Consider the following 57,671-nt stretch of genomic DNA (forward strand, 5'->3'; position numbering starts at 1 on the left):
TTAATAGTTAAGGTAAATAACCCTTTACTCTTTAATTTCAAAAGAAAAAGTATTAGAAATTACTTTATTTTTGGAGAACGAAATATTATGAGACGAAAACCGAGAAATAAGAGATTGTATAAAAAGGCTTTAGAAATATTTACGCTTTCGCGAAGTATTTCAAGCTATCTTGTTCATGACTTAGCTCACCTTCAAAGTAATGGAAGTGAAGATCCTCATATTTATTTTACAGGCGATATTATTCGACAATCGGATGCTTTGGCCCCTAAAATTATAACTGCAGAAAATCAAACCTTTCAGGATGATCGTATTCGTCATGCTAATTCTTTAATACACATTACTAATAGACTTTACAAAAATTGTGAACGCCTGGAGCAATCAGAAAGTAATGGTAAAGAATTTTTAGTTTTATTACGTAAGGAACTAAGAAAATTTAAACGTCTTCAACATCATTGGTTAATGACCTTATAGGTTTTAACTATTTTTTATAAAATTCCGGGTAAATCATCTTGCATATTCTATTGCAAAATTGTTTTTCCAATTCATTTGTTTTATTGATGCTTGGATCACTCTTCTCATAAGCTTGAGCAAAGATTTTATACCGCATTCGCATTCCCATTTTTTGGATTTCAGAATCTTTAGAATTTTCTAACTTTCTCAATTTACCAAGTTCTCTTTCCCACCATGAAAAATTAACCTTTTTGGGGGTTTTATAATCTTCAGAAAAGCGTAAGTTAAATTTATCGGTTTGTTTTATTTCTTCTTCTAATACTTTTGACAATGAATTTATGGTTTTGATATATAGTTTATCTTTTTTAAGGCTCTTGAGTTTAGTTTTTATACTATCCAAATCATAAAAAGATTGATATGTAGCCAGGATTCGTTCGTAATTCTCAATAGCTTGAAGTCGTCTTTCATGTTTTTCCGCTTCTAATGCAATTTTATAATTGTATTGATAGCTTTCATAAATCTGCTCCTCTGTTTTTACTTTTTTTCCTTTTTTATAAGCTTGTATTTCCAGCCAATCAAATGCTTTTAAAATTTCCTTTTCAGGAGGCCATCTATGATTTCCATTATACGTTATTAAAGTGTTTTTAAAATTAAGACGCTGTAAATACCTTTTTGTATTTATCAACTCCAAATAGTTCATATCTTCGTTTCCACAAATAGCAGCGTAGGAAAATTTTTGAGTAGAAGGAACATGACCTGGATTATTAGAAAAACCAGCTCCACAAGCTATCACTCCTTCTATTTTATTGGTTAATGTTGCAATAGCAGAAGCCAATCGAGAACCACCTGAAAACCCTGCTAAAAAAATTTGATTTTCTCGAATTTTAAAATTTGAAAACACAAAATCAAATAACCTATCAGTAATATCAAAGTTACGTTCATAAGATCCATTTCTGTTATTATTAGAACACACTAAAATATAATTGTACTTCTCAGATGCTTCGATAAAAGGTTTAATCCCAACCTTACCTCTAGCTGCAGGATCAAAAATATACACAATAGAGGATGATTGTGTATGATCGAAAGATAGAGGAAGATATAGAGCAAAGGTTTCTTTAGTACTTTCAGAAATCTTTACAGAGTCAATAATTTTACCAATCTCGAAGGCTTCCTGAGCATTTCCAAGAGCTATAAAACCTAATAAAAAAACAGATACTTTTAGTTTCATTTATACCGTTTCCCTTTTTTAATTATAATATCTACATCCTGTAATATATTAATATGACGAAGTACATCACCTTTTACAGCAATAATATCGGCATATTTTCCTTCGGTAACAGTTCCAACTTTATCAGCAACCCCCATCCATAATGACGGCCAATAGGTAGCTGCTCGTATTGCATACATTGGATCTATTCCGAATTCATTAACCCAAACATCTAATTCGTTCCAAGTTGATTGGCTATGAAATTTCATCGGAATACCACTATCTGTTCCTATCATCAACACTACTCCTGCATCCATCAATTGCTTAACTTTAGTTTCTAATGTTGGTTTACGAATTGGAGTGAGTTGAAAATATGGTAATCGATCTTTATGAGTAAAACTATTTTTTATGTCTGCAACAATCGTATCGTGTAATCCTCTATGCCAGGAATCATTATCTAAATGTTCTCCATTATCACGAACATATTCATAATTATATAATCCTTCTACAGTAGGGCACCAAAACATGGGTCCAAGATTCATTTGAGCGGTACGTTCTTTAATTGCTTCTATCACATCATCAGGGTATCTTGGAGCTGAAGATAGTCCCGTATGCTCAAAGCAATCTACACCAACCTTTAGTCCCATTCTTATTTCTTGTGGACGATGACCATGAGCTACTACCTTTAATTTATATTTATGTGCTGTATCCACCACAGCTTGTAGTTCTGCTGTAGTCATTTGATCCTGATCTATAAGCTTAATACAATCAACTCCTGCATCGGCTAATTTTTTTATTTTTTTTCTGGCATCCTCTACTCCATTTATTCCCCATCTAAAAGCTTCGGTCCCGGGATACGGTTTTTTTTGTATAAATGGTCCTGAAACATAAAGGGTGGCTCCCGGAATCTCTCCTTTATTAATTCGATCTCTTACAGCTATACTTTCTTTTAGTGGTGCGCCTAAATCCCTGGCGCTAGTTACTCCAGCCATTAGTAATTGCTCTGCAGAAGAAGGCATAATAACATTTTCTAACAGCGGCGGATACGTCTTATCCCAATATGCATAATCTGCATGACCATTAATCATTGTATGTACGTGCATATCCCAAAGTCCTGGCAGCACAGACATGCCTTCAGTAGAAATCACTTCTGCATTTTTTGGTATTTGTAATGTTTTTAAGGTACCTACGGCTTTAATTTTCTCGCCTTCAATAAGGATTACACTATTTTGTATTGGAGTAGACCCATATCCATCTATTAGAGTGCCCCCTACCAAAGCTTTTAATGGCTGTTGCTGCGCAAATGAAATCGTAGTTACGAAGACCGCTAAAAGTAATTTTTGCATGATGAGTTGTGTTTCTATAAAGATAAAGAAATTCAAAAAAAATACCACCATACTGAGTATGATCACTAACTCATCATCTTTTTGATATTTTTCTTATACCTTTTTAGTTCTTCTTTTACTTTATCACTCAACAAAAACAAACCTATCATATTAGGTACCATCATTGCAAAAACCATGGCATCACTAAAATCGGTCACTGCATTTAATGTTGCAGCAGCACCTATCACCGTAAAGCAACAAAATATAAACTTATAAAGATATTCTGTTCGTTTACCTCTTCCAAAAAGATAGCTCCAGGCCTGGTAACCATAATATGACCATGCAATCATAGAAGAGAAAGCAAAAAGTAATACCGCAATAGTAAGCAGATATGGAAACCATGAAACACCACTCTCTAGTGCAGAAGCAGTGAGAAGAACTCCTTGCTCATCGCTGATTTCGACACCTGTTTGAATTTGCCCTGTAATAATCAAAACCAATGCAGTCATAGTACACACTATCACAGTGTCGATAAAAGGCTCGAGTAATGCTACGAGCCCTTCACTCGCAGGAAAACGTGTTTTTACAGCACTATGCGCAATAGAAGCACTACCTACTCCTGCTTCATTACTAAAAGCTCCGCGTCTAAATCCCTGAATTAATACACCTACAAAACCTCCTAGCACTCCTTCTGGATGAAAAGCACCATCCCAGATCGCCCCAAAAGCAGCGGGAATAGCTGAGCTATATAGTACTAAAACGGTAAGTACTGCTCCAATGTAAATTAATACCATAAAAGGTACAATCTTATCGGTAACACTTGCTATTTTTTTAATTCCGCCAATAATAACAACTCCTACCAATATTGCCATAATAACTCCAAACACCCAACCCTGACCATGTAATATGGAATTATCTGAAATTACAACATGATTAAGCAATTTAAAAGCCTGATTTACCTGAAACATGTTTCCACCACCAAAAGATCCTCCAATACACATAACCGCAAATAGCACTGATAAGACCTTACCTAATTTTGCATATCCTTTTTCTTTAAGTCCTTTGGTAAGATAATACATTGGCCCTCCAAATACCTTTCCCTCATTATTGATCTCTCTATATTTGACCCCAAGAGTACATTCTACAAATTTTGAAGACATTCCTAATACCCCAACTACTACCATCCATAATGTCGCTCCGGCACCACCAATAGATAGTGCAATGGCAACACCTGCAATATTTCCAAGTCCTACAGTTGCAGAAACGGCAGTAGTTAATGCTTGAAAATGACTTACCTCTCCATTTGTATCTTTATTATCATTTTTTGCCTTAGTATCTTTTGATGATATATTAGGAGAAGGTGTATAAAACATTTCTTGTTCTGAGTTTTCTAAAGCATCATATTTACCTCTAACTACATTTATTGCAGTAAAAAAACTTCTGATATTAACGAACTTAAAATATATTGTAAAATAACTCGCCCCTAATATCAATACCACTAGAACCCAAGGAATTCCAATTGTTGATGTTATAGGTATTTCAGCTAAAATGGCATCTACAAACCAACTGGTAGCTTCTCCAAAGACATGATCAATATTTTTATCTAAATTTTGTTCTGAAATAATATAAGGAAATAACATATAATAATTTTCAGAGCAAATTGCCCTAAAAATAAACACCACAAAAGGTTAAGCACTATTCAAAATTCAACTCCTAAATGCTTAACCATGCGGTTACGTATTGTCTTTTAGTGAAGTATACTTAAGAAAACTATTTGCTTTTGCAAAGGCGATTAATTGCTCTTTACCTCCCGCCCCGCTTATATTAAGCATCTTTTTGATTTGATGAATATGAGTCTGTAACCCATCAGTACTAATATGCATTTCCTGGGCAATCTCGGTATATGACTTATGATTTCCAAAATGTGCAAGATATCCTAAAACCTCTTTTTGTCGTTCAGAAAGCTCTATCTTGGAGGTAGCTTTAATAGTTTTCAGGTCATTTTTTAATCGTTTAATGGTATCCAAATGACTTTCGTTTGCTAATTTCAATTGTTCATTATCTCTTACAAGTTTGGCTTTTTGAACCTCCAGATTTTGTGTTAAACTTTGCTGTTGTTCTTTTTCGGATAGAAATTTCCAACTGTACAGCAGTATTGAGAATAACAGAATAAAAAGAAATTTAAATGAAATCGCTGTAATACTACCAAGCGTTCTCCAAAACTCCTGATCTATAAATTGCAAAACTCTATCCTGCGGAATCATTCGATGTGAAACTGCTATCACAATAAGAACAAAGAGTGCAAATGTTGGCAAATACATAAACTTCATTTGCCTACCAACAAAAGCTTTATTGAGTTCATAAAGTAATGATATTGCGACTAATATAGAGATCGGAATATCGATTAACCAGATAAAATTATTGCTTATTTCAGGATTACCATAAGAAGCCGCTATAAAAACAAAAGTGATCATCCCTAAAACACCACAAAAGAGACTTACAAATTCTCGCGCGCTAAAACGTTCTACTAATCGAACAATAATTCCTGGCTTTTTGGGATGTTCTATAGAAGGGAGTGATAGCATAATACATAATGAATTCGCCAATGAAATTAGTACTCCAAAATAGATAAGAACCTTATTCGTAGGTGACCATTGCAAGGCTACCACCATAATCAGATTAACTAAAGCTCCTAAACCCCATACAAATATGGCTAAACCAAACCACATAATCCCTTGAATAGCTTTAACATCAGCTCCTCTAAGTTTTTCTTTGCTAAATATACGTTGAATTACAACTGCCGAAATAAGACAAACAATAGCCGTTACAGTATATTCTATTGTATTAAACACAGATTATCATTTACGTCTAAAGGTATTGAAATTTTGATCATTATCAATATCTATAAGGAAGTTGAGATCAGTATTGTAATTTATACAGATTATAATTGTGTTCAAAAGAAGTCTGGCAGTTTATAAAAATCAAAAAATCCTGATATAGCTCACCCCAGCAAGTATTTAACATCTCCCTACAGTAGTTTTTAAGCTTCCCGGCAATGTATTCATATTCCCCGGCACAGGTTTTAGGCTTCCCGGTAAGATTAGTATGCTCCCCTGCACAGGTTTTAGGTTTCCCGGCAAGGTTAGTATGTCTCCCTTCTGCCGGGAAATACAACATTGGTGCAAGGAGTCTATTCTTGTATGCAAGGAAATGTTATAAAGTTCCTGGCAGGCCTAAATCATGTATGGAAGAAAAAAACAAACTCTAAGAAAGTATGATCATTATTCGGGTAGTTTAAGACGATTCAAAATTCTTATAAATAAAAAGTCTCGTTTTTTGCAAAACGAGACTTTTTATTTAGGTTTATGTTTATCATTACATATTTCGTCGATACTGTCCGCCTACTTCGAATAGGGAAGCTGTAATTTGTCCTAACGAACATTTTTTACAAACTTCCATTAAAGCTTCAAAGATGTTTTGATTACTGATTGCTTTTTGTTGCAAATCTTTTAGCAATTCTGCTGTAACATCGGTATTTCCCTTCTGCAACTCGTTTAGCATTGTAATCTGATATTGTTTTTCTTCTTCAGTTGCACGAATTACTTCTCCTGGCGTTACTGTTGGAGATCCTTTAGAGCTTAAAAATGTATTTACTCCAATGATTGGAAACTCCCCATTGTGTTTCAATGTTTCATAATACAAACTTTCTTCTTGTATCTTACTACGCTGATACATGGTTTCCATAGCTCCTAATACTCCTCCTCGTTCTGTGATTCTATCAAACTCTGTTAGCACAGCTTCTTCTACTAAATCTGTCAGTTCTTCTATGATAAATGATCCTTGAATTGGGTTTTCGTTTTTAGCCAGCCCTAATTCTTTATTAATGATCAACTGTATTGCCATTGCTCTACGTACAGATTCTTCTGTTGGCGTGGTAATGGCCTCATCGTATGCATTTGTATGTAAAGAGTTACAATTATCATAAATTGCATACAATGCCTGAAGCGTAGTACGAATATCATTAAAATCAATCTCCTGAGCGTGTAATGAACGACCAGAAGTCTGAATATGATATTTTAGCATTTGTGCTCTAGAATTAGCTCCGTATTTATGTTTTAAGGCTTTTGCCCAAATTTTACGCGCTACTCTACCAATCACGGCATATTCTGGATCAATACCATTAGAGAAAAAGAACGATAAGTTAGGCCCAAATTTATTGATATCCATTCCGCGGCTTAGATAATACTCTACATATGTAAATCCGTTTGCCAATGTTAATGCTAATTGAGTAATAGGATTTGCTCCTGCCTCTGCAATATGATATCCGGATATAGATACCGAATAGAAATTACGTACTTGTTCTTCTATAAAATATTCTTGCACATCTCCCATTAATCTAAGCGCAAATTCTGTAGAGAAAATACATGTGTTTTGTGCTTGATCTTCTTTAAGAATATCTGCTTGCACAGTCCCTCTAACAGTATTTAAGGTGGTCGCTTTAATTTCGTTATACACCTCTGCTGGTAAAACCTGATCTCCTGTAACTCCAAGAAGCATTAATCCAAGCCCATCATTACCTTCTGGTAATTCACCTTGATATTTTGGGCGTTCTACTCCCTTTTCCTTATAAATTTTATTGATTTTTTCGGCTACTTCTGTCTCTAGGTCATTCTCTTTAATGTACTTCTCACAATTCTGATCAATTGCAGCATTCATAAAGAATCCTAACAACATAGGTGCTGGTCCATTGATCGTCATACTTACCGAAGTCATGGCATGAGTTAAATCGAAGCCAGAGTACAATTTCTTAGCATCATCAAGACAACAAATAGAAACTCCCGCATTACCAATCTTACCATATATATCAGGTCTGTGATCAGGGTCATTTCCATACAATGTTACCGAATCAAATGCAGTAGAAAGACGTTTGGCCGGCATTCCTAAACTTACATAATGGAAACGACGATTCGTTCGTTCTGGTCCTCCTTCACCAGCAAACATTCGAGTCGGATCTTCTCCTGTACGTTTAAAAGGATACAGCCCTGAAGCATACGGAAACTCACCAGGAACATTTTCTTGCAAACACCATTTTAAAACATCCCCCCAAGCTTCATATTTGGGTAATGCTACTTTAGGAATCTGACTATGTGATAACGATTCTGTATGTGTTTCAATTTTAATTTCCTTATCTCTTACTTTAAATGAGTAGATAGGATCTTTATATTTTTTGACTTTGGCTCCCCAACCTGTAATAATTTCCCAATTATAAGGGTCAAGGTTAAGTTTTACTCTATCAAATTCTGCTAAAAGTAATTTTAAGAATACTTTCTTATCATCATCTTTTATATCTCTTAACCCATCATCGTCTATACCATTTTTGGATAAACCAAGAAAATGAATATCTGCAACACTACAAATTGTTTTATAAATTCCATATAATTTTTGAGCGACCTCTACTTGAGTATTTGCTGTTTTATCATATGCTCTATTGTTTTCTGCAATTTCTGATAAGTATCGGGTTCTACTTGGAGGGATCACAAATATTTTTTCAGACATTTCTTTAGAAATATGAAAATCTGATTGAAGTGCTGCACCTGTCCTCTCTACGACTTTATCCATAATAGCCTTGTAGAGTGTATTCATTCCCGGATCATTAAACTGCGAAGCAATAGTTCCGTATACAGGTAACTCATCTTGTGGAATATCCCACAACTGATGATTACGCATATATTGTTTTTTTACATCCCGCAAAGCATCCAGAGAACCTCTTTTATCAAACTTATTGATAGCTACCAGATCAGCAAAATCTAACATATCTATCTTTTCTAATTGTGTTGCCGCCCCAAACTCGGGAGTCATTACATATAGAGAAGTATCACTATGTTCTAAGATTTCGGTATCTGATTGTCCTATTCCTGATGTTTCCAGAATGATGATATCAAATTCTGCAGCTTTTAATACCTCTATTGCTTCAGCCACATATTTTGATAATGCCAGATTAGATTGTCTGGTTGCCAGTGAACGCATATATACTCTCGGGGAGTTAATAGCATTCATTCGAATTCGATCTCCTAATAAAGCTCCTCCGGTTTTTCGCTTAGAAGGATCCACAGAAATCAATCCTATAGTTTTTGTCGGGAAATCAATTAAAAATCGACGAACCAATTCATCCACTAATGAGGATTTTCCTGCACCTCCTGTACCAGTAATTCCAAGTACTGGGGTTTTTGAGGTTTTATTTTTGATATGAATTTTATCTAAAGCACCTTTTGCTATTTCAGGAAAGTTTTCTGCAGCAGAAATAACTCGTGCAATTGCACCTATTTCTTTTTCTGCTAAATGATCTGCTTCTCCATTAAGGTTATCTCCTATAGGAAAATCAGAGCGTTGTACCAGATCATTAATCATTCCTTGTAACCCTAGCTCTCTTCCATCATCAGGAGAATATATACGTGTAATACCATAATCCATTAAGTCCTTAATCTCTTCTGGAAGTATTACTCCGCCACCTCCTCCAAATATTTTGATATGAGTTGCTCCTTTTTCTTTTAGCAAATCATACATATATTTAAAATACTCGTTATGACCTCCTTGATATGATGTCATCGCAATAGCATTTGCATCTTCTTGTATAGCGCAGTTTACTACTTCCTCCACACTACGATCATGACCAAGATGAATAACTTCGACTCCTGTAGATTGAATAATACGACGCATGATATTTATCGCTGCATCATGACCATCAAATAGTGAAGCTGCAGTTACTATTCTTACTTTATTCTTGGGTGTATACGGTGCTATTTGTTCCATTGACAATAAAAAGTGATTTTTACGCCGCTAATTTACGAAATATGCAGCGAAAAGGATTATTTTTTTAGAATTATATAATTTTTTTAACCTGTTTGGCATTTACATTATTCATAGTTCAAATTTAGCACTAATTATAGTTGTTTTTTTAAAAAATATGCACTGATAACAGCAATCTATTTCTAATTGATTAAAAACAAAGTAAAACCGTCAACCTTTGGATAAAATGTTTGTAGAAATAGCCTCAATAATAGTAAGTTTATCATCAGAAAAAAACCAAACTTCATGAAAGAAACCACTTTATTGATCAACTGCCCCGACAAAAAAGGAATTATCGCTACTGTAACCAATTTCATTCTGTCAAAAAAAGGGAACACGATATATATAGAGCAACATGTCGATCGTGAGTTAAAGGAGTTTTTTATGCGGCTAGAATGTGAGTTTGATCAAGATGAAGAAAAATTAGCTTTATTTAAAGAATTATTTAATACTCATGTCGCAAAAAACTATAATATGCATTGGGAAATGTATAATACAGAAAAAAAGCCTAAAATGGCTCTTTTTGTTTCTAAATACGATCATTGCCTTTATGATATTTTAGGAAGGCATGCTTCGGGTGAGTTAAAAGTAAAAATTCCCATTATTATAAGTAATCATAATGATCTTGCTCCTATAGCAAAAGCTTTTAATATTCCTTTTAAACATATTCCGGTTACTAAAGCTACCAAAGAAGAAGCAGAAGCACAACAGTTAGAAATTCTTAGAGAGCATAAAATTGACTTTATAGTTCTTGCCAGATATATGCAGATTCTCTCTGCGAATTTTGTGGATCAGTTTACTCATAAGATCATAAACATACATCATTCTTTCTTACCTGCATTCCCGGGGGCTAAACCTTATCATTCGGCTTATGAAAGAGGTGTAAAGATTATTGGTGCTACCAGTCACTATGTGACTTCAGATCTTGATGAAGGTCCAATTATCGAACAAGAGATCGTTCGTGTATCACATATTCATAACGTACAGGATTTTATTCTAAAAGGTCGCGATCTCGAAAAAATTGTATTGTCACGAGCGATTAAACATCATATTGAGAGAAAGGTTTTAGTTTATAATAACAAAACCGTTATTTTTTCATAGTTATTATTTAAATTAGTCCCATCTAGTACAACACTATGTTAACCCCATAACTCGATCATCTATGAAAAAGTCTATTGCTTTACTGTGTATCTTTATATTATCAAGCTGTGCAGAACTACAGCAAGTTGTAAATAGCCTTCCCCAAACCACTGGAGGTTTTGGAATAAGTAATATCGATATTGCCAATGGACTGAGAGAAGCTTTGGATAACGGAATCGACAAACAAGTTGCTAAACTTACATTAAAAGATGGTTTTTACAGAAATCAACTGGTAAAGATCTTACTTCCCCAAGAATTACGAAAGGTAGACAAAACATTAAGAGATGTTGGATTAAGTAAACTTGCTGATGAAGGGCTAAAAGTACTTAACCGGGCCGCAGAAGATGCTGTAAAAGAAGCTACACCTATATTTGTAAATGCAGTAAAACAAATTACATTTACAGATGCAAAACAAATTCTTCTTGGGAATGACAATGCTGCAACTTCATATCTAAAAAATAGAACTCGAAGTCAACTTTACCAAAAGTTCAACCCGGTAATTAACAAATCATTCTCTAAAGTAGGTGCTGATAAAATCTGGTCCAGTATTATCCAAAAATACAATGCGATACCATTAACAAATAATGTTAATCCTGATTTAACAGATTATGTTACAAACGAAGCTCTTAAAGGAGTGTATACTATGATTGCTGTCGAAGAAAAAGATATTAGAACCAAGCTTAGTTCCAGAACAACAGATTTATTGAAAAAAGTATTTGCTTTACAGGACTAATACCTGTCCCAAATTATAAATATTCATACATTAAACAAGAGTTAAAGTACACTTATCTAGATTTATCACAACTTTAGATAATGTTAACTCATAATTAAGAATGATGTTTTTTATTAACCGGTACTTTTGTAGCAAATATTAAGAGAACAAAAAATGTTTGCCTGGTTTAGAAATAAAAATGAATTACAAAAATTACAAAGTAATTATTGTAAACTAATGAAGAGTTCATATAAATTGGCACTCAAAGATAAATCCAAGAGTGATGAATTACATGAAAAAGCGGATAGAATTATGGCACAAATAAAACAAATTGAAGGGCAATAGCAGAGGTTGTTTAAAACTGACCAATAAACGCTATGGATTCTTTATTAAATACTTCTGGTTGTTCTACATTTACTACATGACCCGAATTTTTAATTACCAGTAATTCTGAAAATTTATGAACTGATACTACTTTTTTTATAGTAGGCAAGAAGAGATGATCTTCTTCTCCCATCATATAGAGTGTTCGAATATTAATGTCTTTGGCTCTAAAGAAGCGTAATAATGGATTAATCTCAGAAGTTAACCTAAACCAACGAATAAATTCTTTTTGATATAATTTTTTTGCTTCATTAGCAAACAATAACCTGGATTGTTTATGATTCTTTTTAGGCATGATGATAAAAGCAAATAACTTATATAACATCATGTATGGAACTACTGATTTGAATACAACTCCTAATCGCATCAAAACCTGAGACCTAAAATTTAATTTCATAATTGCTCCACCCATAATCATACTGGATACAAGATCAGGATATTTTTCTGCTAAATTTCTTATCAATATTGTTCCTAAGGAGATACCAACAAAATGGGATTTCTCAATTTTTTCTTTCTCAATAACCTCAACAATATCTTCTGTTATCGAATCAAAAGTATATTTAGAATTAAAAGCATCTTTAAGAACCGGTTTAGAATTACCATGTCCTCTAAGATCTAATAATAATATATTGAAATGTTTTCTAAATTCTCGTACTTGCTTAAACCAAATAGAAGAACTACCTCCTGCTCCATGAACAAAAGTTACCCATACCTTACTTTTAGGATGTTTGTATACTGAATAATTAAGCAATAAGTATATTTTTTAAAAGCATCAAAAGTATGAACTTATTTTATATAATAGGTGTACATATCCAAAATAAAGCATCAAATCTTACTTAATCTTAACAATCTATACAGAAATGTTCACCTCTTTGACTCTAATTTATCTAAAAAAACAGGTTAATGAAGCGTCTTGAAATATGAAAATGCATCTGCCAAACGAGAACCATACCATGAAAAATATTCTCCATCTACAAGAATAACTTTAGCATCAGGAGAAATGGCTTTTATCTCTTTTATATGTTTTTTTGAAAAAGGAAAAGGTTCTGATGATAATAAAATCATATCTAAATCTTTAATTTTGCTTAGCTTTTCTTCAGAAATTTCGGGATAACGATCTTCATCGCCAAAAACATTAATAAAACCATTAACACTAAGCATATAATCGACAAATGTAGTATTACCTACAGCCATCCAGGGTTTTCTCCATATAAAATACGCTACGCGTTTTTGGGGTTTATTTTTTATAAAATCGTCAAAAGATACTTTCTGGATATTTATACTAGAGGTAAGTTGATCAGCTTCTGTTTTTTTATCAAAAATCTCTCCATAGTGTCTAATCATTTCTAAAGCCTCTGACACAGAATAAATATCTGAAACATGAACAGGATATTCGTCTTGTAATGCCTCTACAATTTCTTTTGTATTTTCTTCTTTATTGCATAGGATAATATCTGGGTTCAATTTTTTAATTTTTTCAAAATTAACCTTTTTGGTACCTCCAACAATGGTCTTCTGATTTCTTATGAATACAGGGTGCACACAAAATTTTGTTACTCCGACAATATTATCTAATAATCCCAAAGAAACTAACAGTTCTGTTTGAGAAGGAACCAAAGAAATTATTCTCTTTGGAGTATCCAAAAGTTCTATTTTTCTCCCTAGTTGATCTATATAAATCATATCCAAATATTCTTAAACGTAATATAAACAAATCATAAAAAAAGATTAAATACTTAATTACTAGATAATTAAAATAGGTTTTTAGTTCCAAATTCCCTATCTTAGAGAAGATTAATAATTAAAATTTTGGGGCTATGAATTCAATATTACCAAACATTATCTTTTATGGTATAATGCCATTTTTCATTGTTTTTATTGCATATGGATTATTTGGATATGCCAAACAAGTGTTTAACGCAAATAGACGTTAGTTCTATACATTGAAAAAGGAACAAGAATTTTCATATTCATATCCATCTTGTTCCTTTTTTTATTTTGCGGTATTTAGAATTTCTTGCATCTGTTTTTGTAGTTCACTTGCTTTATTTGCTGCAGCTTTATCATAATCCATTCCATCTGAAGCATAAATAATTCCTCTAGATGAATTCACTAATAATCCTACCTGATTATTTAATCCATGTCTACAAACTTCTTGCAAATTTCCTCCTTGCGCTCCCACTCCTGGAACTAATAAAAAGCTTTCAGGAATAATTTTTCTTATGTCAGACAAATATTCTGCTTTGGTAGCACCTACTACATACATTAAATTTTCAGAATTCTCATAGGATTTAGAAACTTCCAGAACTTGTTTATACAGTTCTTTCCCCTCAACATCTTTTGTCTGAAAATCAAAAGCTCCCTGATTAGAGGTTAATGCCAAAAGTATCGTATGTTTATTCTCAAAAGCCAGAAACGGCTCCACAGAATCCTTACCCATATAAGGAGCAATAGTTATAGAATCAAACTCTAAGTCCTCAAAGAAAGCTTTAGCATACATCGTACTTGTGTTTCCAATATCGCCTCGTTTGGCATCTGCTATTGTAAAAACTTCTGGATAATTTTCATTTAGATAAGTAATGGTCTTTTCTAGAGATTTCCAACCCTTGATACCATAAGCTTCATAAAAAGCTATATTAGGTTTATAGGCCACGGCAAGGTGATGAGTAGCATCTATAATTGCTTTATTAAACTCAAAAATAGGGTCTTCTTTTTCTAATATATGCTTCGGAATTTTATTTAGATCCACGTCCAAACCAATACATAAAAACGATTTCTTCTTGTGTATTTGTGCTACAAGTTCCTGAGTTGTCATATCTCTGTATTAAATCAATTTATTTATTATTACTCTTTACCATCTACATAGTCCTGAAGATAACTATATCTTTTGGTCAATCTCCCTCCTTGAGTCATTCTTGCTCTTTCCAGAATCCCACCTTTATCTTCATTAAAAAATGCAGGAATTACCGAGGCCAAAAACATTTCCCCAAATCCTTCACTAGCATCCTTAGGCAATTCACAAGGTAAATTATCAACTGCCATTACCGTTATTGCTTTTGGATCTTTATAATCAATTTCTGTTTCTGTTTCTGGATCGTATCCATAAATAGGGTCTGCTATTGTAGAGGATCTAATTGTACTTGCTACGGGGCCATCTATATCACAGGATATATCTGCCACTAATTTGATATTAAAATCTCTGGATTTTGCATCATCTCTAGTAAAAATAAAAGGAGCCCCATCACCATAAAAATGACCTGCTATATACATATCACTTACTTTTGCAAATCGCATAAAATCTCCTTCATATTCTCCTGGGTTTTTATAAAAATCATTCTTATCCAGAATTTTTCCATCTTTTCGTTTACTATAATCTAAAACATCAATCTGTACATATACCGGTTCATCAAAGATTGTATCAAGGTATTCTTCTACTGTAACCTGTCTGATGTTCATTGCCTCCAAAATCTCTTTAGCTCCTCCTCCTACTTTACCGTTCCCTGTAAGTACTATTTTTATGTTTGGAAGCTTAATTTTGGATAATTCTAATTCTAATGCTTTTTGATCACTCAAGGTTTCTGCTTTAGGAAGAGTAAACGTATTATATTTAAGTCCCCAAGCTCTAAACCCATTATATGCACCAACAATTCCTGCATATTTCCCAAAACCGATCAATCTAAATCCATTTTGACCAACGATTACTTCATGATCATACAGTTCTATATTTTTTTTAAGAATAGCATTAAGAAGATCCCTATTATAAGGTTGTTTTTTGATCGTATGCGAAAAGAAAAAATACTTTTTATTAGGGATCAAGGCAGAAATTGGTACTTCTTTGACTCCTAGCAACACGTCACAATCAGAAAGATCTTCAGAAACCGTAAAACCAGCCTCTGTATATGCTTCATCTTTAAAAATTCTGACATCAGAATGTTCTACATTAAAAGAAGCATTCGGAAACTTACTTACTACAGATTTTAGGCCATTTGGAGAGAAAACTACACGACGATCTGGCGGATTTTTTCGTTCTTTGATAATACCGAACTTGGTCATATGTAATTGGTATGTTTTTTGTGATTTAAAATTGCGGCTAAAGATATGACAATTATACGTATCTTTGCCGACCTTTGATTTTTTAATCAAATTATAAACAGTAGACAGATATTGTTTATATATGATGATCAAATTAAAGCAAATGCTATTGGGGTCGACTGGTTTTGACAGCGAGACTAATAGGATAGTAAGCATGCCGAGCTATGAAGTTAATGCTCGTAAATATCTATTTCACTTTTTTAAACGGCGAGAATAACTACGCCCTAGCTGCATAATCTGAATTTTAGTAGGATAGTGCCTCGGTTCACAAGGTGAACAAGCAGGATACCTCTCAAGAGCCTTGGTTTACGGCGATTGATTATGGGGTATCGTAAAAGTAAACCTAGAAATTATAGGATCTTGATATAATTTCGAAATTTAATTGAGAATAAGCGATAAGTTGGCGGTTTTTGGTCTTTCCTATCGACGAAAATTAAACAAAAACTAAGCATGTAGAAAGCTGTTGTATTACTTGTTTGGACGAGGGTTCGAATCCCTCCGACTCCACTTTAATCCTGTCTTACGGCAGGATTTTCTGTATTCAGGAGACTCTGCCAATGCGTCAACTGGCTCTTTTGTTAAATTGATCCACTGGATCAATTCTTAGCAGTTCAACTCTCTTCAATTCCACCGAAATTTAACACAAAATAAAGGTAGTTTCTTTGTTTTTCGATTTGTAATCTTTTTCTATAATTTGACTATGATTTTTATATGCCTAAATTTTACAATTTCTTTTGTTACATACCAGATCTTTCTTTGGTATTAGAAATTTCTCAAATTCTTCCATAGAGATAAAATAATCTTTATTTATATCTATTCTGTAAAAGTGTTTATTAGTAGAACCTTTTACTTCTTTAATCGATAGTAGACCATCTCCGTCTTTATCAAATTTATTAAATAATTTTTCCCATTTGGGAAGTGTGCTGGTTTTCGATCTATTGCCTAAGTGTTGGCTTGCTGCCTCCCATGAGCTTAGTAGTGTAAACATAATCGATAGTGACATCAGTTTTATCATAACAGATTTCATTGTTTTTGTTTTTATGTTATTTCTTCTTAGACCAAAAATTTCAACAATAGTTGTTCTTGTTATGAGTATTTTAAATAAATCCTATACTCTTTTAAGCGAAATTTTTTTATCATTATTTAAATAAATTCTTCTCTAATCGATTAATTATTTGATAACAGGTTTTATTATTATTTTTAATCTCTTTGTATATGATCCCATTACATTCATAAAACCGGAACCCTTGATATTTAATAATTTCTCTGGTTCCTTTAGGAAGACTATAAATTTGATTATCAGAATTATACATTTTTAGTTATTTTTAAAATCCTTCTTCCTCTTCATTATTTTGCTTTTGACGTCCGTTTCTTTCCTTTTTTTGATTGATACGATAAATAAAAGATAGAGTGATTTGCCTTTCACGCCGCTGCAGTTCTCCTTCAGAGGTAAAGAAATCTGTTTCGGTTGACAATAACCGTTTTCTGGAGTTTAGTAAGTCTCTTACATTCAGGGTAACAGAAGCTTTTTCACTCAAAATATCTTTACTAAAGGCCAGATCTAAGAAAAAGATACCATCATACTTTGTTTGTGAATTCTTCCTGGGACCTCTGTAATTGGCATTGGTTTGCCATTGTATTTCTCCAGGAAGTCTAATATTTGAACTAAAACGAGAAAACCAACTTGTATTTTCAGTCCCATAGTCTACATCGTTAAAAATTCCATCTGAGACGAATTTAAAGAGGTTGAAGCTCCAATTGAATCGTATCTTTCTGGATGGGTTATATAGTATTCCTAATTCTGCTCCATAACGTTTGTTGGTAGATAAATTAACAGGTATGGAGCGAATAATAAATATACCATCAGCTGTAGTTTGTCCGGTTTCTTCCTGAATTACTTCAAAAGAATTCGTTTCCCGTTGATAGTATATTGATGATGTCAACGTTAGCTTTTCCCAACGTTTTAAATATCCTAAGTCAAAAGCATTAGCATAAGCAGGGTCAAGATCCGGATTTCCCTGAAATATATTGATAACACTAGATCTCGAAGGAAACGGATTAATAAAAAACCCTCTGGGTCTGTTAATCCTCCTGTTATAACCAAGAGAAATATTCTCATCCTCTGCTAATTCGTATATTAAGTTTACTGTTGGAAAAAGACCTAAATAATTCTTATCAAAATTTAGATCAACATCCTCTCCTAACAGTTCCTGTAATGCATCTGCATCGTACTCTGATATAACCTCACCTTTTAAACGAGTGTTTTCTAGGCGTAACCCAAACAAAAAAGATAATTTCCCAGTTTTATCACCATATTGAGAATACAATGCATTGATGTTCTCTGTATAGTTAAATTGATTGGTAAGATCTTGATTGATCTCAAATTCTCCTGTATTAAGATTAAGGGTATCCAATTGATACACTGTAACTTCTTTTTCAAAATCAACCCGATACCCTGCCTCAAATTGCTTATCCCCAATAGGCAATACATAATCCGTCTGTAACAGAAACTCATTCTGTGTTTCGGTCTCAAAAACTGCCTCTTCACTAAGCAACTGATTATCAGGAATAATAATATTCTCATCAATAGTAGTAATTACCTCCTCTTTATTATATCCATATTGAAAATCAGCAGTAAGTTGATGACCTTCGTCATTAAAATTATTGGTATAATTCAAAGAAGCTTGATAACTTTTATCATCTTCACTTTGATCTTCATTTCTTAATGTAATATCGTTAATATCATTCTGAGCAAATCGTTGACTATTGTTTTCTGTGGTTTCATGTTCATCAGAAAAGCGTGCAAAAATGCTTCCGGTAAGTGAAGATTTTTTGGTTAGATAATACTCCATACCCAAATTGACATTAAATCCCAAATTTTCACGAGATACGTCTCTTTCTTCAATAATCCTGGTATAAGTTCCATTGGTATATGAATTGTCAAAAAATGCACTTCCGGGCGGTTCGCGATAAAAATAACCAAGAGTATTAAAAATGTTGAATTTATCCGAACGTAAATTAAAGTTAGTAGTAATCTGACTTGCTGTGGGATACCCAATATTAGTATTGATAGATCCATTTAGACCAAGAGTCTTTTCTTTTCGAAGAATAATATTTAATATCCCTGCTGTTCCCTCTGCATCGTATCTTGCCGATGGACTTGTAATTACCTCTACCCGTTCTATGGCATCAGCTGGTAATTGCTGTAAAATATCACTAGATCCAAATCCCACTAAGGCAGATGGTTTACCATTGATCAGTATGCGAACATTTTCATTTCCTCTTAAACTTATCGTACCATCTACATCCACAGCTACCGAAGGAACATTGTTCAAGACATCACTTATATTGGCACCACCTACAGTAAGATCCTTACCTATGTTGTAGATTTTTTTATCCAACCTAAGTTCTACGGTAGTTTTTTCTCCAATTATTGTTACTTCATCTAATGCCTCTGTATCGATGGTAAGAGTAATAGCTCCCAAGTCAATTGAACTTTGTAAATTTTGTTTTTCAAGGACATAGGGCTTATAAGAAATATATTCTACGCGTATGGTATAGTTTCCGGGTGAGGTTTTTATATTAAACTTTCCACTTGCATCTGTAATCCCTCCATTAACCACACCCGGATTATCTAAATTTTGAAGCACTAAAGTTGCGTATTCCAGAGGTTCATCAGTTGCTTCGTCCAAAACAACCCCTTTTATATCTATAGTATTTCTTTGGGCAGAAGCCAGATAAAAGTTGAAAAACAATAATAACAGTATAAAGCCCTTGAAATTCATATTTTTTTAGCAGAATTGTATTAAATGGAATATTTATTGCTTAAACTTAAAGGAATATGATGTTAACAAAAGCTAATTTCAGCCAATAGACATAGCTTTTCATTAAACTCTAATTGCGGTTCAGTAAGTAATATTGTGAAAGATATTTTATTGAACAGTATAGCTAACAATCACTTCATTGTCCAAAATAACATTGGTAGACCATATGAATTCTGCATCATTTTCTGGATCGTCAAAAATATCAGTAAAGTTCGTATATGATGGTTTGTTATTCACGACAATAGTTTCATTGGTATAGGTTGTTGCATCAGGCCAATCAGAAGTATCAAAATTTTCATTCATCCAAGTACTAGGTAATTCCCAGTGTAAGGCATAAAATGAAGTCCCATCATTCTCACTAGCCGTATCGCAATTAAATGAACTTCTTGTCGTTCCGCTTTCAGTAGGACAGCTTAAATCTTTGATAGGAGACGTATAAAATGTTTGTGCCTTCCACTCACTTCCTGTAGTAGCTATTATGTTTTGTAAAACATCCTTAAAAACAGCCACCATACCACCATCACCAGTATAATAATCACTACCTTGATTGTTCTCTGAACCTAATCCCAAATTTTCTTCCCAATCCACCAATTTCATAGCAATTGTAAATGGTCGCGACACTCTAAACTTTACGATATGTGAGTTGAATTCAGTAAATGGTATGGCGTCTTTACCTACAAACTCTCCATTTATGTAAAGCTCGAAATAATTATCAGCAAAAATGTATCCGGTAATAACTTCTCCATCAGTATCAATTTCTATAATATCATTGTCATCAAATGCTGCTAAGGCCTCTGTTGCTGTAGAATATTGAATGCCATCAGGATTAAACAAATCAGGAGCAAATGGAAAAACACTATTATTATAGTTTACTTCTGCCGGTACAGTCCAAACCGAATTGTCTGCCGCGGTTATCGTTCCAACTCCGGCCACTCGTTGGCCTGGAAGATATAAGTTATCTATTGTTGTAGTTGCCAAACCCTGTGATACAGAAGCTGTACCTAAATATTCACCAGTAACCGGGTTATCATCATCTGAATCTGTATTATTATCATCAGAATTGTCGTTATCACAATTTAAACAAGATAAGGCCATAAGCCATAGAATCATCATATACATATATCTACTAGTTTTCATTTTTATTTATTTATGGATTAAAGAGTTAATTATCATTGCTGAGATTTCAGTACCTCCAATTTATTTTCAACAATCGAATCGTTATCTCTGATAAGTTTCAATCGTTACATTCTCCTCATTGTCAATGTATTCATAAGTGTATAAATTGTTTTCATCCCAGCTATAATTGATATAATATAAATCAGTTTCAATTTGATATTCTAGGGAGTATGCATTAGTACCTGTTGAAGTAAATCCAGTAATTACTGCACCTGGTAATGGTGTTAATGCAGGTCTGACCTCTTGGGTCATAGCTTGTGGCAAGATTTGATCTTCAGGAGCAGTCGTGTTTGGATCTAATGCTACTTCACCTCGCATCCCTGCTATAAAATATGGAAATGTATCCGTGGTATGATATTGGTATGAACCATCTTCATTAAACTTTCCTAGATATTCGTCCAATTCATCTGTCGTTTTTCCATAAACTGGAAAACCATCAAGTGCGTATGCTAAAGGTTGATCAGAGCCTATAATCGCTTCTAAATGTGTTGGAGGAATATGATAATGATAATCGTCTGCTCTTCCGCAATGTCCTCCCCAATTATCTAATTCACCAATAATCAATGCGTCTTCTCCACGGTTGTTTAGAGGATTAAAAATTGGGATTCCGTTAACTGCTACAGCAATAGCACCTCTCATAAAATGTTCTGAAGACAACAATGGGGTTTCTGCTAACACAGGTTGTAATGGGAAAGCCCAGCTATTTTCTCCTGTATAATTTTGATCTATTGGAACTTGTTGCTGCCAATTTGTAATACCAACCATCATGCTATGCTCAGGAATTCCTGCTGACGAAACATAAAAAAAGGTGTCATCTGAGTTTGTTGTGACATCAGAAAAATGTCCAAAATATGCTTCTAATGCTATAATATCGTTTGCTGGGACAGATATTGGTTCATTTGTAGAATCATCTGTAGAATTATCACAAGCAAGCAAGATCAAAACCAATATAGCAAATAATGTATTCACCATCAATTGCTTTCTCTTTTTAAAAAGAAAAAAGAGTACAACAGATAAAAAAAATAGTCCTGCTAGAACTTTCTTTTTTGTTGTTTCTATCGATAGCCAAGATTGATTTTTGTTACCACTTTGATCATAATGGCCAAGATGATTGATGGCATTGATAAATGCAACCCTTTTTTCAATACGCTTTTGATCATCATAAGAGAATGAACTTATATGATACGCTACAATTTTTCCTGATTTTGTCTCCAAAAACACGATACCTTCTTCTGATTTTAAAAAAGAGGCTTCAATAGTTTTGTTATCGATTGTCCATTTTGTACCATTTTTAGATCCATGTCCTTCTGAGTGAGCAAATATATTTATACTAAATATTAAAAAAACTGCTAAAAGTGAAAATGAGAATGGTTTCATAATAAAAGAATTTTGAGTTTATCTTTTGACAAGAACCAAGATCAAATCCTTCGCAGATTTTGAATTTTTTTTAAAGTTTTTTTATCTAAGTATGAATTTCACTGCTTTGTCTTTAAAATATTTATATTGAATCAGTTGTTCTTTTCTTAAAACGGATTTCATAGCTTCAAAATGCTCTTCTGTAATTTTTATTTTTTGAGCTTCAATATCTTTTATGCAATCTAAAAAAGAGTTTGACGGAGCCCGAAAATATTCTTGAATGCATTGCTTTTGTTTATTTCTTAATTCAGACATGGCTTTACCATGCCTTCTACTAATTTTTTTGAATTGTATGTCTTGAGCTTGATCCAAATGCAGAATTTCTATGGCATCAGGTTTGGAAGGTCTGTTAGATTTATCCAATGGTTTTTTTACCCATAAGGTATAACCAACCTGTATTATATTAAGCACTAATAAAATAATTACGACAGTTTTATACAGTAGTTCTTTTTTCATTCTTTATGTTTTTAAAAAGTATAATCTGATAGTAAATAGATTTCATTATTGCGGCTCTCTAATGCATTCTTTATATTATCATTTTGTAGTTTCAATGCATATACATTTACTATAACAATAATTATTGATGCAGCAGCTATCCATGTTAGATGAACCAATGGAATAATTTTACTTTCTTTATTATTCGGAATCTTAGCAATTATTTCATTAAATAAACCATCTTTAGGAATAGCACGTTTTGCATTATCAAAACTTCTTAAAACCTCATCTACCCATTGTTCTTTTTTACCCATTACTTTAAAATTACTTCCTTTAGACACTATTTTTTTGATTTTCCTTCGGGGTAAATAGAAATTAATTGTTTTCTCAATTGAGATTTTGCCCTTTGTAACAAACCTTCAATTGATTTTAGAGTAACCCCCATTATATTACCTACTTCATGTCGCGGCAACCCTTCAATATAACTCAAAATAAAAGCGGTCTTTTGATTGGCAGGAAGTTTATCAATCGCAGTAAGCAAAAACCAGGCTTTTTCTTGGTTTTCTAGCTGAATTCCAGGATGATTAAAATCTACACTATGTGATTCTTGGATTTCACTTCCTGACAAGGGTAACCTCTTTCTTTTTTCCAACTGATTAAGTGCTTTGTTTATAGTTATTCTATAGATCCAAGTACTTACTTTAGATTTTCCTCTAAATGTTTCTGCTTTATTATAAATAGTTAAAAAAACATCTTGTGTAATCTCTTCGGCCTCCTCGATATTTTGTAAATAGCCAATTGCCGTATGGTATACTTTATCCTTATACAATACATATAACCGATGAAATGCCCTGTGATTACCTTGTGCTATTTTTTTAAGAAGCCGAGTTTCTATATGCTTACAAATTATGGTTAACCTTTGTTGTATTCTTTTTTTTCAGAACAGTACTTTTACAATAACTCGCTATACCTTATCTATAAAAAGTATCTTTTTACCTTATTTATTCTTTTATTGCCTTCTTCCCTGCTGCGGTCTTTGTCGATTAGGTTTTGGTGCTTTTTCTATTTCCTCTTTTGAAAGAAAACCATCGCTGTTAGTATCGATTTTAGAAAAATCATTTTTTAAAGGACCTTTGACTTCTGTTTCTGATAGTTTACCATCTTTATCTACATCCATAGTTTCAAAAATCTGATCTATATTAGGAGACCCTTGATTTCCTTTACCTCTTGCATTCGAATTTGTAGTTTCATTAGTGGATTTACAAGATGAAACAAATGATGACACCATCAATACGATCAATAATTTTAGCATATTGCTTTTCATAATTAACATTTTTTGTTTATTAAATAAGACTATGAATTTTGGAAAAAGTGAAGAAAAAAGATGCTGTTTTCAGTGAGTCAAACAAAGTTTTCAGTGAATGAAAATTTTGGCTCTGCAAACCAATTTTTACTTATTCGTTTTGAGCCTATTTTTGGAAAACCTCTCATTTAATTTGTCTCCTATTTGTGTTATTTAAAAAACAAAAAGAATACTGATGCAAGCTATTTTATGACCTACGTTTAAACCTTTTAGTATCTTTAAGCTTAAGGTTCAAATAATCAAGTAGCAAAAGCATAGGTCAAATTAAACTTTATATAATGAGCAAAATTTTTTGGGTTACCACTACGTTATTCTTTCATTTCCTGTCTTACGCTTCACTACCCCAATCGTTCGATCCCAATATATCTGAAGAACTTCGTATGAGGGACGGGATGCCTAATTTATTCAAAAAAACAAACAATAAAAGTAATATTACCATAGGGTTTATCGGGGGCAGCATTACTCGACAAACCGGCTGGAGTGATAATGTATTTACCTGGTTTCAAAATCAATATAAGGATATTAGTTTTACCGAAATAAATGCAGCAGTTCCTGGCACAGGAGCAGATTTTGCCGCTAGTCGAGTAAAGGATAATTTACTCATTCATAAACCTGATGTGGTTTTTATTGAATATCGTGTAAACGGTGGAGGTGGATATGAAGCACGTGCCATTGAAGGCTTGATCCGCCAAATATGGGAAACAGATCCAAATATCGATATCTGCTTCGTATATACCGTAGGAGAATGGATGTTAGATAGGTTAATGAATGGTAAACAATACGGTTTTGGTATTATTATAGAGGAAATGGCCAATAAATACGGTATCCCTTCAATTGATTTTGGAGTCGAAGTAGTGAAACAACTAAAAGCCAATCAGCTGGTTTTTAAAAATTCCAATCCGGTTGAGGGCAAAGTAGTATTTTCTAAAGACGGCGTGCATCCAAATACTGATGGCCACAAAATATATAGTGATATAGCCATTCGATCTATTTTGTCTATGCATGAAATAGGTGAAAGCGGACCGCATACAATTCCTAATCCCATTGTGTACAATCATTTTTCAAACAGCTCATTGTTATCGGTCCACAATGTCATAAAAAGTTCAGGTTGGCAAAGTGTGGACATAAATACAGATGCTGTTTATATTAGTGACCGATATAGAACTAACAGTATGTTAAGCGATGCACTTAAGTGTTCAAAGGTGAATGAAACTCTGACATTTAATTGGGAAGGAGATTTAATTTGCTTCACAACCATTCCTCAAGGTAAAGGCATGGAAGTTGAAATTATCATTGACAACGGTGCACCCGAGACCTTTACTTTTGAGCAAAGCTCAGGAAATGTATATTTTTCAAAATTCTTTTATGCCAAACAACAAGAGGTTGGACAGCATACCGCAAAACTAAAAGTAACGAAATTACCGGACGGAACATCTATTTATATTGGTCAGGCTATGGTGCATAACTTACCTTCTGAAAATAATCTTGAGGATAAGCAAAAACCTTTTAAAGAAGTTCATACTATTCCTGGACGAATTGAGGCTGAAAATTTTGACACAGGAGGAGAAGGTATTGCTTTTCATGAAGTTAATACCAATAAGAAATCAGAAACCAATTACCGGAGTGAACAAGATTTGGATGTTGAGATTGAAACAAAACCAAACCAATCAAACGGACATATAATAAGCTGGACAAGAGATAGTGAATGGCTAGAATACACCATACAGGTAAAAAACACAGGCGAATATATGATTAAAGCAATGGCTACTGCACGTAATGATGCTATGGAACAAAAGGGTTTACATCTTTTTTTGGATGGAAAAGCTTTAACCGATAAAATTAGTGTAACACCATCAGACGATTGGTTTTCGGATTGGGCTGAATATTCTGTTAACACAAAATTGGAAGCTGGAGAACATGTGCTGCGTGTTAAGTTTTTCACTACAAGTCGCTGGTGTATAAACCTCGACTATTTGGAGTTTATTGCAAAACCATAACACCAACTCGATAGTTGGAATTGAATACGCTGTCGCTCGACTTTTTAAAAAAAGCAGAAACCAAATTTGAAATTTTGGAAAAATTAAAAGTTGATCAATACTATTATTCATCAAAAGATTATAAAAGCTTTTAAAATTGGGATAACATTGTTCTTTTTCAGGACACTTTTCATTCCGATTATGAGAAGAAGAAATGTGACGTAAATGTTAAACTAAGTAGTTTACAAAAAAAATAAAATAGTGATAACAATTTGTATATTGCATATGCAGCCTTAAGGATGTACATTATATATACAATGTTATAAACAAACTAAAATTGAAGCTAATGAAATAAATATTATAGATTAAAACTACCAATATCAACATAGTATATATACTACTAGAAAAAAGACTAACCAAATCATAATTTTATATAATATAATAAATGTCCAAACTTCTAGAATATCGAGAGAAATTAAATCTTACCCAAGAAGAACTGGCAGAAAAATCAAGAATCTCTGTCAGAACGATACAGAGAATTGAAGCTGGAGCTAGACTAAAAGGACATACTTTAAATGCTATTTCTGAAGCATTAAATATTAGTAAAGAAGAATTAGTCAAAGAAAAAAGTGAAGAAACTTTGGATCTTAAGCTTGTAAAATTGATTAATCTATCTTCGTTACCATTTGTTGCAATTCCCTTTGCAAACATAATCGTTCCAGCTGCTATTATTTATTTTAAAAAAGAATATAATTCATTGACAAAACAAATTATTTCAGTTCAAATAATGTGGACTATTGTTTCAGGTACTTTATTTTTATTGAGCCCTTTTTTCAATAGAGTATTTACATCAGAAATTAGACTTACCTTACCTGTCCTGATAGTTTCTATTTTATTAAACATTATAATAATCCTAATAAATGCTATAGGATTAGACAAAAACAAAAGTCTTCGTATACACCTGAAATTTAGCATTATATAAAAAATGTCGGGAATTTGTCGGGAATTTATCGGGGTGTTTTCCTACTAATTTATTTTTAATTTACTGAGTATTGCATCATTGTTTAACCAAAATTATAATCAATAACAATGAAGCAATTCAATCTACTTATTTTTACAATCTTAATTCTTCTTTCTAAAAATATTCAGTCACAAGTTTCTAAAAATTCAACACTTTTTAAGGAGTTAAAAAGTGTTGATAGTCTATTCTTTGAGGAAGGCTTTAATAAATGTAATTTTCAAATACTAGAAAAATATATCCCATCAGATTTTGAGTTTTATCATGATGAAAACGGTGTACAAAACAGAGAACAGTTTATAAAAGGTTTTAAAGAAAGTATTTGTTCAAATACCGAAAAGAAGCCAATCAGAAAAGTAGTTAAAGAAAGTCTCCAGGTTTTTAGATTAAAAAACAATGGAGAAACATACGGAGCTATTCAAAAAGGTGTTCATCTATTTTATATCAAAGAACCTAATAAACGAATGTATCTTACTAATATTGCAAAATTTACATCTGTTTGGAATATCAAAAATGGGCAATGGAAACTATCCAGAGTCTTAAGTTATGATCACAAAGAACCGAAAGCAGATTACGGATCTGGCTTTAATGCAAATTACCCAATACCATTATTTGAGAATGATAAAGAAGTAGAAGCACTATTAAAAAAACATAAAATCCCATCTATATCAATTGGCTTAATCCAGCAAGGTAAAGTGAGTCAAATAAGAACTTTTGGTTTTCAACAAGATACCATAAAAACTGGAATTAATAGTATTTATAAAGTGGCTTCATTGACTAAACCTGTTGTCGCCAATGTAGTGCTAAAACTAGTAGATATGAATAAGCTAAACCTTGATGAACCACTATCCAAATACTATGTTGATAATGATTTAAAAGGACATCCATTTTTGACTAAATTAACCGCACGCAACATATTAACACATCAATCTGGTTTACCTAATTGGAGATATTTAACAAAAAATAAAAAATTAAGTTTTCTAAGAGAGCCTGGTATCCAATGGGAGTATTCTGGAGAAGGGTTTGAATATTTACGAAAAGCCATTGAAAGTAAACTCCAAAAACCTCTAGAAGTAATAGCTCAAGAATTACTGTTTGTTCCTTTAGAAATGAGAAACACTTCATTTTACTGGACATCAGATGTTAACGAGGATCGATATGCCGTAGAACACGACGAAAATGGTAAAAAGATTGCCTTTAAAAAATATACTAAAACTAATGCTGCGGCAAACTTACTAACAACTACAGAAGATTATTCTAAATTTTTAGTTCATATTTTAAATGGTGCAGGAATTTCCAGAGAATTATATCAAGAATTCATCAAACCACAGTCTAAAGAAAAAGAAGGAATATTTTGGGGCTTAGGAATACAAATATTACCCAACTTAAACAAAAACGAAACTGTGTTAATGCATACCGGAGGAGATTATGGAACCAAAACACTTGCTATTATTTCATTAAAATCTAAAAAAGGATTAGTTGTATTTGCAAATTCTGAAAACGGAATGATTTTATGGAACAAATTATTGAATGAATATTTACCGAATTTTGGGGCAGAAATAATGAGTAGAAATATGAAATAGAAGAATCATATCGAATACACAACAATTTGTATGTTGCGTATACATCTTTTTAGGCCACAATGTACCATACAAAGGATATTATGCACAATATCAGATAGAATCACAAGTTACTCCAAAATTTGCACTTTGATATATAAATTGTGGACACACTAAATAGTATAATAAATTATGATAGAAAAAAAAGAAAGCAATTCAAGAGAAATAAGAATATTGATAGTAAATATAATAGTGTCTTTATTCATTTTATTTCAAGCCCTAAATGGATTTGGAAGAAGAGATATGGGTTTTGGATTTACACTTCTACTTGCCAATATATTTATTAACTTTTCCCTTTCTTTTCTATTTAAAGAGAGTGTATTTTTAAAGTGTTTCCTTATCGTAAGTTTTATACTACATTCAAGTGTGCTAATTCTTGTAATATTTTCTGATTCATCACCTTTAATTAATAGAATTATCGTATTTATAATCCTTGAAATTATTGTCTCAGTTCTTTTTTTAATTTTCTTTAAAATTCTAAATAGGAAAATGAAAAACAGACAAAATACTATACAAAACAATCTATAAAAAATAGCTTAAGTGTACAACCAAGGCATTTATACAAATTGACTTATGGTTTTCATATTTATATATGTATACTGTTCTATTTTCAAAGTTAACATAGAAAAATCATTAACTCTTTATTTATACTTATAATAATTAGTATTAACTATTTTTATATAATAAAAAAACCTATGCTCCTTTAGAGTCTACCAGATATAAACCTTCAGATTTAAGAGACATCACACCAATTTATTAAATTTATTAATGGTTTTAATAAAATATATAAATAAAAATTTATGATATGTAATTTGCATCTTTGCTTTAATCAAAAATAAAATAAAGATGAAGCACAACACTTTAGTTCAAAACAAGAATATAAATAGGTCGGATAAGTTAATAAAAGTTGCTGTAGCTCAAGGTGATGGTATAGGTCCCGAAATAATGTCTGCTACGCTGAAAATTTTAACAGCTGCCGGAGCGAATATTGAGCCTGAGTTCATAGATCTTGGAGAACAAGTGTACTTATCGGGAAACACAGCTGGTATTAGTAAGAACTCCTGGGAGGTCATAAATCGCAATAAATTAATCTTGAAAGCACCGATTACTACTCCACAAGGTAAGGGGTATAAGAGTCTAAATGTGACTCTGAGAAAATCACTTGGATTATATGCCAATGTACGTCCGGTTAACGCCTTGCACCCTTTTGTTCAAACTCACTTCCCTGATATGGATGTGGTTATTATCCGTGAGAATGAAGAAGACTTATATGCAGGAATAGAACATCAACAAACACAGGATGTAGTACAATGTTTAAAACTAATTACAAGACCAGGTTGTGAGCGAATAATTCGATATGCTTTTGAATACGCAAAAGCATATGGAAGAAAAAAAGTCACTTGTATGGTGAAAGATAATATTATGAAGCTGACCGATGGATTATTTCACCAAGTATTTAATGAAATCGCGTTAGAATATGAAGATATCAAAAGTGAATCTCAGATTATCGATATAGGATCTGCAAAACTAGCCGCTCATCCAGAAAACTACGATGTTATTGTGACCTCAAATTTATATGGAGACATCATATCAGATATTGCAGCCGAAATAGCTGGATCTGTGGGGATGGCAGGCTCTGCAAATATTGGTACTAATGTCGCTATGTTTGAAGCGATCCATGGTTCTGCTCCTGATATTGCCGGACAACATATTGCAAATCCTTCAGGGCTTATAAATGCTTCTGTACTTATGTTAGCACATTTAGGTCAATTAGAAATCGCTGATCAAATTAAAAATGCCTGGTTAACAACAATTGAACAAGGATATCATACAGCAGATATTTATCAGGAAGGAAAAAGCAAGAAAAAGGTATCAACACAAGAATTTGCAGATGAAGTAATCGCTAGATTAGGAACCACTCCAAAAGATTTAATCACTAGCAAATTGACCGAAGGTTCTGGAATTATGAAAACCTTCGAGTACAAAAGAAAAAAATCAAAGAAAGTATTAGTAGGCGTCGACGTATTTATTGACTGGGAAGGTTCTGATCCGAAAGAAATTGGAGATGCTTTGTCTATAATTAATTCCTATAATCTAAAACTGAAAATGATTACAAATCGCGGAGTGAAAGTATATCCAAACGGTTTAGAAGAAACATATTGTACAGATCATTGGAGATGTCGATTTGTGGCTGTGGACGCTGAAATACTGAAAACAATACCAATTTTTAATGCTATTGATCACGAACAAATCATAGCTCTTTTGTCTAAGTTACATAGCAAAGGCTTTGATGTAATCAAAACCGAAAACCTCTATGAATTTGACGGCAAAAGAGGGTTTTCACTTGGGCAAGGAGAATAAACAGTATCATAAAAATTAAATTAATTTACCCTTAGGCACTTAATTGTTCTTTAAACTCAACCAGTTTATTAAATAGAATCATTGAGTGTCTATATTTTGGACAATAACAATCGCTTAGTCAACCAAACCAAAGTATCTAGCAAATCAATTTCACTATCTTAAAAGAGAGATTTTTCTCTCTAGGTTTTTGATAAAAATGCCAGTACTTCAAATATATATAGTATGGACCCTATTCATAACAGTTTTAAATTGGTAGAAGGAATTTATTCTCCGATTAACTCTGCAGACGTATTATTATCACTAATTGCTGATAAAATAAAGTTTCACAACCTTCAAATCTTAAATTTCCAAGATAAGAACGATCCTAATGTTATGCGCGCTGAAATGAGAATTGAGGAATTGAAAGCATCCCGCAAATTAGTGACAGACATGATCATAAAAGCTCGTGATAAAGGGCTTCATATGAAAATTGATGGAATCATAAATATTGAAATGCTGAAACCATTATAAATTATGGTTTTCATTGCTGTCAAATTATACTAATTTAGGAATATAATGTCGTATTAAGGAGATGTTATTTTTAGCTATAAAGAATGAGATGATATGCGGCATCATATCCTTAAACCTGTATGAGTTGAAAAGAGGCTATAGGTTTCCCAAATGATTCTCTTTTCCTAGTATATGTAGTATTTAATGGTATTCTGATAAGCTACCAAGAGTTTCCATGCGATACCTGCTCTGGTCATATGAAGTACCTATTGTATCCCAAAATGAATTTGCATTTTGTAATTGATCGCTTTCTGAAATTAATTCTTTATAATTTTTTATTAAGAACTTTCTTGATATTGACTTCTAAGTGATAGTGCAAATTGCATTAGGTCAATATCTGCGTATATTCCGTAATTATTGCTTAAACAACCTTTAATTCCATCATCACATGCAATTAAAAATAGAATAGAAACGTCACTAGGATCATTCAATCCTTCATACCTGCAATATTCTACCAAAACACAATCGTTTTTAGTATATCCCTTATTAGTTGCACGGTCATATATGATATTGTCTTTGAATAAAAAATCCACGGCAAACCCATTTTCTTTAGCTATCTGAATATCCTCAAGAATTGTTTTGTGTGATGATAGTATCATATTTGTGTCTTTAGATGAGTACATATAAATTCTAAATTAGTATGAGGTATTTCACCTAATTCCCATTTTGATTATAAACTCTGGATATTAAAGTTTTTAGGAGTAAAACAGGAGTATAGGGTTAGGGTAATTTTAGTTATCTAAAAATTATAGTCGCACATGTTTCAATATTCATTTTTTTGATTAATAATTGCAGCCATTGGGTATAAGAAAAGCCTTCAGTCCTATACTCGCTAATACTACTCCCAAAGCAATTTGCACATACTCATATACACTCTGTATTATTTGATTTTTAGTCATATGTATTTTATTTAAAATACAGTTATATAATCTGCGATAGCTTCTGATTGCTGTGGATCCATCTGTATGATAGGAACCGAATACAATATTGGCATATTAGAAGGATACATTTTTCTAAGACGATCATTTAAATTGTTAAACTGTAAGGATCTAATAATTCCAGAGATTAGTGTCTTATTTAATCGATGTGTTTGGTTTTTTCTGTCAATTTTAGCCAATACACAATTTTCTAAGATCATAACTGTTAAAAGATACTTACCTCTTAATAAGAATTCGACGATTTCATCTGCTTGTGATTTACTTTTAGGAATGATCCATATTTTTACCATGACTTTTTGATTTAAGATTTAAAATAGGAGCTCTCTGATTTTCCTGTTTTTAAAATGGACGATAATTCTTCTAATGGTATTTCTAGAAAATAATTTCCCGAATATGTTGGACATACTGCACAGTCATCAAAATAAAATTTTATGTGCTCAGAATTGACAACAAAATTATTCTTGGATACCTCAAATTTATCTTTGGTAAACTCCCAACAATCATTAAAAGAGTCTTGTCCTCCAATACGTGCCTGTAATTCTTGATTTAGTTTAAATAGTAAGAATTTATCGCTATTGTTCTCAAATAAATCGCTGTATGTAATAAACATACCTGTCTTTAAATCGTAGTTTAAGCCTTTGAACATAAAAGAGTTGTGATGCTCTTCATCATAATAATTTGTTTTATATAGTAGAACGCTTAAAAATTGATCATTCTTAGTATAAATTTTATAATCAATATTCCTTCGCTTTCTTTCAGCATCCTTAAATATAGGGTCACAGGATAAATCATTATTATGAAGTACTTGCTGAACTGATTTTTCTGTTCTTAAGTACGTCTTTTCTATAAAGGAATTAAAACTACTGAATACAGGATTATATTCTTCATCGAGATGAGGGTATTTATAATCAAGAATTAAGGAACCTTCCTCTTTATAAAATTTTTGAGTACTGATAAAATTTTCCTGTAAAGTATTTTGTTTTGCTAACCAATAATTTGACTTGTCATCTGATATTTGTGCCGTTTTTGAATCTTGATAAACCACTCCAAAACGAGAATCATTTGAAATGATATTACAAGATACAAGGATAATAGCTAAAGAAATATAAATTAGTTTTTTCATCTTTTAAGGTTATTTGATATTCTTATTATTTGAATCAAATTTCCATAAAATGTTTCATATATTTTTATTTATATTTATAATCATTTACATAAAATTATTTAATATAAATAGTTTTTATAAAACTGAGGTACGACAAATTTCCCGATTGCTCATCCCCTAATCTTTGAGGGGGAAATTCAACTTATATCTTTATTAGGGTTAGGGAATTATTAGCAAAGTAATTTAAATCTAAAAAATCAAATTTTTCAAATAAAAGGAAAATCAATAAATATAGTAGCAAACTAGTATTGAAATCTAATATTTCAATGAGTTTTTATAAGCTCGAAAACACGTTTCATTTACAAAAAAAACACTAAAACTCAGGTATTATATATACAGTCAATAAATAATTATTTAGAAGCTTTCGAATCTTTTTTTGATGATCGTACTTTTTTCCTTTTTCAAATATTCAAGAAAGGCTGTAGCAACTAAAGAGAATTTTTTATCCTTAAGCCAAATCATATGCCAATTAGATTTGATCGGGAAACCTTTTATCGGAATAATCTGTAAACGTCCCGTTTTAAGTTCGTTTCGTATTCCAATAAGAGGCATAATAGAATATCCGAGTCCTGCAGTCACGGCTTGTTTTACAGCTTCATTAGAGGTAAGCTCCATTTTTTTACTTACGGGTAGATTATTCTTTTCAATAAACCTTTCCATAGTGTACCTGGTACCAGATCCTTGTTCTCTATAAATTAAAGGTAATTTTGTGAAAATAGATTTATCATATACCTTTTTTTCGAATTTTTCATCTTTATTTCCTACCAAATAAAGTTGATTCTCCATTAATTTAATTTTTTCTATCTGTAATTTATCAGGAAGAACAGATACTAATGAAAAATCTACTGTATTTTTTTCTAAACTATGAATCACCTGTGCCTTATTAGTAACATCAAGAATAAGCTCTACTCCCTTATGTTGCTTTATAAAATCAGATAAGAAATAGGGCATAATATATTTGCCTGTGGATACCACCGAAATTTTTAACACCCCAGATAGCTGTCCTTGATATGCTAATGTTTTATGATTTATATCCTTTACTTCCTGTAAGATTTTCTCTGCAGCCATTGCAATTTCTTTCCCAAAATCTGTCACATATAGCTTTCTCCCAATTACTTCAGTTAATGGAATTGGAAATTGATTCTGAAAATTTCTTAACTGTATAGAAACCGCTGGCTGTGTTAAATGCAGCTCTTCAGAAGCTTTAGTAATGCTCTGTTTTTCAACTATTTTAGAAAAAATCTGTAACTGATGAAGAGTATAATGCATAAAATAAACTTATATAATTGATTATAAATATAAATAAAAATATATGAAATAATACATACACCTTTGCATAAAATAAAACCAATGAGAGATTTTAATCAAAAGAAAAAAGAATTTCAAAAAGTAAAAGTCATGCCATCATATTTTGAAAGAAAAAAAGAATTATCCAAAATCATTAACTTCATTATAATTGGAATCCTTTTCCTATTATTTATTATACTTTCTATAAGAAGTAGTCATCTTTTTTTAAAAGAAATTCTAGTGTGCACGGCCATAGTAAGTTTACTATGTATCCCACGATTTATATCTAAAAACAACTAATAAACAACTTCCTGTTTTTCAAATAAATCACCATAACAATATCAGATTAAAGTATATATGGATTTACATTTACTTATCGACAATCTAACCAATCCTGCATTACTTTTTTTCTTCTTAGGAGTAATTGCAGTTCAACTTAAAAGCGATCTTTCTATTCCCGAAAACTCTTCAAAATTCATTTCATTATACCTTTTACTTTCGATAGGATTTAAGGGAGGACAAGAGCTTTCACACAGCGTATTTAGTACAGAAATACTATGGTCGTTACTCTTTGGAATATTTCTGGCTATTTTCATTCCTGTATATTCATATTTTGTATTAAGAAGAAAATTTAGTGTAGATAATGCAGGAGCTATTGCGGCATCTTATGGTTCTGTGAGTGCTGTTACCTTTGTGACAACCATATCGTTTTTAGAAATGGAACAGATTGCTTTTAGTGGACATATGGTTGCTGTAATGGCATTAATGGAAGCTCCTTCTATAATGGTAGGGTTATTACTAATCACAATTTTCAAAAAAAATAAAAAAGAAGATAAAATTCCTATGAAAACTGTAATTCATCATGCTCTTACCAATGGTAGTGTATTACTCATAATAGGTAGCTTGATTGTAGGTCTACTTGCAAGTGAAGCGCAAGCTGAAGGTATCAAACCTTTTACTACAGATATATTTAAGGGGTTCCTAGCTGTTTTTCTTCTTGATATGGGAATCACTAGTGGACGTAAACTTTCTGATTTTATTAAAAAAGGATGGTTTGCATTTCTATTTGCCATCATTATACCAATTATCAATGGTTGTATTGTTGCGGTTGTAAGTGGTTTTTTTAGCTCTGGAGAAGGAAATAGACTTCTATTTGCCATACTAGCCGCTAGTGCATCTTATATCGCGGTACCTGCAGCAATGAAACTTGCAATTCCAAAAGCTAATCCAAGTCTTTATATCCCTATGGCTCTTGCAATCACTTTTCCTTTTAATATAACATTAGGAATGCCGCTATATCTATGCATTATACAGCTATCATAACAATTATTTATGATGACAATAAAATATATAAATAAAAATATATAACATATTAATTCAACCTTTGTAGTATAAATAAAAAAATAATATAAAAACATGGAAGCCATAGTAAAAACATCAAAAGAAGTGAAAACAGAGCAAAAAATAAGCTTGATTGATGGCCATTTTACAGCATCAGAAGCAGCAGATATTATTAACTCTGTACTTAATGTAAAAATTAATTTTCACAAACTAAACCGTTTATCAATTACTGAAGGAAATGCTAGTGACAATTGTGAATATGATAGTGGAAGAATAGATGAATTATTACGTGAGCAAATTATAGCTAAAGAATTCTTTGCTCAAGCAAGGTTAGAAGGAAAGAAACTTAAAATGAATAGTACAATCCATATTTCTGTTGAAGATTAGTATTTGGATGATTCCAAATAATTGAAAATTTTATACTCAACTCAGCTTTACTAATACTCTTAACTAATTAGTAAATAGTGGCTCTCAATTTTTGAGTCACTATTTCTATTATAAAAATGTATGATATTACAAAGTAGTATTCCTAATGCTATTGTAGGAGACCATTCCACTTCTTAATACAAAAACTTACATAGAAATATTGTATAGAGAAAAAAAATTAGAGTGCAGTAAATCATTATTTTTAACCAATACGATTACTACGTTTTTTAAATCAATTCAATACATTAATTTTTAATACACTAAACACTTCCACTCTTAAAATCTGTAAAAATTAGCTCTATAAAGCAGGAGCTATTGAACACTCCTAACAGTTCAAAAAAAAATTTAGAAATACAGTTATAACTTATGAGAAGTCTAAGTAATCTTTCTGTCTTAAACATATCAAACTTTTTCTGGCATAAGATTATTTAGTCTCATTATTTAGTACAGAAAAAGAGCATCAAGTTTGACTAACATTATTCAACATCATAAATAACACCAGCCGTTAAAGTATTAAAAATCAATAAATTGATAGTGTTCGTCTATTTTTTGTACACTTTTTTTAACAACTAATCTCGTTAAGTCCACGTATTGTATACTTCATTTTTATTGGACATATTTATACTCTCTTTAACTTTATAAAAAAAGAAAAAAATGGACAAATTAACTCAGTTTTTTAGCGAACTGTTAACCAATGAAGACAAATTAGACCGTTTTAATTCAGGCTCAAGCGAGGATGAAATAGCTAATAACCGACAAAGCATGTTGAGTGCAGCGGGAGTAAATTATACAAAAGAGATGATTAGAATGACCTCTCAGGACTTGCAAAAATTAATGGAGAAAGAGCTTTCTCAAAAAACAGGTGATGATTTAAAAACAACAATTTGTGGACTGATTGCAAAACAAATGCTAGAATATCCAGAACGCACAGCAATTATCGATGGTGAGATCAAAATTGACTATAAAAGCCTCATAAAACGAGCTAATGAAGTTGCCGGAGAGCTTATGAACCGTGGTATAAAACCAGGATCATTGGTTGGAGTTTGTATGAACCGCTCTTGGGAACTGATAGCTACGTTACTTGGTGTGATGCAAGCTGGATGTGCGTATGTACCTTTGGATCCCACATATCCGCACGATAGAATTCAATATATGTTAGAGCATTCTCGCGCTGTTGCCGCTATTGTTGATAATCAATCCTCGGCAAACTTATGCAGTCAAGTACCTGAACTTTTATGGATCAATGCATTAGGAAATCATACAGATTGCTTAATACGACCATCAGAAAACGATTTGGCATATGTAATTTACACTTCTGGTTCAACAGGAAAACCAAAAGGAGTAGCTGTAGAACACAAAAGCATGGTATACATGAGTCAATCGATGCGCAAACTATTCAGTAATGAAGAGTTAAAAGGAGTGTTTGCTGGTGCCTCTGTGTGTTTCGATACTTCGGTTATGGAAACCATGGGTACTTTATCACTTGGTGGTACAGTAATACTTGCAAAAAATGCACTGGAGTTAACTAATCTTCCTGCAATAGATCAGGTGAGAACATGTGTAATGGTTGCCTCCTCAATGCAAGCATTACTCGCTACTGAAAGATTACCTGAGGGGATACAATGTTTAGTTTTTGGAGGTGAAGCCCTCAAACGCTCACTGGTTGAACAGGTATATGCACAAAATCCTGATCTACGCGTATTAAATGCATATGGCCCTACCGAAGACACCGTGTATTCAACCATTGCCGAAGTTCCTCTTGGCACCAAAGTCGTAACCATCGGTAAATCCGTACCAAACTCGCGTGCGTACATTTTGGATGATGATTTACAACCTGTTTCTACAGGAGTAGCTGGAGAATTATATCTTGCAGGAAGCAAGCTTGCAAAGGGATACTTGTACGATGAAGCCCTCACCAAGGAACGTTTTATAGAGATAGAACCTAACGACCTTATTCCTGATAATCGATTATACAAAACAGGTGATTTGTGTCGTTGGACAGAAAATAGAGAGATCGAATTTCTTGGTCGAGTAGACCAACAAGTAAAAATAAGGGGTTTTCGAATTGAACTTGAAGAAATTGAATCAACCCTTGAATCTATGCAAGGGATTGACGCCGCTGCGGCAGCAGCCGTAGACGGAGGTATTGGTCAGAAAATACTAGTGGTCTATGTTGTAAGTCGTGATGAAACGGTAACAGAAGAGAGAGTAAAATCTTATTTATCACAACGATTACCAAAATACATGGTTCCTCAGATTGTAAAACACCTAAAAGAACTACCTCTTTTACCTAATGACAAACTGGATCGCAAAAAACTCATGAATTTAGAAAAGGAGGAGCCTATTAAACAAAGTCCAGTTACCATATCCTCAAATGTAGAAGCTACCAAAAGCACCAACATTCTCATGCAACATTTGCTTGGTTCTAAAAAGGAAAAACAAGAAGTAATACTTTCGATCATTCAGAACGAAGTGGCTTCTCTCCTCAACTTAAGTGATCCTGCAAATGTAGTATCAAATCATTCATTCGATGACCTTGGTCTTGACTCCTTAACTACATTGGAGTTTAGTAGTCGACTCACCAAATTATTAGGGCAAAAACTGCCTGCTCAAGCAATTTTTGAACACTCTACTCCAAATGCGTTAGTCAATTATATTATCAACATAATGAGAAGCAGTGAGGATAATCAGGCAACAGATAAATTGCCTAGTGTAGCTACAGATTCACTTGCTAGTTTTCAAACACATATCCAATCAAGTCATCCTACATTTCAAGCTGCAAAAGCATCCTCATGGAACGCAAATGATAAAAGTAAGCTGGTTCAAGAAGTTTTACGTATGGTAAATGACAATCGCAGAAACCCTTACAGCAAGGTATTACGAACTGGAAGTGCCACCAAAGGGATCGTTGGAGATGCCTATAATGATGAAGAGCAAGAAGCTATTATCTGGACGACTAATCTATATCTAGGTCTGAATCGTGATCAGAAAGTAATGGAAGAAGCTTCTCTTGCCTTAGAACGTTTTGGAACCGGAATGGGTACATCTGCAGCGGCCTCAGGTATGACAAATCAACACCTTGAGTTTGAAACAGAGTTTGCCGATTTAGTAGGAAAACCTAGTGCTTGCCTGTTTCCAACAGGATATACAGCTAATGTTGGAGCTATTGCAGGGATTCTGGGAAAAAACGATGTTGTTGTTATCGATCAACTCTGTCATGCATCCATTGTTGATGGTGCTCGTCTATGCGGTGCAACTATTAGAACCTTCAAACATAATGATCCATCTGATCTAGAGGCTGTCCTTGAGTCGGAAGTGTCTCCTTATTGTAGTATTATGGTAGTGCTTGAAGGTGTATATAGCATGGGAGAAGGCGCTGCACCGGTTGCAAAAATAGTACGTACAGCAAAAAAATATAATGCACTCGTTCTTGTAGATGAAGCGCATTCTTTTGGTTTTTACGGTGAAGGTGGAGCCGGGATTTGCGCTGCTCAAGGCGTTACTGAAGAGGTAGATTTCATTATGACAACACTTAGTAAAGCATTAGGAAGCTTAGGCGGAGTTGTTGCGGCCAGCCAGGAACATGTTGACCTTATGAAGTCATCTTCCAGAGCCTACATATTTCAGGCTTCTATTAGCCCGGCAGACATGGCAGCAGCACTTACTTCGTTACGACGTCTTCGTGTAGATGATGCATTGCGTCAACGACTGTGGGACACGACTCGTTATATGCGCCAGCAGTTTGAAGGTGCAGGATATGATCTAGGGACTGGGGACGGACCTATTATCACTCCTCATTTTAGTAACAAGGATAAACTTTATGCAATAGTACAAAGTCTATATCAACGTGGTATTCAAACATCAGCTGTAACCTATCCAATTGTGGAAAGTGGGCGAGGTCGTTTAAGACTTATTTGCTCGGCCGCTCACACACGTGATGACGTGGACAAAACACTAGAAGCACTCATCCAGGCAGAGCGCGAAGTAGATGAACAACTCGCTACCACAAATGATGAAGAAAGAGATTTAAACATAACGTGTTCTGATATCAAAACCTGGGCAGCTACATTCTCTTCTTTCCTTAAAGAATCAATAGCTGAAGTTTCTGCTCCTACACCAAACTTAGCTATATCTGTTCGTATTTCTGAACAGTCTGAACCTATCACAATTGTATTAAAAGATGGAGACGTGACATTAAATACTCATAAAAGTTGTGATTTACCTTCTTGTTCTTTACTGCTTACTGACAAAAACGCGGTTTCTGCTTTGCAATCATCTGATGTCCAAGGATTACTTCATAGTATTTGTAAGGGCAGCTGTATACTAAAAGGGCAAATAGAGCCATTCATTTGGTTTATTGGACGAATTGTAGATCAACGACAGCTCGTCTCTCAGTCACATTGATCGGTAAGTGAGACATATCAAAACTATTTGTTAATCAAATTCAAGGTCCATTCTTCTGTAAATTACTTTGCCGAAGAATGGATCATAAGGCATAATAAATGAAGGAGAAGCATTCGTAAAACAATATTTCGAATTATTTAGACTCAATAAACAACTTAAATACCGATTCCTTAATCTTAGGAATAACCATTTAAAATACCAGAAGCAAAATAAGACGGACTTACAGAAAATTCCTTTTTAAAACACTTAGAAAAGTAAGAAGGGTTAGAAAACCCGGCTTGAAAAGCAATTTCGGCGATAGTACTTTGTTGACGTAGAATTAATTCTTTGGCACGATGCAAACGTACCGAGCAAATTAATTTATTTGGAGACTTATTAGTAATAGCTTTAAGTTTTCGTTGCAATTGCCGTTCACTAACACCTATTTCCCTGCAAAGCATTTCTACACCAAAATGTTCATTACCAAGATGATCATCGATGTTTTGAAGTACTTTTTCCAGGAAAGAGTCTTTTTGAAACATTGTATTATGATCAACCTTATTGATTTCTATAGTATGCCTAATTTTTTCAGTAACAATAAATAGTAACAGAGATTCACCAGATTCAGTTTCAAAAATTGTTTTGTGTGGTGTAAAATTCACATGAGTACCTACTAGTAAATTCTTTACCGTTTGAGTTAACAATATTTGATTAGGTATAGGTTTCTTAAAAACTAATGTAGCAAAATCTTCTATCTCTTTGTTTACAGGATTCCCTACCAAACATTCTTTGATATGAATACCGATGGTCAATTGGGCATTCAAATCCCTAATTTTATCTACTAGATCCATACTACACTGTACTGCTCTACTTGGCCCTTCAAAAGTGGCGGTAAATGTTTCTGTGTTATATTGAACTATATTCCCTCTATATTCTTTTACATATTGTTTAATAAATTTTTGATGTCTTGGGCTATTAGCTTTTGAAGGCATAATGCGCCCAACGATTATAGTCCAGAGTCGTTTTTCATATACCGGTTTTGGCCTTATTTTTAAAATAAAGGCTTTCATCTCTTCCAAAATCACTTTGGTATTACCTGTCCAAAACAGATGATCGCTACCTTCAAACTCAACAAATTTAGCTCCCTCTATACGTTCTGCTATAAATCGTCCCTCCTCTATTTTGACATCAATATCATGTGTACGTTGTAATATTAAGGTAGGAACTTTTATAGACCCTAAAATGTTAATGATATCTACCTCTGTATTCATTTTTGTTAATATCATAGCTGCACTTGGACTTGCTCCTGAACGAAAGTAATTAGCCAACCAATCCATAAACACTTTATCATTGGCTTTTGAAGGGGCTAGTGACTCTAGGTTCATCTCTCCACTCCCCCAACTATTTTCAATCATATCATAAACTTCCTGACGTTCTTCGTTGGTTGGAGCCCAAGGGTAGTCAGGCGCATATATGCGTTTAGCAAATATCCCAAAAGCAATCAGAGAGATAGTTCTGTTTGGATATGTAGCAGCAAACAATGCCGAAACAGATCCTCCTTCTGAGTGTCCAAACAATACGGCTTTTTGTGAACCAACAGCGTCCATCACTGCTCGAATATCATCCATTCTTTCTTCTAAAGTAGGGAGCTCTGCTACACGATCAGAAAGTCCGGTTCCTCGTTTATCAAATAGAATAATTCTAGTTATTTTTCCTAATTCTGTTAAAAAACTCACTAGTTCTGGACAAGCCCACATCCAATCGATATTAGAAACCCATCCAGGGATATAAACTAAGTCGATAGGACCTGAACCAAAAACTTGGTATGCAATATTAATATCACCGTTTTTTGTATATTTAGTATCAGGCTTCATAAAGTATATTTTTATAGAATAAAATGTTTTTTGACTGTTTACGTAGCTTAGTCTTTTTTCTATTTACTATAAAAATGATATTCTTAAATAATATCATAAGTTGGGATACTAAAAGTATGGAAGGATGAAAAACTTTCAATAGAAACAACGTTTACAATACGTAGACTTAACGAGATTAGTTGTTAAAAAAAGTGTACAAAAGGTAAACACATAAAAATCAAAATACTCATAATCAGAGTTTTGCGGTTTACCGTTTTTTATAAATTTCTTATTCCTCTTCTAGATGTACTAAATAGGTAAGAATTTCTTTTCGAGGATCTAAACCTAGTTTTTTACGGAGACGATATCGTGCAGTCTTTACACTTTCTGGTGATATCCCAAGTATACTTGCCGTTTCTTTTATATTCAAATTTAATCGAGTTAAAGAGCAAATTTTTAAGTCATTTGTGCTTAAATCTTCATGTTTTGATTTTAATTTAGAATAAAAACCTTGATGTGCATCTTCAAAAAATCTACTAAAATCCTCCCAATCTCTATCAATACTTAAGTTTTTTCGTATTATTCTATTAAGGTCTGCTATCAATTTATCTTTTTCAATATTGGAAGATTTTTTGACATCTTGTATGGTACTATGCAATTGCTGTACTACTTCGTTTTTCTTAATAAAATTAAGAGCATATGAGGTAAGTTCTTTATTTTTAAAATCTAATTGTTGTTTTAATTCCTGTCGCTTTAATTCAGAATTTTCTAAATCTTTTTGGGTGAGGGCATATACAGATTCCAGAAGTTCTTGGCTTTTGGTAGACAATTCTTTACTTTTTCTAGCTCGCTGCCTTGCTATGGCGTAAATCATATATCCGGCAATAGATATAATAGTAACTCCCAGAACCAAAAGCAATTTTATTAAGTTATCCGTTTTTTCTTTTTCTTTTAACACCTCCAATTCTTTATCTTTTCGCTCTAATGCATTTTTGAATTCTAAATAAGCGATTTGCTTTGCTTTTTCTGTGTTAAAAAGAGAATCTTTTAATGTTATATATTTATCATAAAACATTAAGGCTTCCTCTGGTTTATATTGTTGCTTTTTAAGCTCTTTCAACTCCTCATAAGCAAATAGTTCATATTTCTTTAGGTGATTTTCTTTAGCCAGTTCTAAACCTTTATTTAATTCAATTGCAGCTTCCTCTAAATTATTATCAAGTCTTAGAATTTTTCCGTAAATAATGAGATTATTGGTTAATCCGTCAATATCACTAACTTCATTACCCAATGTCATTGACTTTTTAATATGATAATAAGCTTGCTCGATTTCATTTTTATTAAGGTATAACATTCCCAATCGATTATGCGCTTCTGATATCCCATATATAAAATCATTAGCGGTATGCATTTGTAATGCATCTGTAAGATACTTCAGCGCTTCAGAATCTTTATGTTGTGCTATAAGGATAGTTCCTATTTTAGTAAAAGTAGTTGCTATTCTGCTTTTTAATTCTAAAGCAGTAAACTCATTGATGGCCTGCTCATAATTATGTAACGCTTTTTCATACTCTTTGAGGTCTGCATACACCATACCTATATTAAGTCTGGTATTGGCTAATCCTGTTTTATCTTGTATCTTTTTATATACTTTATGAGAAATGTTTAGATGTTCTAATGCTTTATTTTGATTGCCTTGCGCCCAATAAGCAACTCCTATTATACGATTTGCTTTAGCCAAACCATTGGCATATCCCAATAACCTTGATAGTCGTAATGCCTCTTTTCCAAAATTAATTGATTCATTAGCATCTACAATCCAATATTCAAAACCAACGGCATTAAGAAGATCTACTTTTACTGTATCTTCTGCTTCATATGAATTCAATTGATCCAGTAAGCTATCAATTTTCTGAGTATTTGCTGCTACCTGTATACAATTGAGATAGAAAAAGACGCCAACGACAATTGAAAGAGTTGATCTTTTTATACATATATGTCTTTTTAATTGATATAAGGAAAATTTAAAAAAAATCATGAAAAATAATGGTTACAAGCAGGATAGGTTTCAAGCTTTTTCAATTGACTATAAAATTACTTATCATTTTTTTAATCAAACCAGTAACAAATGTTAAATCATATAAAGCACTAGCTTCCTTTGCCTTAACCTTATTTTAGATGTAAAAGATCGGTAAGGATTTTAGCTTAGAAGATGTGTTATCGCTTTTTTTGAGATAAATCAATGAGGATAAGATGCGATTTATCAATGTAAATCAAAACTTTGATTCGTCTCGAAAAGATTCTAATCTCAACTAGAATGACAAAAACATAATAGATTATGGATTGCAATCTAAAATAAAAATTTAGATAATGCGATTTTTGAATACCAACACTTATTTTGCTTCAATCTTAATTCTATACTTATCTTTATATAAAATCACCAGATTGCAAAAAGAAATAATAAACCCGGCAGAAAACAGGTAGCAAAAAAATAAAAGCGCCATTAATTGTATTCTATTAGACATGATACTCTTTTTGGTCCACGCTTTTTCGGGATCGCCCAAAAGAATCATCATCTGTTCATTTCTGGCTGGTAAAAATCCATGTGATGCCTTAAACGCCTCAAAAGGGTTATCATCCAGCATTTCATTACCAATAACAATATCTTTATCGATATAAGGTAATGTTCTCGTTTCTCTAGCAAAATGATACGTAGCATAAAACCCTATAAGAAGTACGATAAATTGCACAGATAAGCGCATCCAGGTCCTAATCAATTTATTTTTATGTGAATACAAAATCAGAAATCCGGCAAGTGCTGTTGCAATAAACACTCCGAATTTCATAAAAAAAGAAGTGTTTTCATCAGACGCATGCCAAGAAGGTAATGGTATAATAAAAGCACCTGCTACAGAAGCAATCCAAGTACTAAGCAGCGTAATCTCTTTCCAAACTTCTTTTAATTTAGAAACAAGCATTTTTATATTATTTAGGTGTTTTTAAAACTAGTTTTTTCTCCTCTTCTGTCCCGTCACTCATGATCAGGTGCAATTCTGGTTCCCCTATCCGGTCTTCTTTTTCTAACCAAAATAAATAATAACCCGGCACAAAATCCTGAGAAGCATTATGGGTAGGTTTATTAAACCTGAACCGTTTTATATTTAACTCTTTTTCATATGACAATTTTCCAAAAACAAAATAACCTTCTTCTTCGTTAGAATCTACAATGACCTTGATTTTGGTATTTGCGTCATTTTTGGCACTGCTGGTAATAGATGCTAATTTGGCATCGTAATCCAGGTATATTGCATCAAGAAGAAATGTTTTATTGGATATTGTATTGAAATCTTTATGTAAACGCTCTAATGTTTTTTGTGCTTCTTGTAGCGTAGCCATATACTCTGGTGTAAGTGCATATTTTTTATTACACACTTCTAAAGCCGGAAATAATTCTATACTCTTTTTTTCTAATTTACTGAATGCCTTGATAAGATTATCATCATTTGTAACAGTTGTTTTTTCTGCAAGACCTGTTATTGCTTTCTGCGTTTTTGATAAAACTATAGAAAGTTTATTATCCTTAGGAGCATAACTCGCGCAACCATACATAAAAAGTAAAATGTAAGACGCAAATATAAGTTTATAGAAATTTTTCATGTGTAATGATTTTATCTTTGAGAATAATTTTTAATCCAAATTATCCTACTTAACAAAATTACATTAGCACATGGTTATGCTACTATAACAAACACGCCAAATGATATGACTTTTCCGACACAATGTAGCTTTAAGAGTTCTATCCCAGGCCTTCAATTATTTTTCCCCAATCAAAAGCAGGACCTATGTCCCACTTGCCCGACGATCTGTAATTGACATGAGATACGATACCTTTAAAATTAACTAACTCATTTTCTGCCACTGTTATATATCGCTTATCCTCTGTCAAAAGGGCTCTTGGTATATTATATTCTGCAGTGAGATAACGAAGTAACAGCAATAAACTATCGTATTGCTTTTTGGTAAAGGTGGCATAATATAGTTCTCCTCTGTAAGGAGAATCGAGTTTTGTATAAAATTGTTCTTCGTTTATATCACAATACACATCAGTATCACTGTACACGGTAACCAATTGGTTATTTATTCTTTTTAAGAAACCAATATTGGACATTTCTATCGCAATGGTTCGTTTACCACCATTGGTATTACCTCCAACAGCTCCTGAACCTAAATGGTATGACCAAAAAGCAGACGACCATAAGTTGAGTATCTTACCGTTTCTGGCAATAATAAATGGAGTAGATACTTCTCTTGTAGGTTTGGACAAAGCTGCTACATCTCCTTTTATATACCCAGCAGTATAATGCAATACGATCTGAGTTTTTGTATTTTTCTCTTGAAAATAAAACGAAGTATCTCCATTTTTTGGTCTACAACGTACATACGGCATGACTTGGTTTGTACCTTTAATAGGTACTGTCATTTCTGTTAAAACAAATTCTTTTCCGTCTGAGTCTCTTCCGGTTTCAAAGAAAGTTTTCTCGTGATTTGCAATACTGGTAGCTTTCATATTTAATTTGTTTTTAATAAAAGTAATCTGACATATGGTATTTACCAAATTTATATCGATATGGATTGAAAAACTATATCAAATCCGACAAATAAATAAAATTTCCCGACACAAATGCGTACAACAAACCTACAACAAAACACCTTGAAATACTTTTAAAAAAATCTAATTGCCGTATATTTGCCGCCTTATCTAAAGGTGAATATTATGCAAGATCATAACATGCTAACATATATAAAAGATGTCTTAGAAAATATGCCAAGTGACTGGTTAAATCTAACCACCCATCGACTTGATATTTATGATGAAAAATTGGCCAAAACTCAATTTTTAGAACAGTTTGAGATCTTATATACCAACCATAATTCTCAATCATCATCGCTACATGAGTTACCTACTGCGTTCGACTATATTCGATTAGGACATCCTTTATCTTGTGTCCTAGAATGGGTAATTGCTAAGACGCATCATCTTAAGGCAGAACATGTCATCTGTTTTTCATCAATTACAATTCCTATACTTGCAGTGTTAAGAAAAAACCTATTAGATAACAAAAATACCCAAATCGTTTACACAGGCGAATTACCAGATTTTTTTAATACAGAAATACTACAGCATGTTTATGGCTATACATTTAACATCAAACATGTAGAGGACGCATCTGCTATTTCTGAGTTTGACGGCAGTACTGTTTTTATTTCGCAACAAGATGATATTTACAATTTTGATCTCATCCCAAATGTTGATTTTTTTATTAATATAAATGCTCAATTGGGAAGTATTTTATTAGTAAATGGAGAGCAAAATGAAGGTTATATTTCAGAAATTCAGCATGTAAGAAGAAGAGAGACCATTGCAATGACACCGGCCAACACATTGGTTACCTTAAAACATTTAGTAGAGCAATCTTCTATTGATCATAAAACTAATACTATCGAGACTAATAAAACACAGGTCTTAGCTTCTATAAAGGAGATTACAAGTACCAATATAGATGCTCTGGTAGCGTCTAGCGGACTATCCATGCAATATGCAATTATGATGGGGTTAATACATGATGCTTTCGAAAAGCATAAAGGAAAATCTATTAAAATTGTTGTCCCTCCAAATTGTTATGGCGGTACAAATGACCAGGCAAGACGAATTGCTGCTTGTATTGATACTGTCGAAGTTATGGATTTACCTGTTGATGGTGGTAAAGACATGGTGCAAAGTATAGATATTGTTTTAGACAAAATTGCTGAAGAAGATGCTGTTCCCTATATCATTGCAGAAATTCCGACAAATCCTAGAGTTGAAGTTCCTGATCTTATCAAGTTAAAAGATGTTTTAAGCAAGGAACGTAAAACCAAGAATGGTGAAACCGCTATTGATCCTGTTTTTATTTTGGATCAAACATTTTGCCCGAATGTCCACTTTCTGGGTGAAGATAACATACTCTCTACGGTTAGAACGATTGCTTATGTGAGCGGTTCTAAATTTCCGAGTGGCGGTCAATGTACTGCAGGATACTGTGTAGCTAATAAAAAATCCAAAGCTTTGATGGACAATATAAAATTACATCTAAGACTCTGCGATAACGAAGCTACTGATCTTCAGATGGAAATTTTAGCAAAACAATTGCCCTCTATGAATCAAAGGATTCATGATGCCTATAAGAATACACGAGAATTTGTAACCTTTATCAACGCTACTTTACCTGAGGCAAATATCAATTTTGTTTCAGAAGACTTGGCAGAACAAGGATTTACTCCATCTGTGTTTTCACTAGATCTCCCTACTAAGGGAAATACTGAAGAAGAAAAAGAATCCTATAAAAGAGCTTTAAACCTAAAATTGATCAACTTGATGATTAATGAAATCCCTAATGAAAGCAAATACTGTGTAAGCTATGGGCAATTAAAGGGATGTTATTGGACAATACCTGCAACCTCAACCCAAGGGACGACTAAAGAAGGTGACAAAGATTATATTGCCCGTGTAGCACTTTCTCCTGATATGGATCTCGAACGCCATAAGAACGTCTTTTTAGATTTTGTAGAAAATATTTCATAGGTCAATACCAGGTAATAAAAAACCAATGAACCCATATAAAATGATCCATTGGTTGTATTATTTGAGGTGCTAATTAGTTACATACAGAAGCTTCAAAGTTACCATTAACAAAACTGTTATCGTCACTTCTTGCATTGATTCTACCAATGACTTTAGTTTCTGTAATGTCAGTGATTTCAACAGTACCTTCTGTGGCAATGTTATTTATAGGTGTTCCTTCTTCGTCATAACTCAATAAGGTAACCGTTTGAGAATTTTCTAAATCGTTAAAGTCAAATTTGAGTTCATAAATACCCACGGCATTAGTGATAGAAAAGATGATTCTACTTTTTTTCTCAAAATTAGACGCACCACATTCAGTTTCGGTACTTAGTAAATCCAGATGGATTTTATCATCAATACTACTTGTACCATTAACAAAGGTCCAACTTTCTCCATCAATTTTACCTTGTAGTACCTGGTCAATGAATTCTGTTTCTGGTTCTGTGGTATCATCATCACTACAAGCGATAAACATAGAGAAAAATACAAGTGTACATGCAAAAAGTAGATTTTTTTTCATAAAGATAAATTTGTTAGTTTTTAAAAATGATTTTGATTAAAGCATTCAGTGATAGTACAATTTATTTTTTTAGTTAAAACTGCTTTCATAATACATCTTATGACCATGATTGCTTTCATTGTATTGAATCCAATTTTTATGCCAAATTTAACATAAAACACTACTAACTCACAAAAACTCATACAGCAGCTTTGTGGATTAAATCTGTATCATTAAGATTTTTCTATATGAGATGTGTTAAAAAGTTAACACAAACTCATGTGTTTAAGGTACTTCTGTAGTACCCTGCCCCACCTCTATAGTACCCACCCCCTCTTATGAAGGCAGGAGCCACTATGCTCAGACAGAAGTGTTACTTCTGTCTGAGCATAGCGTTACTTCCCTCTGAGGATAGTGGCACTTCTGTTTTAAGTACCCTACCCCTTGTTCATCTCGAAGCCGCACCACTATAACAAGTACCCTTATACAATATTTTATACAACAACACCCACTTATATAAGTCCCCCTTACCCACTTATATAAGTGGGTTTTGCAGATAATCAGGGACAAAGAGTAGTATTTTAACAGTTTTTGTTAAAAATCTAAAGATGAATATATTGTAACTAATGTGATAAGATTATCTATCAAATTCTAAAAAAGTTTACAATATTAGGTAGTATTTTAAATCATAATGATAGTACTCTACAAATGCCTCTACTACCGACAAAAGCTTATAGCTTGTTTTTATTCTCAACATTTATCTAAATAATCTACCAATCTTTAGTGGCACTTATTAGTATAAAATTTCAAAAAATTTCGTAAATTGAAGTACAAACTTTTACAAATCAATAGCTTATGAAAAAACTATTACTTCTTTTATTTTTATTTCCTCTTACTTTTTTTGCCCAAACAAATTACTCGCAAGAGGATATTGCGGCAGCAGCTGCACACGACAAACAATGGTTACTTACCAACACTACAAGTGACCAGGTAGATTATGCCTATGGTGTTAGCACTATGGTTCAATCTTTTATTCGGGACAAAACAAAATGGCAAGCCAAATCTATACCCTGCGGAACGAATTGTTTACAGTGGGTACACCAAAGCAGTACTCCTGGTAAACTCGAAAAGAGAAAAATATCATATAAGTTATATTATGACAAGTTACCTACCGGAAAACGAATCAGTACTAAAGTAGTTTTTGAGGGTAGTAAAGACCTCATCATTAACTTTTTTATGAATTATTGGACTCAAGATCTTGAATTCACTAAAGGTCCAAAGGACGAAAAGAACCTTGCTTCTGTACGGTTTTTATCAGATATAGCAACACTGAGAGTTAATAATGATGGTGACACATCTATTATAGTAACTACGGGTACTTCCAAAGATACCTATACTTCTATGATATCTCATAATTAGGAGTAGCTTATTGGTATACTTTGTAAGACCCTTATTTGATAAATAATCAGGTAAGGATAGGATATTTATGAGTAGAAAGTAAAGAGCCCTTGTCTATTTTACTTGGCGACACTTGCCAGTTTTTCTAGATCAGATACCAATTCATGAAGATTCTTTCTACTCAAGGATTTCAATATTAAGGATATGAACTCTGGTCTCTTTTTACCTGGCGAAAATTCATTAATAAAGGTTAACAAGGGTACATTGGCAAGTTCCTCTTTTAAAACCCTGATCATTAACATGATATCATTAATAGTTTTTGATTTCTCTTCTTTATTCATCGATAAATTTATTGCCACTAAATCTTTCCTATTAATTCTATTCAGGATTCTGGAATGTTCTATCAATCTTTGAACCTCAAAGTTAATCTTCTCTTCTAATTGTTCCGATTTAAAATGATTATCATGATTATTGAGATAATTAAAGAATTTTAAACTCGATTTAATAATTCTGGCAGAGGCTGAAACTTCTCCAACTTCGTTACTTAAATTACCAACCAATTCACCTTCGTTTCCTACATACTTTCGGATACTATCATTAAAATCTTTCATAGACACAAGTTCATATTGAATGTTATGTCTAAGGTGTTCTTGGATCTCCTGTGCATGATATTGACCAATCAACCAAACACCATTAACATCTTTTTTTTCATTTGCTATGTCATTCATCCTTTTTGAACGAATAAAATTATGTGAAATATTTCTGCCATTCGGGATAGTTATGATAGTAGAAATGGACTTATCAAAATTTTCTAAGTCACTTAAAAAATTCTTATAATTCTTAAGAAGTGTGCTCTTTTCTTTTTCATCTATTTCTTTTGTATCACTCGTTATAATAGTCATAAAAAAATCGTCATGTTTCAAGGTTTGCAGAACTATGTGCGGATCATTTTCAACATCTATTTTTCTCTTGAAAAGAGCGTTACTTAAGTCATTAGAAATCGTTCCGTGAGCATCTTTTAGGGCTTTTATAGATGTACTTATTGCCATATTAGATGCTGATAATACCAATGGATTATCTTTTGACAGTTGAGCCATCAAAATGGTGCTGTAATATTTGATACGATCTATACCGCTTAGCAGAAGATGTTCCGGTATTTCGCTAGCTTCATATGCATCTGTTTTACTACCCGGCATTTTGTTTTCCGTCCAGACTTGGGCAGATGCTCCTTTTACTGATTTAACAAATTCGGCTTCCAGTTTACGTTGTTCTTCTGACTTAGAATGAAATTCACCCGCTACTGTGAGACCTTCATTTTTGATCTCATATCTTTGAATAGCTTGGTCACTTGATAAACCTTCGGTTTTTAACGGTTCTGACTCTGCTGTTCTATTAAAAGAAAAACCTAAAGCTTTCTTGCCCATCACATCCGCTTCTTTCTCTAATCCTGCATCATCATTGATATTTACTTTACTTTTTAGCTGTCTGGTTGGTTTTACTCTCCCTTGTTTTTGCTGTACTACGTGCCAGGCTTCGTGAGGTAAATGTTTTTGTTGTCCTGGCGCTAGGTGGATATCTGTACCTTGCGCATAGGCATGAGCTTGTAGCTGTGCAGGTTTGCTAGAGTTGTAATGTACTTTTACATCATCCATACTGTACCCAGAGAGGTTTTCGATACCGGATTTTAGGGTATCGGGTAAGCCTGTATTGTTTTTTCGTTGGATGGGATTAGTGGTATCTTCAGCATTACCCATTGCAGATCTTAATTTTCGTTGTATTGCTTTAGTCGGACGATTATCTGCTATAATAGCTTCACCACCAGTACTTGGTTCTTGTTGTACTCTTTGTACGATTTCTTTTTGTGGTTCTTGGGTTTTATCGGTTCTTTTTTTCATAATACTTTTTTATCGCTCTCCCAGCATTCGTTACTTAACTAGTTAGTGCTTATACCTTTTTTCTATTACATCCCTTACCTTTTCACTGTTGATTCTACGAAAGTGCATTCACATTAAAAAAATTGCCTGCAATAATTACAAATTACTACTATAGAAATAGCACAAATCAGTATTATAATAATTTCGACTTAATATTCACTAGTCATAGACTATCTGGAGCGACATTGGTACTACAAAGCCGAAAAACTTCCTGAAGCAAAATAACATTAATTAACAGCCGCTCTGTTAAGATTATTTAAGTAATCTATAGCCGCTTGCACGCTATTTAAATTATTAGGTATGGCTCCATTAGCAAAAGAATTTACCAATACCCCATCTATAGCTGGTGTACGTAGTCCCCCATATGCAACATACACCGCTGCAAGTCCTTCGGGTACTGGCAAGTTATGAAGTAATGAAGTAAAAACTTCTGCCACAATTTCTGCAGGATTGCCCGCACCATATGCCCAACGAAATTCAAAATTATTTGCTGCCGCTACTTTTCGATCATGAGTTGTTCTAGAAGTTTTATATGCTATTTTCTTAGCTATCGCATATTTATAAGCAGATTTGCTTTTAAACGTTCTTGAATACCTACGTATAGCATTCATAAGAGCCTCGTTATCAAGTGCAATCTGTCGTCTTGTTTGAATTCTTTGAAATTCATTTGTTCCTTGCGCTACATCAACCATTCTTGTTCCTATTACAGTAGAATCGTTAATTCCCGCAAAATTTAAAGTGGTACTTCCTAAAAACTTATCTCGATCATTAAAAGCATGTAACATATGGGCCATCTCATGGATAAAGGTGGCTTTTACCCATTTTCCCATTTCTTCCCTTTCAGAAGATTCTAACGAAACCTGCCCTGGAATTGATCGAGTTAATTGAGGACTTCGAGTTTGTAATTTATCTAAACGTAAATATATTGTGTAAGTCCCCCCATTCTGACTTGTAAAAATAGATTGTTGTGAAATAGACCCCACATCTGTAAAAATTATATCAAAATTTGGAGGTGGTGGTGGATTCATCTCTTCTAAAATAGGTCTCATCATATCAATTCCCGATCTAATATGAACAAGTAAATTCTGAATTACGCGATTATTGTTGTTATTGGGCATAGTCATTTGATACCTAAAGTTCACCTGCTGTCCATTAAATCTATAATTTTCATTAGCTATAGGATGATACCGATGATTTGTTCTTTGCATTTGACGATCTACACCATTTTGTATATCAGTTTGATCTCCTCTTAGAGTACCATGATCTGCAAAGGCATTATCAGAACCATCATACTCAGAAATAATTGTAGGCCCTACAAATTCATTTAATCCGGGTCCTACCTTAGAAAAGGCTAATTCGTATTTACCATCCTGTCTTCGAATCATTGTACGTGTCAAAGTAAATTGCTCATTATTAAGACGTATCCAGCCATCATTACGAAAATAACCAAACAACCTATTGTTATTATTAGGGTCATAATATTCGTAATACTGAGTCCCGCTTAAAGTCCAATTTGTACGAAGTAAATTTTGCCTTCCTCCAACATAAATACTTGTTGCTAATCCTGCTCCCAAAAGATTTTCTTGGGCCGCCTCACCTTCCATCGTGCCAAATTCATTAATTAAAGTATTATTATTAATGGTCATGTTTGGTGTTAAAGGGTATTCCGGAATTACAGCTCTTGGATCTTGATTAAACATAATAATTTCACGATATCTAATATCATTCAAATCCCCGGCATTATTAGTACTACTATTCCAAGTATGATTAATTACCATCTCTAAGTTTTCTGCATTATTTTGCCCAGGAGTACTTCTAAAATTTCTAGGAAACGCGTTGTTTCGCATTTGAATCGGAGCTTCTGATGCGAAACAACATGTTTCTTGAGGAACGTTAAATTTTGTTGTTTGTGTCGATAAGGCTTTATGTCCCATCACATCTGCTTCTTTCTCTAATCCTACATCATCATTGATATTCACTTTACTTTTTAGCTGTCTTGTGGGCTTTACTCTTCCTTGTTTCTGCTGTACTACATGCCAGGCTTCGTGTGGTAAATGTTTTTCCTGTCCTGACGCCAAATGTATATCCGTACCTTGAGCATAGGCATGTGCTTGTAGTTGAGCAGGTTTGCTAGAATTATAATGTACTTTTACATCATCCATACTGTAGCCGGATAGATTTTCGATACCTGATTTTAGGTTGTCAGGTAGTCCTGTTTTGTTCCTTCGACTACGTGGTTCCTGAGCTGAGCCGAAGGGCATAGGACGAGTTTTTCGCTGGATGGGATTAGTGGTATCTTCAGCACTACCCATTGCAGATCTTAATTTTCGTTGTACTGCTGTAGTTTGACGATTGTCGGCAATCGTAGCTTCACCGCCTTTACCTGTACTTGGTTCTTGTTGTGATCTTTGTACGATTTCTTTTTGTGATTCTTGGGTTTTATCTACTTGAGTTTTCATGATTTGTTGAACTTATAATAATGCCACTAGTGACGGACTAACGGGAGGGGACATCCTTTTTATTTTTAGTTACCTTTTCTTTACTTAAACGTATTCATAATCTTCTTACTTTTGCTGCCACTAGCAGAAGATGCTATCGGGAGCGAGGGCAAACCTATTTCAAGACAAGACAGACTAGCCATTTATATTATATCCTTACTTGGATTTTATGAATTTCAATAGTGTTACCGAACGATCCTGTCACCAAGGCGACACTATCTCCAGAGGACGAGAGTGCAATCTCAGATACAGGGCCGGATAACTTTAATTCTGCTAAACAATTGGACGTATTATCAAGATCCCATACACGGCAGTGTGAATCATTACCACAAGTGAGCAATACATTCAACGTTGGGTGAAAACTAAGTCCCGTTACCTCGCCTTCATGTGTACTAAAAATGGCTTTTTGTTTCTTTGCCAAAATATCCCATACCATTATTTGTCCATCCAGGCCACCACATACCAAGAAGCATCCATCTTCTGAAAATTGTAATCGTTTGAAAATTTTTGATTTCCCAACAAAATTCACTAATTGGTCACCCGATGAAATATCTAATAAGAAACTTCCTTCAATAGATGCTACTGCAAGATGTGTATCACTAATTGCGATCGCCGAGTAAGGAAAATGTGATTCATCTATTTTAGATATCAATTTACCCGTTTGTGCTTCAATTAGCACAACACATGAGGAATAATTAGATATTTCGGTAGCCTCCTCATCTCGTTTCATACCTTTTGGTGGTCTACATTGAAGTCCCAAAGCTACATATATGGCTTTGGGAGAATGTGTAGCTACGGTGACCTCTACTGTTCCTTGAAAACCTTTGTATAATTTTTCCTTCAGTTCTATTAACATATTGTCTGGACGCAGTGATTTTGTGTCTATCTCTGCAATATATGGACTAACTAGAACGCAATCATCTTTCTGTGTAAATCTTACTTCTTGCAATTGATATCCCGGGAATCGGTATGAATCAAAAAAACCATCCAGATTCCCGATTTTGAGTACTGAACCTCTAGCAAGAGCTAACCGGTTGCCATCAAATGCCAACTTAGCGCCTAATCCTGGGCTGGGGATATCTGTAACATGTTTAAAATTTATAATCATATTAGGTATTATTTATAACAATTATTCTAGATAATTTCAGATACTTTGTCATACACTTAATAATAAATTAATTCTTATGTTATATCTACACGATCTTTCTTTACAAAACCAGTCTTTCTTGTAGTTGATATACTGTTAAAACCATACTCTATAGCATACCAATCTCCTATCCCTCCAAAGATATAAACCTTATTTCCCTTACTCATAAAGTACTGCAATTCTGCAAATTCATCAGGTTCTTTTCTGATAAAGGTTGAAGATTCATTGATCTCACCTTTGCGGGTCAT

Annotated in this window: 46 protein-coding genes, 1 other RNA gene and 1 pseudogene (1 of these 48 running past the window's edge); 16 read left to right on the plus strand and 32 right to left on the minus strand. The window is 33.2% G+C overall.

Going from position 1 to position 57,671, the window contains the following annotated elements; genetic code table 11:
- The first annotated feature begins 87 nt into the window (after positions 1 to 87).
- On the plus strand, positions 88 to 471 hold the full coding sequence (locus PQF96_RS03575; RefSeq protein ID WP_109437230.1) for a hypothetical protein: 384 nt from the start codon (positions 88 to 90) through the stop codon (positions 469 to 471).
- A 7-nt stretch (positions 472 to 478) separates the two neighbouring features.
- On the opposite strand, the gene PQF96_RS03580 is transcribed toward PQF96_RS03575, so the two are convergent.
- The 4 genes from PQF96_RS03580 to PQF96_RS03595 all read right to left on the minus strand — a co-directional run bounded on the left by PQF96_RS03580 (position 479) and on the right by PQF96_RS03595 (position 5,834).
- Positions 479 to 1,678, minus strand: a complete 1,200-nt coding sequence (locus tag PQF96_RS03580) for a hypothetical protein (protein ID WP_271765105.1) — start codon at positions 1,676 to 1,678, stop codon at positions 479 to 481.
- A complete protein-coding gene (locus PQF96_RS03585; protein ID WP_271765106.1) occupies positions 1,675 to 3,003 on the minus strand; it encodes an amidohydrolase family protein in 1,329 nt (442 codons plus the stop codon). Before PQF96_RS03585 ends, PQF96_RS03580 begins: the two co-directional genes overlap by 4 nt.
- 65 nt (positions 3,004 to 3,068) lie before the next feature.
- Positions 3,069 to 4,622 (minus strand): alanine/glycine:cation symporter family protein, encoded by a 1,554-nt coding sequence (locus tag PQF96_RS03590; RefSeq protein ID WP_143916290.1) that lies wholly within the window; start codon positions 4,620 to 4,622, stop codon positions 3,069 to 3,071.
- Between the two features lie 93 nt (positions 4,623 to 4,715).
- Positions 4,716 to 5,834 carry a helix-turn-helix transcriptional regulator gene (locus PQF96_RS03595; protein ID WP_143916291.1) on the minus strand — a complete coding sequence of 373 codons (1,119 nt, stop codon included), beginning with the start codon at positions 5,832 to 5,834 and terminating at the stop codon, positions 4,716 to 4,718.
- Positions 5,835 to 6,037: 203 nt separating this feature from the next.
- On the opposite strand from PQF96_RS03595, the gene PQF96_RS03600 reads away from it, so the two are divergent.
- Entirely contained in the window at positions 6,038 to 6,250 is a 213-nt protein-coding gene (locus PQF96_RS03600) for a hypothetical protein (protein ID WP_143916292.1), read from the plus strand.
- Positions 6,251 to 6,357: 107 nt separating this feature from the next.
- Here PQF96_RS03600 and PQF96_RS03605 read toward each other — a convergent pair whose 3' ends face one another.
- Positions 6,358 to 9,792, minus strand: a complete 3,435-nt coding sequence (locus tag PQF96_RS03605) for a methylmalonyl-CoA mutase family protein (RefSeq protein ID WP_271765107.1) — start codon at positions 9,790 to 9,792, stop codon at positions 6,358 to 6,360.
- A 282-nt stretch (positions 9,793 to 10,074) separates the two neighbouring features.
- Between PQF96_RS03605 and purU the strand changes: the two genes are divergently transcribed.
- The 3 genes from purU to PQF96_RS03620 all read left to right on the plus strand — a co-directional run bounded on the left by purU (position 10,075) and on the right by PQF96_RS03620 (position 12,025).
- The gene (gene purU, locus PQF96_RS03610; protein ID WP_109437237.1) at positions 10,075 to 10,929 is read left to right on the plus strand and encodes a formyltetrahydrofolate deformylase; all 855 of its coding nucleotides are present in this window, start codon (positions 10,075 to 10,077) and stop codon (positions 10,927 to 10,929) included.
- Between the two features lie 61 nt (positions 10,930 to 10,990).
- Positions 10,991 to 11,701 carry a DUF4197 domain-containing protein gene (locus PQF96_RS03615; protein ID WP_109437238.1) on the plus strand — a complete coding sequence of 237 codons (711 nt, stop codon included), beginning with the start codon at positions 10,991 to 10,993 and terminating at the stop codon, positions 11,699 to 11,701.
- Between the two features lie 153 nt (positions 11,702 to 11,854).
- Complete coding sequence (locus tag PQF96_RS03620) at positions 11,855 to 12,025, plus strand: Lacal_2735 family protein (protein WP_109437239.1); 171 nt, start codon at positions 11,855 to 11,857, stop codon at positions 12,023 to 12,025.
- Positions 12,026 to 12,035: 10 nt separating this feature from the next.
- Here the strand turns inward: PQF96_RS03620 and PQF96_RS03625 are convergent, their stop codons facing one another.
- From PQF96_RS03625 to PQF96_RS03640, 4 genes are all read right to left on the minus strand, one after another.
- Positions 12,036 to 12,815 (minus strand): alpha/beta fold hydrolase, encoded by a 780-nt coding sequence (locus tag PQF96_RS03625; protein WP_109437240.1) that lies wholly within the window; start codon positions 12,813 to 12,815, stop codon positions 12,036 to 12,038.
- Positions 12,816 to 12,964: 149 nt separating this feature from the next.
- Complete coding sequence (locus tag PQF96_RS03630; RefSeq protein ID WP_271765108.1) at positions 12,965 to 13,747, minus strand: ABC transporter substrate-binding protein; 783 nt, start codon at positions 13,745 to 13,747, stop codon at positions 12,965 to 12,967.
- A gap of 310 nt (positions 13,748 to 14,057) precedes the next feature.
- Positions 14,058 to 14,879, minus strand: a complete 822-nt coding sequence (gene pyrF, locus PQF96_RS03635) for an orotidine-5'-phosphate decarboxylase (protein ID WP_271765109.1) — start codon at positions 14,877 to 14,879, stop codon at positions 14,058 to 14,060.
- Between the two features lie 29 nt (positions 14,880 to 14,908).
- The gene (locus PQF96_RS03640) at positions 14,909 to 16,117 is read right to left on the minus strand and encodes an NAD(P)-dependent oxidoreductase (RefSeq protein ID WP_271765110.1); all 1,209 of its coding nucleotides are present in this window, start codon (positions 16,115 to 16,117) and stop codon (positions 14,909 to 14,911) included.
- 150 nt (positions 16,118 to 16,267) lie between these two features.
- Here PQF96_RS03640 and ssrA point away from each other — a divergent pair.
- Positions 16,268 to 16,666, plus strand: a transfer-messenger RNA (tmRNA) gene (gene ssrA / locus PQF96_RS03645).
- Between the two features lie 205 nt (positions 16,667 to 16,871).
- Here the strand turns inward: ssrA and PQF96_RS03650 are convergent.
- From PQF96_RS03650 to PQF96_RS03685, 8 genes are all read right to left on the minus strand, one after another.
- On the minus strand, positions 16,872 to 17,183 hold the full coding sequence (locus PQF96_RS03650; protein WP_271765111.1) for an EF-hand domain-containing protein: 312 nt from the start codon (positions 17,181 to 17,183) through the stop codon (positions 16,872 to 16,874).
- A gap of 298 nt (positions 17,184 to 17,481) precedes the next feature.
- Complete coding sequence (locus tag PQF96_RS03655) at positions 17,482 to 19,941, minus strand: TonB-dependent receptor domain-containing protein (protein WP_271765112.1); 2,460 nt, start codon at positions 19,939 to 19,941, stop codon at positions 17,482 to 17,484.
- 147 nt (positions 19,942 to 20,088) lie between these two features.
- Positions 20,089 to 21,117 carry a hypothetical protein gene (locus PQF96_RS03660; protein ID WP_200825179.1) on the minus strand — a complete coding sequence of 343 codons (1,029 nt, stop codon included), beginning with the start codon at positions 21,115 to 21,117 and terminating at the stop codon, positions 20,089 to 20,091.
- A gap of 81 nt (positions 21,118 to 21,198) precedes the next feature.
- A complete protein-coding gene (locus PQF96_RS03665; protein WP_271765113.1) occupies positions 21,199 to 22,533 on the minus strand; it encodes a YHYH protein in 1,335 nt (444 codons plus the stop codon).
- Between the two features lie 81 nt (positions 22,534 to 22,614).
- Positions 22,615 to 23,028: a hypothetical protein gene (locus PQF96_RS03670; RefSeq protein WP_109439078.1), complete on the minus strand. Its 414-nt coding sequence runs from the start codon at positions 23,026 to 23,028 to the stop codon at positions 22,615 to 22,617.
- 11 nt (positions 23,029 to 23,039) lie between these two features.
- Positions 23,040 to 23,348: a hypothetical protein gene (locus PQF96_RS03675; protein ID WP_271765114.1), complete on the minus strand. Its 309-nt coding sequence runs from the start codon at positions 23,346 to 23,348 to the stop codon at positions 23,040 to 23,042.
- Positions 23,348 to 23,935 carry an RNA polymerase sigma factor gene (locus PQF96_RS03680; RefSeq protein WP_200825180.1) on the minus strand — a complete coding sequence of 196 codons (588 nt, stop codon included), beginning with the start codon at positions 23,933 to 23,935 and terminating at the stop codon, positions 23,348 to 23,350. The genes PQF96_RS03675 and PQF96_RS03680 overlap by 1 nt, the downstream gene beginning before the upstream one ends.
- Positions 23,936 to 24,016: 81 nt before the next feature.
- The gene (locus PQF96_RS03685; RefSeq protein ID WP_271765115.1) at positions 24,017 to 24,331 is read right to left on the minus strand and encodes an EF-hand domain-containing protein; all 315 of its coding nucleotides are present in this window, start codon (positions 24,329 to 24,331) and stop codon (positions 24,017 to 24,019) included.
- Between the two features lie 317 nt (positions 24,332 to 24,648).
- Between PQF96_RS03685 and PQF96_RS03690 the strand changes: the two genes are divergently transcribed.
- From PQF96_RS03690 to PQF96_RS03710, 5 genes are all read left to right on the plus strand, one after another.
- On the plus strand, positions 24,649 to 26,367 hold the full coding sequence (locus PQF96_RS03690) for a carbohydrate-binding protein (RefSeq protein WP_271765116.1): 1,719 nt from the start codon (positions 24,649 to 24,651) through the stop codon (positions 26,365 to 26,367).
- Positions 26,368 to 26,791: 424 nt separating this feature from the next.
- Positions 26,792 to 27,328 carry a helix-turn-helix domain-containing protein gene (locus PQF96_RS03695; RefSeq protein WP_271765117.1) on the plus strand — a complete coding sequence of 179 codons (537 nt, stop codon included), beginning with the start codon at positions 26,792 to 26,794 and terminating at the stop codon, positions 27,326 to 27,328.
- Positions 27,329 to 27,435: 107 nt separating this feature from the next.
- A complete protein-coding gene (locus PQF96_RS03700) occupies positions 27,436 to 28,947 on the plus strand; it encodes a serine hydrolase (protein WP_271765118.1) in 1,512 nt (503 codons plus the stop codon).
- An 882-nt stretch (positions 28,948 to 29,829) separates the two neighbouring features.
- Positions 29,830 to 31,344 carry an NADP-dependent isocitrate dehydrogenase gene (locus PQF96_RS03705; protein WP_271765119.1) on the plus strand — a complete coding sequence of 505 codons (1,515 nt, stop codon included), beginning with the start codon at positions 29,830 to 29,832 and terminating at the stop codon, positions 31,342 to 31,344.
- Between the two features lie 222 nt (positions 31,345 to 31,566).
- Positions 31,567 to 31,854, plus strand: coding sequence for a hypothetical protein (locus tag PQF96_RS03710; RefSeq protein WP_271765120.1), 288 nt, complete (start codon positions 31,567 to 31,569; stop codon positions 31,852 to 31,854).
- A 115-nt stretch (positions 31,855 to 31,969) separates the two neighbouring features.
- Here PQF96_RS03710 and PQF96_RS03715 read toward each other — a convergent pair.
- From PQF96_RS03715 to PQF96_RS03735, 5 genes and pseudogenes are all read right to left on the minus strand, one after another.
- Positions 31,970 to 32,154: pseudogene (locus PQF96_RS03715) on the minus strand (acyl-CoA dehydrogenase family protein); the annotation flags it as partial.
- Positions 32,155 to 32,171: 17 nt separating this feature from the next.
- Positions 32,172 to 32,492, minus strand: a complete 321-nt coding sequence (locus PQF96_RS03720) for a hypothetical protein (RefSeq protein WP_143918715.1) — start codon at positions 32,490 to 32,492, stop codon at positions 32,172 to 32,174.
- A 311-nt stretch (positions 32,493 to 32,803) separates the two neighbouring features.
- The gene (locus tag PQF96_RS03725; RefSeq protein ID WP_109439068.1) at positions 32,804 to 33,121 is read right to left on the minus strand and encodes a hypothetical protein; all 318 of its coding nucleotides are present in this window, start codon (positions 33,119 to 33,121) and stop codon (positions 32,804 to 32,806) included.
- 11 nt (positions 33,122 to 33,132) lie between these two features.
- Positions 33,133 to 33,954 (minus strand): RsiV family protein, encoded by an 822-nt coding sequence (locus tag PQF96_RS03730; protein ID WP_271765121.1) that lies wholly within the window; start codon positions 33,952 to 33,954, stop codon positions 33,133 to 33,135.
- A 393-nt stretch (positions 33,955 to 34,347) separates the two neighbouring features.
- Positions 34,348 to 35,262, minus strand: a complete 915-nt coding sequence (locus PQF96_RS03735; RefSeq protein WP_109439066.1) for a LysR family transcriptional regulator — start codon at positions 35,260 to 35,262, stop codon at positions 34,348 to 34,350.
- 375 nt (positions 35,263 to 35,637) lie between these two features.
- On the opposite strand from PQF96_RS03735, the gene PQF96_RS03740 reads away from it, so the two are divergent.
- The 3 genes from PQF96_RS03740 to PQF96_RS03750 all read left to right on the plus strand — a co-directional run bounded on the left by PQF96_RS03740 (position 35,638) and on the right by PQF96_RS03750 (position 41,451).
- Positions 35,638 to 36,603, plus strand: a complete 966-nt coding sequence (locus tag PQF96_RS03740) for a sodium-dependent bicarbonate transport family permease (RefSeq protein WP_271765122.1) — start codon at positions 35,638 to 35,640, stop codon at positions 36,601 to 36,603.
- A gap of 93 nt (positions 36,604 to 36,696) precedes the next feature.
- Complete coding sequence (locus PQF96_RS03745; protein WP_109439064.1) at positions 36,697 to 37,008, plus strand: hypothetical protein; 312 nt, start codon at positions 36,697 to 36,699, stop codon at positions 37,006 to 37,008.
- Between the two features lie 693 nt (positions 37,009 to 37,701).
- Positions 37,702 to 41,451 (plus strand): amino acid adenylation domain-containing protein, encoded by a 3,750-nt coding sequence (locus PQF96_RS03750; protein WP_271765123.1) that lies wholly within the window; start codon positions 37,702 to 37,704, stop codon positions 41,449 to 41,451.
- A 176-nt stretch (positions 41,452 to 41,627) separates the two neighbouring features.
- Here PQF96_RS03750 and PQF96_RS03755 read toward each other — a convergent pair whose 3' ends face one another.
- The 5 genes from PQF96_RS03755 to PQF96_RS03775 all read right to left on the minus strand — a co-directional run bounded on the left by PQF96_RS03755 (position 41,628) and on the right by PQF96_RS03775 (position 47,850).
- Complete coding sequence (locus tag PQF96_RS03755) at positions 41,628 to 43,304, minus strand: alpha/beta fold hydrolase (protein ID WP_109439062.1); 1,677 nt, start codon at positions 43,302 to 43,304, stop codon at positions 41,628 to 41,630.
- A 268-nt stretch (positions 43,305 to 43,572) separates the two neighbouring features.
- Positions 43,573 to 45,321 carry a tetratricopeptide repeat protein gene (locus PQF96_RS03760; protein ID WP_271765124.1) on the minus strand — a complete coding sequence of 583 codons (1,749 nt, stop codon included), beginning with the start codon at positions 45,319 to 45,321 and terminating at the stop codon, positions 43,573 to 43,575.
- A 355-nt stretch (positions 45,322 to 45,676) separates the two neighbouring features.
- Positions 45,677 to 46,261, minus strand: a complete 585-nt coding sequence (locus tag PQF96_RS03765) for a hypothetical protein (RefSeq protein ID WP_109439060.1) — start codon at positions 46,259 to 46,261, stop codon at positions 45,677 to 45,679.
- A 7-nt stretch (positions 46,262 to 46,268) separates the two neighbouring features.
- Positions 46,269 to 46,940, minus strand: coding sequence for a hypothetical protein (locus tag PQF96_RS03770; protein WP_143918712.1), 672 nt, complete (start codon positions 46,938 to 46,940; stop codon positions 46,269 to 46,271).
- 139 nt (positions 46,941 to 47,079) lie between these two features.
- On the minus strand, positions 47,080 to 47,850 hold the full coding sequence (locus PQF96_RS03775; RefSeq protein ID WP_271765125.1) for an N-acetylmuramoyl-L-alanine amidase: 771 nt from the start codon (positions 47,848 to 47,850) through the stop codon (positions 47,080 to 47,082).
- Between the two features lie 207 nt (positions 47,851 to 48,057).
- On the opposite strand from PQF96_RS03775, the gene PQF96_RS03780 reads away from it, so the two are divergent.
- Positions 48,058 to 49,905, plus strand: a complete 1,848-nt coding sequence (locus tag PQF96_RS03780) for a PLP-dependent aminotransferase family protein (RefSeq protein WP_271765126.1) — start codon at positions 48,058 to 48,060, stop codon at positions 49,903 to 49,905.
- A gap of 73 nt (positions 49,906 to 49,978) precedes the next feature.
- Here PQF96_RS03780 and PQF96_RS03785 read toward each other — a convergent pair whose 3' ends face one another.
- Positions 49,979 to 50,467 (minus strand): hypothetical protein, encoded by a 489-nt coding sequence (locus tag PQF96_RS03785; RefSeq protein ID WP_271765127.1) that lies wholly within the window; start codon positions 50,465 to 50,467, stop codon positions 49,979 to 49,981.
- An 834-nt stretch (positions 50,468 to 51,301) separates the two neighbouring features.
- On the opposite strand from PQF96_RS03785, the gene PQF96_RS03790 reads away from it, so the two are divergent.
- Positions 51,302 to 51,865, plus strand: coding sequence for a hypothetical protein (locus tag PQF96_RS03790; protein ID WP_271765128.1), 564 nt, complete (start codon positions 51,302 to 51,304; stop codon positions 51,863 to 51,865).
- Between the two features lie 98 nt (positions 51,866 to 51,963).
- Here the strand turns inward: PQF96_RS03790 and PQF96_RS03795 are convergent, their stop codons facing one another.
- From PQF96_RS03795 to PQF96_RS03810, 4 genes are all read right to left on the minus strand, one after another.
- Entirely contained in the window at positions 51,964 to 53,739 is a 1,776-nt protein-coding gene (locus PQF96_RS03795; RefSeq protein WP_271765129.1) for an eCIS core domain-containing protein, read from the minus strand.
- A 266-nt stretch (positions 53,740 to 54,005) separates the two neighbouring features.
- Complete coding sequence (locus PQF96_RS03800; RefSeq protein ID WP_271765130.1) at positions 54,006 to 56,237, minus strand: eCIS core domain-containing protein; 2,232 nt, start codon at positions 56,235 to 56,237, stop codon at positions 54,006 to 54,008.
- Positions 56,238 to 56,424: 187 nt separating this feature from the next.
- Positions 56,425 to 57,384, minus strand: coding sequence for a WD40 repeat domain-containing protein (locus PQF96_RS03805; protein ID WP_271765131.1), 960 nt, complete (start codon positions 57,382 to 57,384; stop codon positions 56,425 to 56,427).
- Positions 57,385 to 57,458: 74 nt separating this feature from the next.
- Positions 57,459 to 57,671, minus strand: the 3' portion of a protein-coding gene (locus tag PQF96_RS03810; RefSeq protein WP_271765132.1) for an eCIS core domain-containing protein. 2,760 nt of this gene lie beyond the right edge of the window; only the last 213 of its 2,973 coding nucleotides appear in the window; the start codon falls outside the window, past its right edge; it ends in the stop codon at positions 57,459 to 57,461.

The organism is Aquimarina algiphila (assembly GCF_947494415.1).
Taxonomy (GTDB): Bacteria; Bacteroidota; Bacteroidia; order Flavobacteriales; family Flavobacteriaceae; genus Aquimarina; species Aquimarina algiphila.

Coding starts and splice junctions, on each gene's coding strand:
- PQF96_RS03785 (WP_271765127.1), bottom strand. CDS start 50,467: ATGAAAAAAAATCTACTTTTTGCATGTACACTTGTATTTTTCTCTATG.
- PQF96_RS03725 (WP_109439068.1), bottom strand. CDS start 33,121: ATGGTAAAAATATGGATCATTCCTAAAAGTAAATCACAAGCAGATGAA.
- PQF96_RS03735 (WP_109439066.1), bottom strand. CDS start 35,262: ATGCATTATACTCTTCATCAGTTACAGATTTTTTCTAAAATAGTTGAA.
- PQF96_RS03705 (WP_271765119.1), top strand. CDS start 29,830: ATGAAGCACAACACTTTAGTTCAAAACAAGAATATAAATAGGTCGGAT.
- PQF96_RS03740 (WP_271765122.1), top strand. CDS start 35,638: ATGGATTTACATTTACTTATCGACAATCTAACCAATCCTGCATTACTT.
- PQF96_RS03780 (WP_271765126.1), top strand. CDS start 48,058: ATGCAAGATCATAACATGCTAACATATATAAAAGATGTCTTAGAAAAT.
- pyrF (WP_271765109.1), bottom strand. CDS start 14,879: ATGACAACTCAGGAACTTGTAGCACAAATACACAAGAAGAAATCGTTT.
- PQF96_RS03660 (WP_200825179.1), bottom strand. CDS start 21,117: ATGAAAACTAGTAGATATATGTATATGATGATTCTATGGCTTATGGCC.
- PQF96_RS03745 (WP_109439064.1), top strand. CDS start 36,697: ATGGAAGCCATAGTAAAAACATCAAAAGAAGTGAAAACAGAGCAAAAA.
- PQF96_RS03795 (WP_271765129.1), bottom strand. CDS start 53,739: ATGAAAAAAAGAACCGATAAAACCCAAGAACCACAAAAAGAAATCGTA.
- PQF96_RS03615 (WP_109437238.1), top strand. CDS start 10,991: ATGAAAAAGTCTATTGCTTTACTGTGTATCTTTATATTATCAAGCTGT.
- PQF96_RS03750 (WP_271765123.1), top strand. CDS start 37,702: ATGGACAAATTAACTCAGTTTTTTAGCGAACTGTTAACCAATGAAGAC.
- PQF96_RS03790 (WP_271765128.1), top strand. CDS start 51,302: ATGAAAAAACTATTACTTCTTTTATTTTTATTTCCTCTTACTTTTTTT.
- PQF96_RS03605 (WP_271765107.1), bottom strand. CDS start 9,792: ATGGAACAAATAGCACCGTATACACCCAAGAATAAAGTAAGAATAGTA.
- PQF96_RS03775 (WP_271765125.1), bottom strand. CDS start 47,850: ATGAAAGCTACCAGTATTGCAAATCACGAGAAAACTTTCTTTGAAACC.
- PQF96_RS03630 (WP_271765108.1), bottom strand. CDS start 13,747: ATGATTTATATAGATCAACTAGGGAGAAAAATAGAACTTTTGGATACT.
- PQF96_RS03665 (WP_271765113.1), bottom strand. CDS start 22,533: ATGAAACCATTCTCATTTTCACTTTTAGCAGTTTTTTTAATATTTAGT.
- PQF96_RS03585 (WP_271765106.1), bottom strand. CDS start 3,003: ATGCAAAAATTACTTTTAGCGGTCTTCGTAACTACGATTTCATTTGCG.
- PQF96_RS03710 (WP_271765120.1), top strand. CDS start 31,567: ATGGACCCTATTCATAACAGTTTTAAATTGGTAGAAGGAATTTATTCT.
- purU (WP_109437237.1), top strand. CDS start 10,075: ATGAAAGAAACCACTTTATTGATCAACTGCCCCGACAAAAAAGGAATT.
- PQF96_RS03730 (WP_271765121.1), bottom strand. CDS start 33,954: ATGAAAAAACTAATTTATATTTCTTTAGCTATTATCCTTGTATCTTGT.
- PQF96_RS03620 (WP_109437239.1), top strand. CDS start 11,855: ATGTTTGCCTGGTTTAGAAATAAAAATGAATTACAAAAATTACAAAGT.
- PQF96_RS03640 (WP_271765110.1), bottom strand. CDS start 16,117: ATGACCAAGTTCGGTATTATCAAAGAACGAAAAAATCCGCCAGATCGT.
- PQF96_RS03575 (WP_109437230.1), top strand. CDS start 88: ATGAGACGAAAACCGAGAAATAAGAGATTGTATAAAAAGGCTTTAGAA.
- PQF96_RS03695 (WP_271765117.1), top strand. CDS start 26,792: ATGTCCAAACTTCTAGAATATCGAGAGAAATTAAATCTTACCCAAGAA.
- PQF96_RS03770 (WP_143918712.1), bottom strand. CDS start 46,940: ATGAAAAATTTCTATAAACTTATATTTGCGTCTTACATTTTACTTTTT.
- PQF96_RS03600 (WP_143916292.1), top strand. CDS start 6,038: ATGTATTCATATTCCCCGGCACAGGTTTTAGGCTTCCCGGTAAGATTA.
- PQF96_RS03720 (WP_143918715.1), bottom strand. CDS start 32,492: ATGATACTATCATCACACAAAACAATTCTTGAGGATATTCAGATAGCT.
- PQF96_RS03800 (WP_271765130.1), bottom strand. CDS start 56,237: ATGAAAACTCAAGTAGATAAAACCCAAGAATCACAAAAAGAAATCGTA.
- PQF96_RS03700 (WP_271765118.1), top strand. CDS start 27,436: ATGAAGCAATTCAATCTACTTATTTTTACAATCTTAATTCTTCTTTCT.
- PQF96_RS03690 (WP_271765116.1), top strand. CDS start 24,649: ATGAGCAAAATTTTTTGGGTTACCACTACGTTATTCTTTCATTTCCTG.
- PQF96_RS03685 (WP_271765115.1), bottom strand. CDS start 24,331: ATGAAAAGCAATATGCTAAAATTATTGATCGTATTGATGGTGTCATCA.
- PQF96_RS03765 (WP_109439060.1), bottom strand. CDS start 46,261: ATGCTTGTTTCTAAATTAAAAGAAGTTTGGAAAGAGATTACGCTGCTT.
- PQF96_RS03650 (WP_271765111.1), bottom strand. CDS start 17,183: ATGAAATCTGTTATGATAAAACTGATGTCACTATCGATTATGTTTACA.
- PQF96_RS03760 (WP_271765124.1), bottom strand. CDS start 45,321: ATGATTTTTTTTAAATTTTCCTTATATCAATTAAAAAGACATATATGT.
- PQF96_RS03590 (WP_143916290.1), bottom strand. CDS start 4,622: ATGTTATTTCCTTATATTATTTCAGAACAAAATTTAGATAAAAATATT.
- PQF96_RS03755 (WP_109439062.1), bottom strand. CDS start 43,304: ATGAAGCCTGATACTAAATATACAAAAAACGGTGATATTAATATTGCA.
- PQF96_RS03805 (WP_271765131.1), bottom strand. CDS start 57,384: ATGATTATAAATTTTAAACATGTTACAGATATCCCCAGCCCAGGATTA.
- PQF96_RS03580 (WP_271765105.1), bottom strand. CDS start 1,678: ATGAAACTAAAAGTATCTGTTTTTTTATTAGGTTTTATAGCTCTTGGA.
- PQF96_RS03655 (WP_271765112.1), bottom strand. CDS start 19,941: ATGAATTTCAAGGGCTTTATACTGTTATTATTGTTTTTCAACTTTTAT.
- PQF96_RS03670 (WP_109439078.1), bottom strand. CDS start 23,028: ATGAAAAAAGAACTACTGTATAAAACTGTCGTAATTATTTTATTAGTG.